The sequence below is a fragment of the Stenotrophomonas sp. NPDC077420 genome (assembly GCF_044543385.1).
In the GTDB taxonomy this organism is placed as follows: domain Bacteria; phylum Pseudomonadota; class Gammaproteobacteria; order Xanthomonadales; family Xanthomonadaceae; genus Stenotrophomonas.
In genome coordinates, this window is record NZ_JBITVZ010000015.1 from 56,134 (window position 1) to 113,641 (window position 57,508).

Genomic DNA, 57,508 nt, shown 5'->3' on the forward strand with positions numbered 1-57,508 from the left:
GAACAGCGCCGGATAGGGCGCGGGCGGCGTGATCACCAGGTCGAAGAAGGACACATCCACCGTGGCCGAGCCGCCCAGGTAGGGCAGCTGCGGATCGATCTCGGCAATCAGCAGCGGGCGCGGCAGGCCCCGCGCCAGCATGGCGTCGATCGTGTCCTGGGTGATGTCGTTGTTGCACGACAGCGACAGCCGCCGGTCGTCGGGCCGCATCGCCACTTTCTGCACGATCGCGTGCGGCGCGCGCTGCGCCACCGCATCGGCGGCATGGGTGTAGTTGAGGCTGGTGTAGCCGCGCTGGGCCTGCGATGAACCGAGCAGCGCGCCAGACTGCATGTAGAACTCCTCCACCTGCACGTGCGCCGGCAGGCGGTCGCGCACCATCGCGTCGGCGTAGGCCAGGCGCGGGAAATCCTCGCCGAAATGGCGCGCCGCGAACGGGGCCATGAACCGCGCTTCCAGCCCGCCGCCGGGCTTGGGCGGGTTCAATGAGAGCGCCGTGTAGATCTGCAGCGGGCGCGACGGGTCGTTCTCGATCCGCGCATACAGCGCGTTGAGCAGCCGGTGCGGCTTGCCCAGTGCCAGTGGTGCGCCGATGCGCAGCGGCCCGTCAACACGCTGCAACAGCCAGTCTGTGGCAGCGTCCAGGTCGGTGAGATGCTCGGTCATTCGGCGTTCCTGCAAAGTCTTGAAAAGCATTACAGCACTTCCGGCTTGAACGGACCGCGACGCAGGGGCTTGACAGGGCCAAGGATTACGCGCGTAATCTATTCATCGATTACGGATGTAAATGATGAGCCAGATCAGCGAAGCCGAAGCCGTTGTCATGGAAGTGCTCTGGAACCGGCACCCACAGGGGGCCGACGAGGTGGTGGCGGCGCTGGCCGACCGCGACTGGGCCGAGCCCACCATCAAGACCCTGCTCAACCGCCTGCTTACCAAGGGCGCGATCAGCGCCAGCCGTGATGGCCGCCGCTATCTGTACTCGCCGGTGCTGCAGCGCCAGGCCTGGGTGGCCGAACAGAGCAGCGGCCTGCTGGACAAGCTGTTCGCCGGCCGGGTCGCGCCGCTGGTGGCCCATTTCAGCGAACGCGGCGAGCTGAGCGCGCAGGACATCGCCGAACTGAAGAAGCTGATCCAGGAGCTGGACCATGACTGAGCTGCTGCAGGGAGTGCTGCTGGCAAGCATGTGGCTTGCGATCGGTGCGATGTTGCTGGCCGCGTTGCGCCCGCTGCTGCGCCGGCTGGGCGGTGCACCGCTGGTGTACCGCAGTTGGTGGCTGCTGCCGCTCGTGCTGCTGGCAACGCTGCTGCCGCTTCCCGGCGCGCCGCTCGACGAGGCCACGCCGGTACACGCGCTGGGGTCGGCGCTGCGCGCCCCGGTGCTGCCAACCGACGCGGTGCTGTGGCCAACGCTGTTGGTCGCGCTGTGGGCGGCCGGCGCACTGCTTGCCGGCACCCTGCAATGGCGTGGCCAGCGTCGCTTCGAACGTGGCATGGGCGCTTTGCAGCGGCGAAGCGATGGCAGCTGGCAAGCCAGCGCCGACCCCGGCCTGCCGGCGCTGGTGGGCCTGTGGTCACCGCGCGTGGTGGTCGGCCCGGATTTCGACCTGCGCTTCAGCGCGGCCGAACGCGCGCTGATCCTGCAGCATGAATGCCAGCATCGTCGGCATGGCGATCACTGGGCCAATGCCGCGCTGGCACTGCTGCGCTGCCTGTTCTGGTTCCATCCGTTGTTGCCGTGGGCCTCGCGCCGCTTCCTCCGCGACCAGGAACTGGCCTGCGACGCACGCACGGTCGACCCGCATCCGGCTTCGCGCCGGCTCTACGCCAACGCGCTGCTGAAGGCGCAGTTGGTCCACCCGGTTGCGCCCATGGCCTGCCACTGGCGCAGCCAACCGATGTTGAAGGAGCGAATTGCCATGATGAAGGAACACAAGCGCAGCGCGTTGCCGTGGGTGACCGGCCAGGTACTGGTGGTGGGGCTGTGCATGGGGCTGGGCGCGGTCGCCTGGGCCAGCCAGGGCGGCAGCGGTGGCAGCGGTGGCAGCCCGGCAATCAGTGCCGAACCGTTCCAGTCTGCGCAGCGGGATGCGGCCAAGGCAGAACGGGAGCGCCCGGTGACGATCGACAGGATGCCGCCGCCGAGCTACCCCACCAGCGCCTTCGAAAACAACCAGAGCGGCGAAGTGGTGCTGCGGGTGGAGGTGGACGCGCAGGGCAGGGTCAGCGATGTGCGCGTGCTCAGTGCAACCAACCCGGGCGTGTTCGACGCCGCGTCGATCGCTGCAGCCCGGCAGTGGACCTACCGTCCGGCGATGAAGGACGGCAAAGCGGTGGCGGGCGCGGTCCGCATTCCAGTGAACTTCGCCATGACTGACACGGTGACCGGCCAGTGAGGTGGCAGTTGCCTGCGGCAGTTGCGCTCGTGGTGGGGGTGGCTGGCTGTGCCGGCCACGACCGCCTCACCACGGTGGATTCACGGGCCGAAACGGTCGGCCACCAGCGGCTGCCGGCTGCCGCGACGGGAGGGTCATGGCAGGTGGAGGCTTATACCCTCAAACCCGGCGAGGGCTACCGGATGCCGCAACTCTACGCGGCGCCGGACCCGGTGCTGGGGGAGCGCGATCCGCGCCGGGAGTTGCCGCCGACCACGGTCTGCCTGCAGGTGGTGGTGAGCACCGACGGCACGGTGGAACGCAGCATGCCGGTGAGTGGGCGCAGTGAGTGCATTGCCGGCGCTGCCGCCGAAAACCGGGTGCTGGTGGAAGCGGCACGGGAAGCGGTCGCGATGTGGCGCTACTCGCCGGCGGCGGTCTGCCACTTCGCCGCGGGCCACGCGCCGGCCGACCGCAGCGACTGTCGCGATGCCGAGCGGGTGGAACCGGTGGCAGTAAGCCTGTTCTACGCTTTCACGTTCGAGATCGTGCACGGCCAGCACACGGTGAAGACGCGGTAAAACCACGCGCTGCGCGGTTTTTACGCCCCGCCCTGGATGTTCGCCTTTACCGACGGGTGCATCAACTTCGGCTCGTCAAGCGTGGCGTCGCGCGCTTGACGGGTCGCTACGAACGCCGCCTCGCTCACCCCGTCATGCAGGTGGATGTTGCGTGCGCGTTGCTCACCGATGGTGGTTTCATTGGCGACTTCACGCCCACCCGGACCGTAGTCGTGGCAGATGAACACCCGGGTGGCATCGGGCAAGGCAAGCAGGCGCTGGATCGAGCGGTACAGCAGGGCGGCGTCGCCCCCGGGAAAATCACAGCGTGCGGTTCCGCCATCGGGCATGAACAGCGAATCGCCGGTGAACAGGGCATCACCGATCCGGTACGCCACGCTGTCGCTGGTATGTCCGGGAACGGCAATGACCTCCGCTGCAATGTCACCCACGGCAAAGCGCTCGCCATCGGCGAACAGATGGTCGAACTGTGAGCCGTCTGTGGGCACGTCCAGCCCATAGCGCGGAGCGAACGTGCGTTGCACCTCCACGATGCCGCCGCCCATCGCCAGTACCGCCTGCGGGAACGACTGTTTCAGCCAGCGCCCGGCGCTGACATGGTCGGCATGCGCGTGCGTTTCCAGCAGCCAGCGCACCTCCAGCGCGTGTTCGCGCACATGGGCCAGCAGCGGCTGCAGCGCACCGGTCCCGACCGCGTCGGTGTCCGGGTCGTAATCCAGCACCGGGTCGATCACCGCCGCCTGCCGGGTGGCCGGGTCATGCACCACGTAACTGAAGGTGTTGCTGTCCGGATGGAAGAAACTGGCGACGTGCGGTGACATGGTGAAACCTCAGCGCTTACCCAGCGTGTCGTTGAGCAGCACCGCCAGGCGTTCGCCAGCCAGGCGCAGTTCGGCTTCGGCGACCGGCAGGTACGTGGCGGTGTACTCGGGCGTCAGCGTACGCTTGGCCGGGTAAACGCCAGGTGCAATGGCGATGCGGCAGCTGGCCTCGGCCCACTGCACCGCATCGGTGCCGATCGCCGAGCGCTTGCCCACCTTGGGCGCCTTCAGCGCGGCCAGGCGCCGGGCATAGGCGTCATCGTCCAGCTTGAGGGTGTTCAGCATGCCGCTGTCCCACAGCGAATGCAGGTTGGTACCGCGCCCGTTGAACTGCACCTGGACGTCATTGCCGCCCTTGTCATGGCCGTAACCGGCATGCATGGGCTGGTGGATGTCGCCGACGAAATGCACGACGAACTTGAGTGCCTGCGCGCGCTCGGCATCGGGGCGGCTGCGGTCGCCCAGGAGGGCGGTCTGGATCTTCAACGCTTCCACCACGCAGTTGCCACTGCGGCAGTTGCGCTCGACCTCGTAGTGGCAATCATCCTCGCCGATGTTCACGTAATGCCAGCCGGCCGAACGCTTGCCCAGGCCGGGATCCTTGGCGCGCAGTTCATCGGCCCACGGCGCAATGGAGGCCAGAGTCGCCCCCGGCTCGGTGGCCAGAAGCCGCGCCACTTCGGCGCGGGTCTGCGGGGTCAGGCGCGGTTCGGCAATGCGGGCGACCAGGCGGTGGCCCTGCGCGCCCCAGGCCAGGGCGTCGGTGGATACCAGGGTGAGGGCGGCCAGCAACGCGGCGGACGTCAACAAGGAGGCGATTTTCATCGGCCCATTCTAACGATCCGCCCCCGTGCTGACCTTTTCCGGATCTGGCCGACTGGCCATGCCGCCGGCGCAACGGGATGGCCCCGGCGGAATCCGCGATTCTACCGGGGCCGGTGCGCTACAGCGCCACTGGGCGCGAGAACACGTAGGAGGGGTCGAAGACCTTGCGGCTGTGCCTGGAAGATGGAGCATTACCCACGCGCGACTCATTCGCGGCGTTGCCATGCTGGGCCATCAGCGCCAGGGCGGGCGAGGTATCGGACGCAGGGCGCTGCTGCGGTTGCTGCAGCCAGCTGCGCAGCAGCGTCGTCACCGGTGCGAGCCGCTCTTTGTCAGCGCGGGGAAGCGTTGCCGTTGCCGCCTCGAAGCTGTCCGTCACCGCCCTCACGAACTGCGGGTCGGCGTTTTCCCCGAGCAGCACCGCCACTGCCTTGACGTGCCCGCCCTGCATGGCGAATGCCAGCGGGGACTGCTCTGCGTTGGAGTCATCGGACGGGTAGGCGATTCCGGGTGGGACATGGTCCAGCAACAGCTTCAGCATCGCGGCGTGCCCCTTCTCGGCGGCAAACTGCAGCATGAGGTAGCTTCTGTCACGCGGCCGGACACCCTGCTCAAACAGGTAGCGCGCGATATCCAATGCGTTGAACGCAACCGCAGTGCCCAATGCCTGCCGGAAGTCGAACGGCTCCGTCGCATCGCATGCGCGCGCGTTCTTCCTTTCCAATAACTGCCAGTGGGCATGCAGCTGCCGGAACCTGTCCACATTGCCGTCCTCGGCCTGCGATACGAACGCGCGCAGGGTAGGCCTCGCGCCCGCCCGCAGCAGTATCTCGGTGCACTCCCAGTACCCATGTTCCACGGCGAGTTCGAGCGCTGTGGCGCCGTACACCTCGGACGTCATGTCGACGTCGATCTTTCCAGCACTGGCGCGCAGCAGTGTTTCAAGGCGCTTGGGATGATTGGAGATCACCGCGCAGTGTGCGGCACCGTAGCTGCCGGCGTCAGGGTTGGACTTCTCGAGCAGCTTCTTGATGGTGGTGTCGCTTGTCGGCTTCATCACCCGCCGCAGTGGGGAGGTGCTGGCGTCAACGAGACAGGCGCGCTCCAGCGCGTTGAAGGGCGCCGATTGCCGCGTCCGGTTGGATTTCTCCTGCTGTTCGATCTGGTGTGCCAGCTTGACGTTGAGCGATTGCACCTGGGCGCTGCCCCACCGGCGCACGTTGGCAAGCAGGCTGTTGCTCGCCGCCTCCATGGCAGTGCGTTGGCCCAGCGTCTTGAAGGTAGGAACGTTGCGCGGCAACAGGGCCCTTTCGTTGGGCATTATCTTCGCAAGGGAGCGCGGTGGCAGGGCAATGACCCGTTGAACGGCCTCCCTGCCAAGTTCAACCAAGGTACTGGTCATGGTGCGCTGTGCCGCAGGAACAATCGCCAGGGCCTGCTCGACCCGCACCAGTGGCGCGTCGGGTGGCAGGTCGACCACAGGCGAGGTGCAGGCCGGCCCTGCCTGGGGGGCGGTCGAAGCGGCAACGTTCAGCACCACCACCGTGTTCGGCGTTGCCTGGTCTTGGCTGTGCAGGGCCGACTCGAGCTTGGCGATCTGCGCCTGGTAGTGCGAACGCGCGTCACCCTCGGGCAGGCGGGCGTGCTCGTCTTTCAGGACCGCCAGGGCGGCGCGGGTGCTTTCCAGCTCCAGCGCGGAGAGATCACCGGGTTCCAGGTGGTCGTCGCCGCTGCAGGCGGACTGGGCGTCCTCATCTGACGATTCGGAGACTTCCTGGAAGTCGATCCTGCCCTGCGGCAGCGCCGGAGTCTGCGCTGTGCTCACGCTGGGCGTTGTCACATTGAGAATGGACCAGAGCCTGCCCATGGCCGGCGTCCGGTTGATCTGGCCTGCGATCAGGTTGAAGCCTTCGCTCAGGCTGGGAAGCGGTCGGCGCGGGGCGGCGGCATTGGCGGGAAGTTGCGAGGGAATGCGGGTCATGTCGGTCCTTCAGCAGCGGCTGGAGAGAGGCGGGATGAGGGTGCCGGTAGGGCGGCCATGCATGCTTGGCTGCGCCCGCCCGCTCTCGCATGAATTACTGTCGGATACGTCACTACGATTGACTGCGCCAATTGACGCGAGCAGCGTGAGTGGTCTTGCTCAATAGATCCATGTCGCTGTACGCCCCGCAGCGCGTTCCCTGATTCAGTCCGTTGATGGAATCGATCGTTCTCATTGAAGCGGTGATGAACAGTGCTGCAACAAGGCAAAAAAAAACCCCGGCCAAGGCCGGGGAAATGCGTTGCTGCGAGGTTGGGAGCGGCGCTGACCGGTCGGTCAGAACTTGAACACGTAGGACACGCCGTAGGCCAGCGGGTCGATCTTGACGGTGCCCAGCTTGGTGCCATCCAGCTTGACGTCGCTGTCGATGTCGATCCAGCGCACGTCGACGCGCAGGGCGCCCTTGTCGGCGATGGCGAAGTCGACGCCGGCGTGTGCGGCCAGGCCCCACGAGTCTTCCAGCTTGAGGCTGCTGCCGGCCAGGGCGCCGCCGGTTTCTTCGCTGAAGAAGGTGGTGTAGTTCAGGCCGGCGCCGAGGAACGGGGACACCTTGCCCTTGCTGTTGAAGTGGTACTGCAGGGACACCACCGGCGGCAGGTGCTTGGTGCTGCCCACGCGGCCCAGGCCGTCGATGTTGATGTCGTGCTTGAAGGGCAGGGCGGCCAGCAGCTCGATGCCCAGGTTGTCGGCGATGAAGTATTCGCCGGTGATGGTGGGCTTGATGTCGCTGTCCACGTCGACCTTGAGGCCGCCGGCCAGGGTGCCGTTGTTGGACTTGGGGGCGACCTGGTGGACGCCGGCGGCCATGGTCCAGTCGCCCTTGGACTGGGCCATGGCGGGGCTGGCGGCCAGGGCGAGGGCGGCGGCAAGGCTGGCGGACAGGAGGAGGGGGGTGTTGCGCATGGTGCTGTCTCGTGGCGGGGTGGAATGGGGCCAGTTTTCCCGCCCGGGCCCTGGCGCGCCTTGATCCGGATCAATCGACGATTTTTACGGGTGTAACCGCTTCCCGTCCCGATCCCGGGGGCCGGGGTGGGCCGGGCTTTGCTAGAATGGCGGCCCTTTCCATCGGCGCCGCTCTGTCGCGGCTGCAGGAGCTTGTGAACATGGCAATCAAGGTTGGCATCAACGGTTTCGGTCGCATCGGGCGCAACGTGCTGCGTTCGGCCGTGCTGAATTTCGGTAATGACATCGAAATCGTGGCCATCAACGATCTGCTGGAGCCGGATTACCTGGCGTACATGCTGAAGTACGACTCGGTGCATGGCCGCTTCAAGGCAGACGTGGAGGTGTCGGGCAGCGACCTGCTGGTCAACGGGAAGAAGATCCGCCTGACCCAGGAACGCGATCCGGCCAACCTGAAGTGGGACGAGGTCGGCGTGGACGTGGTGATCGAATCCACCGGCCTGTTCCTGACCAAGGAAACGGCGCAGAAGCACATCGATGCGGGCGCGAAGAAGGTGATCCTGTCGGCGCCGTCGAAGGACGATACGCCGATGTTCGTGTTCGGTGTGAACGACAAGACCTATGCGGGCGAGGCGATCATCTCCAACGCGTCGTGCACCACCAACTGCCTGGCGCCGCTGGCCAAGGTGATCAACGACAAGTGGGGCATCAAGCGTGGCCTGATGACCACGGTGCATGCGGCGACTGCGACGCAGAAGACCGTGGACGGCCCGTCGAACAAGGACTGGCGCGGTGGCCGCGGCATCCTGGAAAACATCATTCCGTCCTCGACGGGCGCGGCCAAGGCCGTGGGCGTGGTCATTCCGGAGCTGAACAAGAAGCTCACCGGCATGAGCTTCCGCGTGCCGACCTCGGACGTGTCGGTGGTGGATCTGACGGTCGAGCTGGAGAAGGAAGCCACGTACGCCGAGATCTGCGCGGAAGTGAAGGCGCAGAGCGAAGGCGCGCTGAAGGGCATCCTGGGCTACACCGAAGACAAGGTCGTGGCGACCGATTTCCGCGGTGAAACCCACACGTCGGTGTTCGATGCCGACGCCGGTATCGCACTGGACGGCACGTTCGTGAAGCTGGTGTCCTGGTACGACAACGAGTGGGGTTATTCGAACAAGTGCCTGGAAATGGCAAAGGTCGTTGCTGCGAAGTAATCGCTGCGTACGGATGGTGAAAGAACGGCGGACTTCGGTTCGCCGTTTTTTTTGGCGCTTCGGCTGGTGAGGCTTGGCGCGTGATCTTCGATCAGCCTCGTCGCGAGCGTGAGGGGCCCCGCCGCGGCCGGCAGGCCCCTATGCAAATGTCCCCCGGCCGACGCCTGCGGCGACTGCCTCCTCCTTTACTTTGCCAGGGACCTACCGGCCGCGACGGGGCTCGGCTTGCGGTTGGCAGGGAAAAGCGAAAGTCATGGTGCAACGCCGGTGGGGCGAGTGCGGGGCCGCCATGCCCTTGCGGCGAAGTAAAGGAGGAGGGGGCGGCCGCAGGCCGACGCCGGGGGACATTCGCAGGCAAGGGCATGGCGGCCCCGCGCTCGCCCCACCGGCAGCCGCGTCCGGATGAGCGCGTCCACCCGATTCAGTTAGCATGGGCCCGCTGCTGCTGGCGCCATGGCTGTTCTGGCTGCCGGTGGCGTTCCCTTGAGGATGACGCGGAATGGAAGCTTTGATTGTCCTGGCGGTACTGGTGCTGTTGGCCGTGCCGGTGTTGCTGATCGTGGCGCTGGTGATGATTTCCGGGCTGCGCCGACGGGTGGCTGCCTTGGAGCAGGCACGCAGCGACAGTGCCCACCCGGCGGCCCAGCCGGCGGTGAGTGCTGCATGGGAAGAACGTCCTCATGCGCCGGCCCCCGTGCCCGCGCCGTCGCCTGCCCCTGAGGTGCCGCTGACTGACGCAGAGCCGGTGCCCGAGCCGTTTGCAGCGGCTGCGCGGGTTGCGCCGCCGCCGCTGCCGTCCGCTGCTGTTTCCGAACCCGAACCCTTCGTGCCGCCGCCGCCCCGCGAGCCGGACCTGGGCGAGCGGATCGTGGGCACGATCAAGCGCTGGTTCACCGAAGGCAACGTGCCGGTCAAGATCGGCATGCTGGTGCTGTTGGCGGGTGTGGCGGCGCTGCTGAAGTATGCGAGCGACCAGGGCTGGCTCAATGCGCCGATCGAGCTGCGCCTGGCAGCGATTGCGGCCGGGGCGCTGGGGGGCCTGGTGTTCGGCTGGATCCAGCGCGAGCGCCGGCGGATGTTCGCGCTGGCGCTGCAGGGCGGGGCGATCGGCATCCTGCTGCTGACGATCTTCGCGGCGTTCAAGCGCTATGGGCTGCTGGATCCGGGGATCGCATTCGCGCTGAGCATCGTGCTGATTGCGGGCATGGGCGTGCTGGCGGTGGTGCAGAACTCGCGCACCCTGGCGGTGCTGGGCATCCTGGCCGGGTTCATGGCGCCGATCTGGCTGTCCACCGGCAGTGGCAACCATGTGGCGCTGTTCTCGTACTACGCTGTGCTCAATGCGGCCATCCTCGCCATTGCCTGGTGGCGCCCGTGGCGCGCGCTCAACCTGCTGGGCTTTGCGTTTACCTTTGGCATCGGCACCACGTGGGGCGTGCTGCAGTACAACGCGGACAAGTTCGCCAGTACCGAGCCGTTCCTGCTGCTGTTCTTTGCCTTCTACCTGGTCATTCCCATCCTGTACGCGCGCCGCCAACCGGCCGGGAAGCGCGACCTGGTCGATGGCAGCCTGGTGTTTGGGACGCCGCTGATCGCGTTCTCGCTGCAGGCGGGCATGCTGCATGACGACCGGCTGCTGCTGGCGCTGTGCGCGGTGGGGGTGGCGGCGCTGTACGCGGGCCTGGCGTGGGCGCTGATCCGGCGGCCGCGCTATGCGGCGCTTGGGCAGTCGCATGCGGTGCTGGCGGTGGGCTTTGCCACGCTGGCGGTGCCGCTGGCGTTGTCGGCGCGTGCCACCGCCAGCGTGTTCGCGCTGGAAGGGGCGGCGCTGGTGTGGCTGGGCCTGCGCCAGCAGCGCCTGCTGCCGCAGATCGCCGGCGCGCTGCTGCAGCTGGGGGCTGCGTTCGGCTTCGTGGTGGGGGCCGATTACTGGTTCAACGACGCCACGGCCATCGCCAACCCGACCTTCATGAGCGGGTTGCTGCTGGCCCTGGCTGGCTTTGCGTCCGCCTTCAGCTACCGCCGTGCCGGCCGCGACGCGCCGGCCATCGTGTACTACCTGTGGGGCCTGCTGTGGTGGCTGGGGGGCGCCAGCCATGAGGTCACCCGCTTCGTTGCGTTCGACAGCCGCCCGGATGCGTTGCTGGTCGTGGTGGCCGTCACGGCATGGATCGCGGCGGAGGTGCACCGGCGCCTGCCGGCGCGCGCGCTGGTATTGACCACGCTGGCCATGCTGCTGTGCGCATTCCCGCTGGCGCTGTGGCAGGTGGACATCCACCGCCAGCCGTTCGCCGGGTACGGCGCGATGGCCTGGGGGGTGTTCGCGGTGCTCGGCGTGCGCAGCCTGTGGTGCCTGCGCGGCGGCCAGGACCGTGCCGCAGTGGCGGCGCAGTTCATCTGGTGGCTGCTGTGGCCTACGGTGCTGTCGCTCGCCGCGTCGTGGCTGGCCGACCGCTTCGCGCTGGCCCAGGGCTGGGCGCTGGCGGCGACGCTGCTGCCGTGGCTGGCGGTGGTGGTCATCGCGCTGCAGCGCTGGCGCTGGCTGACGGTGCCGCTGGGCGAGCGCTTCGACGTGGCGCGGCCGGCGTTGCAGTGCACGTTGTTCGCGGTGCTGGGGCTGGCGTGGATCGGCTTCCTGTTCGCCCCGGGCGCGGCCTGGCCGCTGCCCTGGGTGCCCGTGTTCAATCCGTTGGAGCTGGCGCAACTGGCCGTGCTGGCCTTGCTGGCACAGTGGCTATGGCGGGGCGATGCGCCCGCGGCGCTGCAGGCCCGCCGCGTGCCGCTGCTGGCGCTGGCCGGCTTCGTCGCGCTGACCAGCATCACCCTGCACGCGGTGCATCACTGGGGCGCGGTGCCGTGGAACGGACGGCTGTGGTCGTCCACGCTGGCACAGACCAGTTTGACGGTGGTGTGGAGCGTGCTCGGTGTGATCAGCTGGGTGTGGGGTTCGCGCCGCGGGCAGCGCGCCCTGTGGTTGGTGGGTGCGGTGCTGATGGGCGTGGTGCTGGCCAAGCTGGTGCTGATCGACCGACAGCACCTGGGCAACCTGCTGGGTATTTCTTCTTTCATCGCCTACGGCCTGCTGTGCACGGTCGTGGGCTATCTGGCGCCGGCTCCGCCGCGCACGCCGGAACCTGCCATGGAGCCGCAGCCGTGACCCTTCTTCCTCGTGTGCTTGCCGCCGTTGCGCTGCTCGCCGCCGTCCCTGCGCTGTACGCCGCCGACGCGCGCCAGGCCTATCGGGAGCAGTGGCCACTCCAGTTGTCGGCGCCGCAGGCCGGTGCCTATCGGCTGACCCTCGGCGAGGACCAGTACCGCAGCGCGGTGTCGCCGCGGCTGGCCGACGTGCAGGTGTTCAACGCCCAAGGCCAGCCGCTGCCGGCGGCACTGCTGGCCGCCGACCAGCCGCTGGCGCAGCCGGCGCAGTGGCATCCGCTGCCCTGGTTCCCGCTGCCGGCGCAGGGCAGTAGCGCCAGCGATGACCTGCAGGTGCTGACCGAACGCAACACCGACGGCAGCGTGCGTCGGGTCGAGGCGCGGCTGGGCCGGAGTGGCGGCAGCACCCAGCCGGGCGGGTGGCTGGTGGATGCCAGTGCGCTGAAAAGCGGCGTGCAGGCGCTGCGCCTGGACTGGCAGTCGGCGCAGGCCCTGCAGGTGCGGGTGCGGGTGGAGGCCAGCGATGACCTGCGCGACTGGCAGGCGGTGGCCGAAGGCGTGCCGCTGGTGGACCTGCAGCACGACGGCCAGCGTCTGCAGCAGCGACGCATCGAGATCGGACGCCAGGCGAAGTATTTCCGCATCCTGCCGCAGGGCGGCGACGTGCTGCCGCCGCTGACGGCAGTGCAGGCCGAGCGCGTGCCGGCCGCGCAGGCAATCCAGTGGCAGTGGCGGCAGTTGGCCGGCACGGCGGGAAAGCCCGGCGAATTCGAGTACACGTTGGACGGCCGCTTCCCGATCGCCCAGGCCGACCTGATCACGCCTGACAACAGCGTGGTGCAGTGGACCCTGCTCAGCCGGGATGATCCCGACCAGCCGTGGCAGGTCCGCGCCGGTCCCTGGGTGGCCTACCAGCTGCAGGACGGCGGCGCGCGCAACCAGTCGCAGGCACAGTCGCTGGCGGTTCCCACCCGCGACCGGTTATGGAAGCTCACCGCCTCGCAGGCGCAGGCGACCCCGGCGCCCACCCTCAAGCTGGGCTACCAGCCCGAAGCGCTGGTCTTCCTCAGCCAGGGCGAAGCACCGTTCAGCGTGGCCGCCGGCAGCGTGCACGCGGCGCGCAGCGACGCGCCAGTAGGCACCGTGATCGCGCAGCTGCGCGAACAGCGTGGCGCGCAATGGCAGCCGGCCGTGGCCAGCGTGCAGGGTCCGGCGCAGGTGCTGGGCGGCGACGCGGCGGTGCAGCCGACCCGCGACTGGAAACGCTGGCTGCTGTGGGGCCTGCTGGTGCTGGGCGTGCTCATCGTCGGCGGGTTCGCCGCCAGCCTCCTGCGCCAGGCGGGTCGCGTCAGGGAGTGACGACCAACGGTCGTCACCTACCGGTCCATGGGTCGGTGGGTCGTTACATACCGTGGTCGCACGGCAGGTAACGACCGTGGGTCGTTACGCATCCCGGGGGGCCGTTACAATGGTCGCCTGCGCCGTGCGCGGCGCCCTTTCCTTTTCCGCCAAAGAGTTGCTGCCCCATGTCCATCGTTCGCATGACCGACCTCGACCTTTCCGGCAAGCGCGTGCTGATCCGCCAGGACCTCAACGTGCCGATCGAAGACGGCCGCATCACCTCCGAACAGCGCATCACCGCATCGCTGCCGACGTTGAAGCGGGCGCTGGAACAGGGCGCGGCGGTGATGGTCACCTCGCACCTGGGCCGCCCCCAGGAAGGCGTTTGGAGTGAAGCCGATTCGCTGGCGCCGGTCGCGCTGCGCCTGTCCACCCTGCTGGGCGTGGACGTGCCGCTGGTGCGCGACTGGGTCGACGGCGTGGACGTTGCCCCGGGTTCGATCGTGCTGCTGGAAAACTGCCGCATGAACGTGGGCGAGGGCAAGGACGACGAAGCGCTGTCGCGCAAGTACGCCGCGCTGTGCGATGTGTTCGTGATGGATGCCTTCGGCACCGCGCACCGCGCCCAGGCCTCCACCCATGGGGTGATCCGCTTCGCCCCGGTCGCCGCCGGTGGCCCGCTGCTGATGGGTGAGCTGGATGCGCTGGCCAAGGCACTGGACGCACCGGCGCAGCCGCTGCTGGCGATCGTGGCCGGCAGCAAGGTCAGCACCAAGCTGGAACTGCTGGCCAACCTGGTCGGCAAGGTCGACCAGCTCATCGTCGGGGGCGGCATCGCCAACACCTTCATCGCCGCCGCCGGCCATGCCGTGGGCAAGTCGCTGTACGAACCGGACCTGCTGGAGACCGCGAAGAAGATCGTGGCCGACGCCAAGGCACGCGGCGCCGACATCCCGCTGCCGACCGACGTGGTGGTGGCCAAGCAGTTCCTTCCCGACGCCGAAGCCACGGTCAAGGCGGTCACCGACGTCGCCGATGACGACCTCATCCTCGACATCGGCCCGCAGACCGCCCAGCACTACGCCGGGCTGATCGCCAAGGCCGGTACGGTGGTGTGGAACGGCCCGGTCGGCGTGTTCGAGTTCGAAGCCTTCAGCCACGGCACCGAAGCGCTGGCACGCGCCATTGCCGGTTCGCCCGCCTTCTCCATCGCCGGTGGCGGCGACACCCTGGCCGCAGTGGACAAGTTCGATATCGCCCATCAGGTGAGTTACATCTCCACCGGCGGCGGCGCGTTCCTGGAGTTCCTGGAAGGCAAGACCCTGCCGGCGGTGGCCGCCCTCGAAGCCCGGGGCAGCTGATGGTCAACGACCGGTCGGTGACGACCGTGGGTCGTCACACTGTTGAAGCGCGCGCAACGCTCTTCTTCGACCTCGACGGCACGCTGATCGACTCCGCCGTGGGCATCACCGGGTGCGTGGCCCATGCGCTGACCCGGATGGGCCTCCCGGTTCCGCCGCAGGACGAACTGCGGCGCTGGATCGGCCCGTCGCTGCGCACCAGCTTCGCACCGCTGTTCAATGATCCGGTGCAGGTGGAGCAGGCGGTCACCTTCTACCGCGAGCGCTTCGACGTGGTCGGCTGGCGCGAGCACGAGATCTACCCGGGCATCGGCCAGGTCGTGCAGGACCTGCATGCACGGGGCCACCGTCTGGCGATCGTGACCGCCAAGAACGAACCGCATGCCCGGCGCATCGTCGAGCACCTGCCGTTCGGCGCGTGCTTCGAGGACGTCATCGGCGCTACCCCGGACGGCAGCCGCAGCGAAAAGCCACAGCTGGTGGCCGAAGCGTTGCGCCGGCTGCTGTTGTCGGCCGCGCAGTGCTGGATGATCGGCGACCGCCGCATGGATATCGAAGGCGCGCGCCACCATGGCATGCGCAACATCGGCGTCCTGTGGGGCTTTGGCGGGGAAGAGGAACTGCTGGCCGCGAGGGCCGCGCACCTGGCGGCCACGCCCGACGCGCTGCTTTCGTTGATCGATTGAACCGGCGGCGGCGTTCCGTACGCCGCCGCATGTCGTGCCCTGGTCCAAGGCTGTCTGCAGGACATCGGCGAAACACAGACGCGACAATGCTGTAAACGTATTCATGGGACGTGAAGGGTGTGGTAATTTCGATCCTTTCCCGGGAGCCCATTAACCATGATTGAGCGTCAGCGCCGTACGAAGATCCTTGCCACCCTCGGTCCGGCCACCGATCCGCCGGGCGTGCTGGAGGATCTGTTCCGCGCCGGCGTGAACGTGGTCCGCCTCAACTTCAGCCACGGCGATCCGTCCGGCCAGGCCAAGCGCGCCGCCGACGTCCGCGCTGCCGCCGCGCGCGTGGGCGTGGAAGTGGGCATCCTGGCCGACCTGCCGGGCCCGAAGATCCGCATCGAACGCTTTGCTGAAGGCAAGATCCACCTCAAGGCGGGCGACCGCTTCGATCTGGTCGCCTCGCCGAGCGCACCGGCCGGCGATACCACCCAGGTGGGCGTGAGCTACCTCGGCCTGCCGCAGGACGTGGGCCCCGGCGACGTGCTGCTGCTCGACGACGGCCTGATGCAGCTGCAGGTGGTGGAAGTGCAGGGCGAACGCATCATCAACACCGTGCTCAACGACGGCGTGCTGTCCGACCGCAAGGGCCTGAACAAGCAGGGTGGCGGCCTCTCGCTGGGCGCGCTGACCGAGCGCGACAAGGAACTGATCGGCATCGTCGCCAAGATCGGCGTGGACTTCATCGCCGTGTCGTTCTGCCGCAACGCGCAGGACATGAACGACGCGCGTGCCATCGCCGAACAGCACGGCTGCTATGCCGCGCTGGTGTCCAAGATCGAGCGCACCGAGGCGATCGAGAACCTGGAAGAAATCGTCGACGCCAGCGACGTGGTGATGGTCGCCCGTGGCGACCTGGGCGTGGAAATCGGCGACGCCGAGCTGCCGGGCCTGCAGAAGAAGATCATCAAGGCCTCGCTGGCCCAGAACAAGGTGGTGATCACCGCCACGCAGATGCTGCAGTCGATGGTCGAAAGCCCGATCCCGACCCGCGCCGAAGTGCTGGACGTGGCCAACTCGGTCATCGACGGCACCGACGCGGTGATGCTGTCGGCCGAAACCGCTGCCGGCGCCTACCCGGTCAAGGCCGTGGAAGCCATGGCGCGCATCTGCCTGGGCGCCGAGCGCCAGTTCCAGACCGAGACCGATTTCGGCGCGTCGCCGCGCAATCTCGAGCGCGCCGACCAGGCCATCGCCATGGCCACCATGTTCCTGTCCCAGCACGTGGGCGTGCGCGCGATCGTGGCGATGACCGAATCCGGTGGCACCGCGCGCTACCTGTCGCGGTTCCGCGCCTCCGCGCCGGTGTACGCGGTGACCCGCCACGACGGCGCCCGCCGCCAGATGGCGCTGATGCGCGATGTGTTCCCGATCAACTTCGACAGCCGCGGCCTGACCCCGCGCGAAGCTGCGCGCGGCAGCATCCGCCTGCTGGTGGAAGCCAACCAGCTGCAGGCCGGCGACCGCGTGGTGTTCACCAGCGGCGAGCACATGGAAACCCATGGCGCCACCAACACCCTGCGCCTTTTGGAAGTGGGCGAAGACGGCCGCGCCAGCGGGCTGGGCGACCTGTAAGAAGACCGCGGAGCCGGGCACAGCCCGGCTCCACGCGGGGTTTCGCGGTAGCGCCGGCCGTTGGCCGGCCCAGGCGGAGTGATCCACCCAAGGCACATGACTGCGCGTGTAAGCGGTTCCAGATTCCGTGAACGGCCAGTTCACGGAGGGCGCCCGCTATAATCGTGTTTTTCCCGCACCCGCCACAGGAAATACATGAGCATCGAACAGCTGGCTGAAACCGCCCAGGCCATGGTCGCCCCGGGCAAGGGCATCATCGCCATCGACGAATCCACCGGGACCATCGCCAAGCGCTTTGCCAGCGTGGGCATCGAGAACACCGAAGAGAACCGTCGTGCCTACCGCGAGCTGCTGCTGACCACGCCGAAGCTCAACGAGCACATTTCCGGCGCGATCCTGTACGACGAAACCATCCGCCAGTCCACCAAGGACGGCGTGCCGTTCGCCAAGTACATGGCCGACAACGGCATGATCCCGGGCATCAAGGTCGACAAGGGCGCCCACCCGCTGGCCGGCTGCCCGGGCGAGATGGTCACCGAAGGCCTCGACGGCCTGCGTGAGCGCCTGCAGGAGTACTACAAGCTGGGTGCGCGTTTCGCCAAGTGGCGTGCGGTGATCAACATCGGTGAAAGCATTCCGTCGGGCACCTGCATCGAGTCCAACGCGCATGCGCTGGCCCGCTATGCCGCGCTGTGCCAGGAATGCGGCCTGGTGCCGATGGTCGAGCCGGAAGTGATCATGGACGGCGACCACGACATCGAAACCTGCTACGAAGTCACCGAAGCCACCCTGCGTTCGCTGTTCGACGCGCTGTACCAGCAGAACGTGCTGCTGGAAGGCACCATCCTGAAGGCCTCCATGGTCATTTCCGGCAAGGGCTGCGAGGAGCAGGCCGACGTCGAGGAAGTGGCCGAATCGACCGTGATGTGCCTCAAGAGCACCGTGCCGGCGATCCTGCCGGGCGTGGTGTTCCTGTCCGGTGGCCAGAGCGATGAGCAGTCCACTGCCCACCTCAACGCCATGAACCAGATGGGCAACCTGCCGTGGCCGCTGAGCTTCTCCTACGGCCGCGCCATGCAGCAGGCCGCGCTGAAGCTGTGGGCCAAGGACACCAAGGCCAACGTCGCCAAGGCGCAGCAGACCGTGTACGACCGCGCCAAGGAAAACGGCCAGGCTGCGCTGGGCAAGTGGAACGGCTGATCCACGCCGCACCCGCGCAACGGAAAACGCCGGCGGTTTCGCCGGCGTTTTTTTTTGCCCGAAGCGCCACGCCCTGCGTGGCTGGCGGGGTGCCGGCCTACGGCAGCCACGCAGGACGTGGCTCTACCGGGGGGCAGGGCAGTCCTGGGGCCACGTCGCCCGGTTGCCCCAGCGCAGCCAGTGCCGACTGGTACACCTTGAAGGTCGCCGCGTTGTAGGCCACCAGGATGATCCGCTGGGGCTCGCGGTGCGAACGCTGCCAGGCCAGGGTTTCGGTGGCCGCAATCTGCGCGGCCTGGTGCAGCGGATAGCCGAACACGCCGCAGCTGATCGCCGGAAACGCAATCGAGCGCAGCCCCAGCGTTTCGGCCAGCTGCAGCGATTTCCAGTAACAGTTGGCCAGCAGCTCGGGCTCGGCGCGGGTGCCATCGTTCCACACCGGCCCCACGGTATGCAGCACGTGCCGTGCCGGCAGGTTGTAGCCCGCCGTGGCGCGGACTTCACCGGTGGGGCAGCGCACGCCCGGGCGGACCTGTGGCAGCGCCGCACATTCGGCCAGCAGCTGCGGCCCCGCCGCACGGTGGATCGCGCCGTCCACGCCACCGCCGCCGAGCAGGGATTCGTTGGCCGCATTGACGATCGCATCCACCGCCAGGGTCGTGATGTCGCCCTGCCACACTTCGATCTTCATGCGTGCCGCTCCTTCATGTTCCGGATCCATACAACGGGATGACTGCCGCCTCACACGCTAGCGACCAGGGCATCTAGGCTGCGTCATCGTCGTCTCAGGCAGTGCGACCCGGCGGGCACCGTCCGACACCGCCACCTTGCGGCGGGCCGGCTTCACCGCAGATGAAGGCCGCCCCAAACGAAGACGCCCACCGCAAGGGGTGGGCGCTACCGGTCCGTAGCGCGGGGCTCTGCCCCCCTGCCCGTGGGCTCACGGCAAACCGGCCAACCACTCGTCGTCCGACCCCTCATTGATGTCGGCAAACAGCGGCGTGGAGAAGTACCGCTCGCCGGTATCGGGCAGCATCGCCAACAGCACGCTCCCGGGCTCAGCCCTGGCCGCCACGTCCAGCGCGCTGGCCACCGTGGCCCCGGCCGAGATGCCCACGAAGATGCCTTCTTCCGCCGCCAGCCGGCGCGAGGTCTCGATCGCCCGGGCGTCGTCGATCGTCAGCAGCTCATCGAAGATCCCGCGGTTGAGCACCTCCGGCACGAAGTCCGGGGTCCAGCCCTGGATCTTGTGCGGCTTCCATTCCGCGCCGCCCAGCAGCGCCGCGCCTTCCGGTTCGGTGGCGATGATGCGGGTTTCCGGACGGGCCACTTTCAGCACCTCGCCCACCCCGGTCAGGGTGCCGCCGGTACCCCAGCCGGTCACGAAGTAGTCCAGCCGCTTGCCGGCGAAATCGCGCAGGATCTCGGCGGCGGTGGTGTTGCGGTGGTAGGCCGGGTTGGCCGGGTTGGTGAACTGGCTGGCCAGGAACCAGCCATGTTCCTCGGCCAGTTCACGCGCGCGCTTGACCATGCCCGAGCCGCGCTCGGCGGCCGGGGTCAGGATCACCTTGGCGCCGTAGGCACGCATCAGCTTGCGGCGCTCGATGGAGAAGGTCTCCACCATGGTGGCCACGAACTTGTAGCCGCGCGCGGCGGCGACCATGGCCAGCGCCACGCCGGTATTGCCGGAGGTCGCCTCCACGATGGTGTCGCCGGGCTTGAGCACGCCGCGCGCTTCGGCGTCCAGGATGATCGCCAGCGCCAGGCGGTCCTTGACCGAGCCGCCGGGATTGAACGATTCGACTTTCGCGTACAGGGTGACGTGGTCGGGGGCAATGCGGTTCAGGCGCACTACCGGGGTATTGCCGATGGTGTCCAGGATCGAGGGGTACAGGGCCATGGGAAACGCTCCGCGGATTCAATGACGGGCCACGGGCGGGCCGCGGCATGAGGGAAGGGCAGCGCAGGTGGCTTTCACGCGCCGGGCGCGACAGGGGTCCGCCAGACCGTAGCGCCGGCATATGACAGCGCGAAATGACCTGATACCCTTCATAAACAACATTTGGTTATAAGCTGGTGACGGCAACTGGCTTACAGTCGGTCGACCCTCTCCCTGCCTGCGCGCACGCCCATGACGCTGACCCAACTTCGTTATCTGGTGGCCATTGCCGACGCCGAGCTCAACATCACGCTGGCGGCCTCGCGGGTGCACGCCACCCAGCCGGGGCTGTCCAAGCAGCTCAAGCAGCTGGAAGATGAACTGGGCTTCCTGCTGTTCGTGCGCAAGGGCCGCAGCCTGGAGGCGGTGACGCCGGCCGGCGTGGAGGTCATCGGCCGCGCCCGTGCGGTGCTGGCCGAAGCCAACAACATCCGCACCTATGCCGCCAACCAGCGTCGGGAAAGCCAGGGCCAGCTGATCCTGACCACCACCCACACCCAGGCACGGTTCGTGCTGCCGCCGGCGGTGGCGCGCATCAAGCAGGCCTACCCGCAGGTCAGCGTGCACCTGCAGCAGGCGGCCGAAAGCGATGCGCTGGACCTGCTCAGCCAGGGTGATGCGGATATCGCCATCATCAGCACGGCCGGTGCCGAGCCCAGCGCCGGCATCGCCATTCCGCTGTACCGCTGGCGGCGGCTGGTGCTGGTCCCGCGCGGGCACGCGCTGGACCGCCCCGGCGCCGCGCCGGACCTGCAGGCGCTGTCGACCCAGCCGCTGATCAGCTACGAGTCCTCCACCCGCGGCAGCTCCTCGCTGCAGCGCGCCTTCGCCGCCTCCGGGCTGACCCCCGACATCGCGCTGACCGCGCTGGATGCGGACCTGATCAAGACCTACGTGCGCACCGGCCTGGGCGTGGGCCTGCTGGCCGAAATGGCGGTCAACGCCGGCGATGAGGACCTGCGTTCCTGGCCGGCGCCGGTGCCCATCGACGAATGCATTGCCTGGGCCGTGCTGCCGCGCGACCGCGTGCTGCGTGACTACGCGCTGGAACTGGTGCACGTGCTGGCCCCGCAGATCGACACCCGCGACCTGCGCCGCGTCATCGACGGCAACCAGGAGGCCGACTGGCCGCTGCCGCCGACGTGGGAATCGCTGACCCAGACGATCACGGTCTGACCCCGCCCGACCAACGGTCGGGCGCTACCGGTCCGGCGTCCGGTAGGTGACGACCGTTGTTCGTCACGGCGGCGCCTGCGACGCGTGGTCGCACATGCCCATTCAGCGGCGTGTCCGCCTACCCTCGCCGCTACAATCGCAGGGTGAACCGCCGTCGCCGCCCGTTTGCCTTCCTGCTGCAGCTCGCCTTCGTGGCGACGCTGCTGATGGCGCTGGCGCCGCTGGTCAGCCGCTGGCAGCAGGTGCAGGGCCCGTCGGTGATGCTGATGCCGGGTGGCATGGCCCACGTGATGCCGGCACATGCGATGCCCCCGCACGTGATGCCGGGGCATGACAGGGAGATGCATGGTTCGTCGCCGCATCACCTGTCCATGCACGGTTCGTCCATGCACGACATGTCGAGCAGCGCCGCCAGGCCTGCCGATGACTCCCCAGCCTCTCCGTCCGCCCCGATCGACCCACACGCCGGCCATGGCGAGGCCTGCGAATACTGCATGATGGCCTCGCGGCTGATGCCGTGGCTGGCGGTCCTGATCCTGCTGCTGCCGGTCCTGACGGTCATCGCGCCGCCGGTGCTGCGCACCGTCGCCGGCCCGCACAGCCTGCGCTGGCCTGCCCACGCCGCGCGCGGACCGCCGCTGCACGCCTGAAACCGCCCTGTCTTCTTCCTGCTGCGCGACGGCGCCCTGGCGCCGCGCACCTGTGCGTTTTCTGGAGTTCCACCATGACCGTTACCTCCCGCAGCACGGGCGCAATGACGCGCCTGTCTGTTTCCCTGTCGCTTGCACTGGCCACGCTGCCGTTGCACGCCGCCGAGCGCGACCACGCGCGTACCCTCGACACCCTGGTGGTCACCGCCAGCGCCCCGTCCTCGCCCCTGCAATGGGTCACCGACCCGCGCCTGCCGCGCCAGCCGGTCCCGGCCAGCGATGGCGCCGACTACCTGAAGACCGTCCCCGGCTTCGCCGCCATCCGCAACGGGGGCACCAACGGCGACCCGGTGCTGCGCGGCATGTTCGGTTCGCGCCTGAACATCGTCAGCAACGAGGGCAACCTCATCGGCGCCTGCCCCTCGCGCATGGACAATCCGCTGTCGTACATCGCCCCGGAAACCTTCGACCGGCTCACCATCATCAAGGGCCCGCAGAGCGTGCGTTGGGGTGCCGGCGCTTCAGCGGGCACGGTGCGATTCGAACGCGATACCCCGCGTTTCGACGCTCCGGGCATCGACCTGGACGCCAGCGCGCTGGTCGGCTCGCGCAACCGCAACGACCAGGTGCTGGACCTCACCGCCGGTGCCTCGCAGGGCTACGTGCGCGTCAACGGCAACCGCTCCGAGGCGGACGACTACAAGGACGGCAATGGCGAGGTGGTGCCGTCCAAGTGGCGCAAGTGGAACAGCGATGTCGCCGTGGGCTGGACCCCGGATGCAGACACCGTGCTGGAGCTCTCCGCCGGCACCGGCGATGCGATAGCGCGTTATGCCGGGCGTGGCATGGATGGCGCCGCGTTCAAGCGCACCAGCTACGCCGCGCGCTTCGAACGCGACAACCTGCCTGGCGCGTGGGACAAACTGCAGGCCAACGTCTACTACAACGACGCCGACCACGTCATGGACAACTACACCCTGCGCGAGCCGAACCCGGCCAGCAGCATGCCGATGCCCATGGCATCGAATGTCGATCGCCGGACCACCGGCGGTCGCATCGCCTCCGAATGGCGCTGGCAGGACATCGCCCTCGTGGCCGGCGTGGACGCGCTCGACAGCCGCCACCGCAGCCGCAACGGCATGGGCCGCAACACCTACCGGCTCACGCCATGGTCCACCGACGCACGCCAGAAGAACCAGGGCGTGTTCACCGAGATCACCCTGGGCGAAGGCACCGCGCAACGATGGGTGAGCGGGCTGCGCATCGACCGCGCCGAGGTCACCGACGAGCGCGCCACCACCGGCATGATGGCGATGCCGAACCCGACCGCCGGCCAGCGCCGCCGTGAAGACCTGGGCAGTGGCTTCCTGCGTTTCGAGCGGGACATCGACAGCGCCTTGACCACCTACGCCGGTATCGGCCACAGCGAACGCATGCCCGATTACTGGGAGCTGTTCTCGCCTGACATGGGACCGGCCGGCAGCATCAACGCCTTCAGCAGCGTGCAGCCGGAAAAAACCACCCAGCTCGATATCGGCCTGCAGTACCGGGATGAGCGGGTCAACGCATGGCTCTCGGCGTACGCCGGGCGGCTCCAGGACTACATCCTGTTCACCTACCGCGACGGCGGCATGATGGGCAGCACCACCCAGGCCAGCAACGTCGATGCACGCATTGCCGGTGCCGAAGCGGGCGCCGAGTTCGCGCTTGGGCAGGGTTGGAAACTCGGCGGCACGCTGGCCTACGCATGGGGCGAAAACCGCACCGATGGCGGCGCACTGCCGCAGATGCCGCCGCTGGAAGCACGCCTGAGCGCAGGCTGGGAAGGCGCGCGCTGGAGTGTGGGTGCACTCGCCCGCGCAGTGACCCGCCAGAACCGCGTGGCGCCGGGGCAGGGCAACGTGGTCGCGCGTGACCTGGGCCCAAGCGCAGGCTTCGCCACGCTCGCGCTCAACGCCGGCTACCGCATCAGCGATGCACTGCGGCTCAGCGCAGGCGTGGACAACCTGTTCGACCGCGCCTACAGCGAGCACCTCAACCTCGCCGGCAGCGCCGACTTCGGCTTCCCCGCCGACCCGGTCCGCATCAACGAACCCGGCCGCACGGTCTGGATGAAGGTGAACTACACGTACTGAGGTAAACCGCGCCTGGCGGGTGTCGACGTCTGGTCGATACCCGCCTGTCTCCCTGGAGACGCAATCCGACATGCGTTGACACATCCTGTTACACGCCCCGCAGGCCCCAGCACGAAAGGGGTTGCGCCTGTCACCGGGCAATGTGAACGCGCCGGTAAACGCTTGGCACATATGCCTGACGCGGGCGGTGGCTACACTTGCCGGTCGTGGAACATCAAGGGTTGTACTTCATGTCGGGACGCATCACCGCGCGCATCATTGCTGGCCTCGGCCTGGTCCTCCTGGCCGGGTGCGGCAGCAAGGACGAAGCCGCCCATCGGCAGGCTGAAGTGGTGCCGGTGACCACCCAGGTGGTGCAGACCTCCGCCTGGAGCGACACCCTGCAGGCCCTGGGTACCGCCAAGGCCCGCGAATCGGTGACCATCACCGCCAAGGTCAGCGAAATCATCGAGACCGTCCACTTCGACAGTGGCCAGCAGGTCTCCGCCGGCACCCCCCTGGTCACCCTGCGCGGCCAGGCCCAGGAAGCGGCCCTGCTGCAGGCGCAAGCGACCTTTGCCGAAGCCGACCAGCTGTACAAGCGCCAGCGTGAACTGGCCGCCCAGCAGCTGGTGGCCAGTGCCACCCTGGACACCCAGCGCGCCATCCGCGATGCCGCCGAAGCGCGCGTGCGCGAAATGCAGTCCGACATCGGCGACCGCCGCGTGCGCGCCCCGTTCGCCGGCGTGCTCGGCATCCGTCAGGTCAGCGAAGGCTCGCTGGTTACCCCCACCACCGTCATCGCCACCCTCGACGACATCGAGCGCATGCACGTCGACTTCCAGGTACCCGAAGCCGAACTGGCCTCGTTGTCCAACGGCGACAAGGTCAGCGCCACCAGCGTCGCCTATCCCGGCCGCACCTTCGAAGGCGAAGTCGCCACCATCGATACCCGCGTCGACCCCGGCACCCGCGCCGTCACCGTGCGCGCCGACTTCATCAACGCCGACCACAGCCTGCGCCCCGGCATGCTGCTGGACGTGCGCATGTTCCGCCCCGAGCGCCAGGCGCTGGTCATCCCGGAAATCGCCGTCGTCCAGGTCGGCCGCGATTCCTTCGTGTTCCGGGTCAAGCCCGACCACACCGTCGAACGCCTGGACGTGGTCAGCGGCGCGCGTCGCTCCGGCGTGGTCGAGATCCGCGAAGGCCTCAAGGCCGGCGACCGCATCGTCGTTGACGGCACCGGCAAACTGCGTCCCGGCCTGAAGGTCAACGACACCGCCGCACCTGCGGCAGCGCCCGCGCCGGCGCCCGCAACCCCGGCTGCCAGCCCCGCCGCCGAGAAGGCCACGGATCCGGCGCCGGCCGGCACCACCCGTGCCCCGACCGGCGCCACCGCCGCCGCCGCCGCCGTGGGCCACGCCGGATGAAACTCTCCGACATCTCCATCCAGCGGCCGGTCTTTGCGGTGGTGATGAGCCTGCTGCTGGTCGTGCTGGGCATCATGTCGTTCACCCGCCTGACCCTGCGCGAACTGCCGGCCATCGACCCGCCCATCGTTTCGGTGTCGGTCGATTACACCGGCGCGTCCGCCGCCGTCATCGAAAGCCGCATCACCCAGGTGCTCGAAGACGCCCTGGCCGGCATCGAAGGCATCGACACCATCAACGCGCGCAGCTCCAATGGCCGCGCCCAGGTCAGCATCGAATTCACCTCCAACCGCGACATCGAAGCGGCCGCCAACGACGTGCGCGACGCGGTCAGCCGCGTGGCCGACCGCATGCCTGAGGAGGCGCGCCCGCCGGAAATCGCCAAGGTCGAGAGCGACGCCGACCCGATCATCTGGTTCAACATGACCTCCTCCAGCATGAACACGCTGGAGCTGAGCGACTACGCCGACCGCTACGTCGTGGACCGCTTCTCCAGCCTGGACGGCGTGGCCCAGGTCCGCATCGGCGGTCGCCAGCGCTATGCCATGCGCATCTGGCTGGACCGCGACCAGCTCGCCGCGCGCGGCCTGACCGTGGGTGATGTGGAAACCGCGCTGCGCAACGAAAACGTCGAGCTGCCCGCCGGCCGCATCGAATCGGCCGACCGCGATTTCACCCTGCGCGTGGAGCGCAACTACGTAAAGCCGGAAGACTTCGCCACCATCCCGCTGGGCAAGGGCGCCGACGGCTACGTGGTGCGCATGGGCGACGTCGCAAAGATCGAACTGGCCTCGTCCGAACGCCGCGCCTACTACCGCAGCAACGGCGAGCCCGGCATCGGCCTGGGCATCGTCAAGACCTCCACCGCCAACTCGCTGGACGTCGCCCGCACGGCCCGCGCCGAAGCCGAGCGCGTCGGCCAGACCCTGCCCGAAGGCACCCACATCTTCGTGGCCTTCGACAACACCACCTTCATCGAAGCCGCCGTCGACCGCGTCTACGCCACCCTGATCGAGGCCATGCTGCTGGTGTTGGCGGTGATCTGGCTGTTCCTCGGCAGTTTCCGCGCCGCGCTGATTCCCGCCGTCACCGTCCCGGTCTGCCTGGTCGCCGCGTTCATCGCCCTGTACGCCTTCGGCTTCTCGATCAACCTGCTGACCCTGCTCGCGCTGGTCCTGTGTATCGGCCTGGTGGTGGACGACGCCATCGTCGTGGTGGAAAACGTCCAGCGCCGCATCGACCTGGGCGAACCCCCGCTGGTGGCTTCCAAGCGCGGTACCGCGCAGGTCGCGTTCGCGGTCATCGCCACCACCGCCGTGCTGGTCGCGGTGTTCCTGCCGGTGGGCTTCCTGGAAGGCAACACCGGCCGCCTGTTCCGTGAGCTGGCCGTGGCCCTGGCCGCCGCCGTGGCGCTGTCGGCGTTCGTGTCGCTGACCCTGACCCCGATGATGGCCTCCAAGCTGCTCAAGCCGCACACCGGCCAGCCGCCCAAGGGCCTGCATGGGTTCATCAACCGCAACCTCGACCGCGTCTCGGCGTCCTATGGACGCGTGCTGGATGCCCACGTCGGCAGGATCTGGATCTACGTCGTGGTCATGCTGCTGTCGCTCGCCGCCAGCGCGCTGCTGTTGAAGGTGCTGCCGTCCGAACTGGCCCCGGCCGAAGACCGGGGCTCGTTCCAGATCATGATCGACGGCCCCGAAGGCGCGGGCTACGACTACACCGTGGGCCAGGTGCAGGAAGTGGAAAAGATCGTCGCCGGCTTCGTCGGCGAGGGCAAACCCATCGTGCGGGCGAACCCGCGCGTCCCCGGTGGCTTCGGCGCCAGCGAGGAAATGCACACCGGCCGCATCAGCGTGTTCCTGCAGCCCTGGCGGGAACGCCCCACCGCAACGCCCGACGTCGCGGCCGAACTGCAGAAACACCTGGACACCATGCGCGGCGTGCGCGTGCGTACCCAGGTTGGCGGCGGCCTCGTGCGCAGTGGCGGCCAGCCGTTCCAGATCGTGCTGGGCGGCCCCGAGTACGCGGAAATCGCCCAGTGGCGCGACCGCATGCTTGAACGCATGGCCGACAACCCCGGCCTGGTCGGCCCGGATTCGGACTACAAGGAAACCCGCCCGCAGATACGGGTGAACATCGACCGCCAGCGCGCCGCCGACCTGGGCGTGTCGGTCACCGCGATCGGTTCGGCGCTGGAAACCATGATGGGCTCGCGCCGCGTCACCACCTTCGTCGACAACGGCGAAGAGTACGACGTGCTGGTCCAGGCCGGTCGGGAGGGCCGCGCCTCGCCCGACGACCTGGCCGCCATCCGCGTGCGCGCCAGCAACGGCGAACTGGTGCCACTGTCCAACCTGGTCACGCTCAGTGAAGTGGCCGAAGCGGGCAACCTCAACCGCTTCAACCGCCTGCGCGCGATCACCATCACTGCCGGCCTGGCCCCGGGCTATCCCCTCGGCGAGGCCATCGCCTGGGCCCAGCAGACCGCGCGCGAAGAACTTCCCCAGCACGCGCAGATCGACTGGAAGGGCGAATCGCGCGAGTACCAGAACGCCGGCGGCGCAGTGCTGCTCACCTTCGCCATGGCGCTGCTGGTGGTGTACCTGGTGCTGGCCGCGCAGTTCGAAAGCTTCATCCACCCGTTGGTGATCATGCTCACCGTGCCGCTGGGCGTGCTTGGCGCATTGCTGGGCCTGTACGTGAGCGGCGGCACCATCAACCTGTTCAGCCAGATCGGCATCGTCATGCTGGTGGGCCTGGCGGCGAAGAACGGCATCCTGATCGTCGAATTCGCCAACCAGCTGCGCGACGAAGGTCGCGACGTGCACCGCGCCATCGTCGAATCGGCGATGGTGCGCCTGCGTCCGATCCTGATGACCTCCATCGCCACCGTGGTCGGTGCCATCCCGCTGGTGGTCGCCGGCGGCCCCGGTTCGGCCAGCCGCGGCACCATCGGTATCGTGGTGATCTTCGGCGTCACCGTCTCCACCTTCCTGTCGCTGTTCGTGGTCCCGGCCTTCTACGCGCTGCTGGCCCCGTACACGCGCTCGCCCGAGGCCGTGGCCCGCGAGCTGGAGCAGCAGGAAGCCGAGACCCCGTCGGTGGGTGGCCATGCCTGACCGCCCGCTGCGGCTGGAAGGCGACGGATTCGTGCTGCGCCCCTGGCGCAGCGACGACCTGGAGGCGCTGCTGCGGCATGCCAACGACGAGGCGGTCTCGCGCGGGCTGCGCGACCGCTTCCCGTTCCCCTATACGCGCGAGGACGGCGAGGCGTTCCTCGCCGGCCGCGTACTGTCGGCGGACACGCTCAACCTGGCCATCGAGATCGACGGCGCCGCCTGCGGCAGCATCGGCGCCCAGCCCGGCGTGGCCGAACGTGGGCACACCGCCGAGCTGGGGTACTGGCTGGGTCGGGCGTACTGGGGGCAGGGGTGGATGACCCGCGTGGTGGGGCGGTTTGCCCCCTGGGTGATGGACGAGCTGCACCTGTTCAGGCTGCAGGCCGAGGTCCTGGATTTCAACGAAGGTTCGGCCCGGGTGTTGCTGGCCAACGGCTTCCAGGAAGAGGGCACCGCGCGCTGCGCGGTGTTCAAGCGCGGCCAGCTGCACGACCTGCGCCGCTTCGCACGGGTGCGTGAACGGGTGACCTGACGGCCGTCGAGCTTCGTCCCGACCAACGGTCGGGACCTACCGCAGGACGGGCGGCCGGCGCGAACCGGCGCGCGACCGCAGGACGGGCCTCTGGCGCTAACCGGCACGCGACCGCAGAACGGGCCGCCGGCGCGAACCGGCACGCGACCGCAGGACGGGCGGCCGGCGCGAACCGTCGCGCGACCGCAGGACGGGCGGCCGGCGCGAACCGGCACGCGGGGGTGATTCCGCGATCGCCGCACCTGGTAGGCCACGACCGTTGGTCGTGGCGCCAGCCGCCGGGTGGGTCAATCGGCCCTATCGGGCTGGCGCGCTATGGTGGAGAATCGACCCGGTCCCTTCCAGCCGACGGGACGTCCTTCATTTTCCGCCGACTGGAGAGAGCGCGTGGAAGCAGTAGTTGAATTCATCAATGGCATCATCTGGAGCAAGGCGCTGATCTTCCTGTGCCTGGCGGCGGGTCTGTACTTCAGCGCCCGTACGCGCTTCATGCAGCTGCGCGGGTTCTTCGAAATGTGCCGGCTCACCGTGCGGGGCGAAAAGTCCGACGCCGGCGTGTCCTCGTTCCAGGCCCTGGCCATGTCCATGGCCGGCCGCATGGGCATCGGCAACATCGCCGGCGTGGCCACCGCCATCGCCTTCGGCGGCCCCGGTGCGATCTTCTGGATGTGGGTGATGGGCTTCCTGGGGGCGTCCACCTCGTACATCGAGTGCACCCTGGCGCAGATCTACAAGACCAAGGATGCCGAAGGCCGCTATCGCGGCGGCCCGGCGTACTACATCGAAAAGGCCATGGGCCTGAAGTGGTATGCGGTGGCCTTTGCCATGGCCACCATCGTGGCAGCCGGTTTCCTGATGCCCGGCGTGCAGGCCAACGCCATCGCCGACAGCATCATCAATGCCTGCCGTGGCGGCGCGCTGTGCGGTCCGCTGGATGGCCAGTTCATGGGCATGGAATCGGTGCAGGCGCTCAAGCTGGGCATCGGCATTGTCGTGGCGCTCCTGCTGGGCGTGGTGATCTTCGGCGGCGTCAAGCGCATCGCCAACTTCGCCGAAGTGGTGGTGCCGTTCATGGCCGCCGGCTTCATCCTGATGGCCATCACCATCATGGCGCTCAATGCCGACCGCGTGCCGGACATGTTCCGCACCGTCTTCAGCAGCGCCTTCGGCGCCCACGCCGCCTTCGGCGCGATGATGGGCCTGGCGGTGGAATGGGGCGTCAAGCGCGGCATCTATGCCAACGAAGCCGGGCAGGGCACCGGTCCGCACGCCGCAGCGGCGTCGGAAGTTTCGCACCCGGCCAAGCAGGGCTACGTGCAGGCCTTCGCGGTGTACTTCGACACCATGATGGTGTGCACCTCCACCGCCTTCCTGATCCTGGCCGCGGGCACCTACAACGTGTACTCGCCGGTGGCCGGTGCCGAGCCGGTATTCGCCGGCCTGGCCGGCGTGGCCGAAGGCGCGGGCTATGCGCAGGCCGCGGTGGAAACCGTGCTGCCGGGCTGGGGCTCGGCCTTCGTGGCGATGGCGATCTTCTTCTTCGCCTTCACCACCATCATGGCCTATTACTACATGGCCGAAACCAACCTCAGCTACATCAACCACAACCGCAAGCGTCCGCTGACCGTGCTGGTGCTGCGCCTGGGCATCATCGGCATGGTGGTCTTCGGCGCCATGCACAACGCCAGGATGGCGTGGGCGCTGGGCGACATCGGCGTGGGCCTGATGGCGTGGCTGAACATCGTCGCCATCCTGATCGTGCAGAAACCGGCCCTGATCGCCCTGCGCGATTACGAGCGCCAGAAGAAGCTCGGCCTGGATCCGATCTTCGACCCCGATGCCCTGGGCATCAAGAACGCCGATTTCTGGCGTCAACGCAAGCTGGAGCTGTCCCGTAGTGAATGATCCCTGGAAAAACGCCCGCCGTCCGTCGTCGCGCCCGCCGCGGGCCACCCCGCTGCCGCCGCGCGAGGGTGGCACCCCGCCACCCCCGGGGCGCGGCAACGACGAGCTGCGCCTGTATGGCTGGAATGCGGTGCAGGCCATGTTCGAGCGCCGTCCGCAGGCGCTGCGCAAGCTGTACCTGGCCGAAGCGCTGATCCCGCGCCTGCAGCCGATGCTGAAGTGGTGCGTGGCCAACCGCGTCGGTTACCGCGTGGTGGAGGAGGGCGACCTCAACAAGCTGGCCGCCACCACCCACCACGAAGGCGTGGTCGCCGACGTGGTGCGTGCGCCGATGCTCACCCTGGCGGAGTGGCTCGATGGCCTGCCCGCCCCCAGGCCGGTGCTGGCGCTGTGGCTGGACGGCGTGGGCAACCCGCACAACTTTGGCGCCATCCTGCGTTCGGCGGCGCACTTCGGCGTGGCCGGGCTGCTGCTGCCACCCGATTCCACGCTGGCGCTTTCGGGTGCGGCCGCACGCGTTGCCGAAGGGGGCGCTGAAGCGGTGCCGCTGGTGCGCCTGCCGGCGCTGCCGCAGGCAATGGATGCGCTGCGTGCCGGTGGTTTCAGCCTGGCTGCCACGCTGGTGGACGGCGGCGAAAATCTATTCAAGAGCACGCTGCCGGCACGCCTGGTGTACGTCATGGGCGCCGAAGGCGAGGGCATGGATCGCGCGTTGGCGCAGACGTGCGACATGCAGGTGTCCATTCCCGGCAGCGGTGCGGTCGAGAGTCTGAATGTTGCCTCGGCCACTGCGGTTCTGCTGTCGCATTGGTACGCACAACGGTAGTCGACGACCGTTGGTCGTCGCGCTTTAAACGGGGCAACGCAAACGCGCGCTGCCCCACGTGATGTGATCGACTTCTCCAATGAAGTCACGCTTACAGCGGATTCGGATTTTTCGGATGGTATGCAGTGTTTGCGCTGCATCACAGTGAAAAGCGGCACTGCACTGCGTAGGTGAGGAGAGACACCCACCCAGTGCGGCGCCGTTGTCCGGATCACGGTCTGTCCGTGGCGCTCACCGCGTGGGGTGTGATGAATCCCGGTAGCCCGGCCTCTGGCCGGGCTTTTTTTGTGGGTGCCGCCGCCACGCAGGTGAAAAGCGACAACTGCCGTCCGTGCCGCGGAATTCAACCCCTTTCATTGAGCGTCGTTTTGAGCCATTGACGATGTAATTCCGGTAGCCACCACGGTGCCCCGGCACTGCGCGAAATCGGATGTGGCGCGATGAGCATTTTCATGCGTGCGCTTGCGCACAGAACATGACAATCGCGTGATTTACCGATTTTTCCGAGCTTGCTTCCTGTGCAGATTGCCGGTGCGGCGGATCGACCCGCCGCACCACCCTGTCACCACGGAGGCATTCCATGACGACCTTTGCGCTGCGCTCCCTGCGCTCTTCCCGTTCCGCCCTGATCGCCGCCGTGATGGTCGGCGTATGCCTGCCTGCCGCCGCGCTCGCCGACGAGCGTACGCTGGACGGGGTCAATTTCATGGGGCCGTTGATTACCCCCAATCCGGCCGGGCTGCCCAAGGGCGGGCTGTTCATCGAGCCCTACCTGATCCGGATCGACAGCGACAGCTACTTCGACGGCGAAGGTCGTCGGCATGACAGCGTCGGTCGCAGCAGTGCCTGGCTGACCGTGGTGCCCATCGCGTATGGCCTGGGCCAGCGCGTCACCGCCCAGGTCAATCTGAGTGCATCGCGCGCCGAAACCAGTGGCGAGCGCAGCCGCGGCTTCCGCGCCGGCGACACCACCGCCATGGTGCAGTACCTGCTGCAGGCCCCCAACGCCGACGGCACCCGCCCGGCCATCTCGGTATCGCTCAGCCAGCGGTATGCCACCGGCAGCTACGACCGCATCGACGGCAATCCGCTCAACGCGCAGGGCGACGGCGTGCAGCGCACCACGTTCGGGCTGGGCATGCAGCAGGTGGTGTGGTTGCCCAACGGCCGTCCGCTGCGCTGGCGGGGTCAGTTCAGCGCCAGTCCCGCACCGGCGCGCGTGGCGATCAACGACCACAGCGTCTACGGTACCCCCGAAGGCTTCCGCGGCAGCATCGCCCCGGGCTCGCTGATTGGCCTGTCCGCCGCGGCCGAGTACAGCTTCAGCCCGAAGTGGGTGGGCGTGATGGAGTTCGCCGTCAGCCGCCAGAGCGACCGCCACCTCAGCGGTTACGCCCCCGCCGCCGATGGCGGCATGCAGCGCGTGGACGAGCGCCGTCCCGGCAGTCGCAATGTCACCCTCGCCCCCGCCGTGCAGTACCACTTCAGCCCCAGCGTCGGGCTGATCGCCGGTGCCGAGTTCACCGTGGCCGGGCGCAACACCGGCCGTTACATCAATCCGCAGGTTGCGCTGGGCATGTTCTTCTGATGTGCGCGCTGCAGAGGAGTGAGCCATGAGCCTCGACGACATCGTCGCCCGTCTGCTGGGCATCGTCTGGAGTCCCGCGCTGGTCGGCCTGTGCCTGCTGGTGGGTCTGTACTTCAGCGTGCGGACCCGCTTCATCCAGCTGCGTGGCCTGCCGGAAATGCTCAAACTGATGTTCCAGGGCCGCAGTTCGGCGGCCGGGGTATCGTCGTTCCAGGCGCTGAGCCTGTCGCTGTCCAGCCGGGTGGGCGTAGGCAACATCGCCGGCGTGGCCATGGCCATCGCCTACGGTGGCCCGGGCGCGATCTTCTGGATGTGGATCGTGGCGTTCCTCGGGGCGTCCAGCGCGTTTGTCGAATCCACGCTTGCGCAGATCTACAAACAGCACGACAGCAACGGCATGTACCGCGGCGGACCGGCGTACTACATCGAAAAGGGCCTGGGTAAACGCTGGTATGCGGTGCTGTTCGCGCTCAGCACCGTGGTCGGCTGCGGCCTGCTGCTTCCGGGCACGCAGTCCAACGCCATTGTCAGTGCGCTGGACGAAGCCTGGGCGGTACCGGGCTGGATCACCGCCGCGGGCATCGGCACGGTGGTGGCCATGGTCATCTTCGGTGGCGTACGCCGTATTGCCCAGGTGGCGCAGGTGATCGTGCCGTTCATGGCGCTGGGCTACCTGGTGGTGGCCGCCGTGGTGATGGCCCTGAACCTGGATGCGGTGCCGGAAATGTTCGCCATCATCCTGCGCAGCGCCTTCGGCCAGGACGCCGCGTTCGGCGCCATGATCGGCACCGCCATCCAGTGGGGCGTGCGCCGCGGGGTGATGAGCAACGAAGCCGGCATGGGCAGCGGCGCGCACCCGGCAGCGGCGGCGGAAGTCTCGCACCCGGTCAAGCAGGGGCTGGTGCAGGCGTGCTCGGTGTACATCGACACCATGGTCGTGTGCAGTGCCACCGCGTTCCTCATCCTGTCCACCGGCGCCTACAACGTGTACGACCCGGCGGTGCCCTCGCAGTGGATCGTGGCCAACGTGCCCGGCCTGGAAGCAGGGCCGCGATTCGTGCAGCAGGCGGTGGAATCGGCACTGCCGGGATTCGGGCGCTCGTTCATTGCGCTGGCGATCATCCCGTTCGCGTTCACCACCATCCTGGCGCTGTACTACACCGCGGAAACCAACGTCGTGTACCTGGTCCGCAACCGGCATTCGCCGCTGGTGATGACCCTGTTCCGTTGCGGCTTTGTCGGCGCCATGCTCTATTCGGCGCTGAACACGGCCACCGTGGCATGGTCGCTGGGCGATATCGGCGTAGGCCTGATGACCTGGCTGAACATCATCGCGCTGCTGCTGTTGCAGAAGCCCGCGTTGGCGGCACTGCGCGACTATGAAGCCTCGCGCGGCGCGGGCAGGGACCCGGTCTATCGGCCGGCGCCCGGCGTACTCCCCAGCACCACGGTATGGGCAAGGTAGAGCCGTCTGTTAGACGGCTGCTCCAGGTAGAGCCGTCTGTCAGACGGCTGCTCCAACACCACGCGCAGCGGACCAACGGTCCGCTCTACCAGGTGACAGCGCGTCGCGCTGTCACTCGTTCGGCGGCGTGGTCGCCTTGGCTTCGCTGCCGAACGTGCCGTCTGCTTCTGCTGCAAGGTAGGCAAACACCGTGTATGCCGCCACGTTCTGGGCCAGGGCAGCCGGTTCAATCTTGTCCAGCGTATCGTCGGCGGTGTGGTGCAGGTTGAAGTAGTCGGTTCCGTCCTGCGCCAGCCACGCCCACGCGCCACCCTTGGCCGCCAGCGGGCCGATGTCCGGGCCCGGACCGCCCTTGTCGGCCACGTACTCGATACCCAGCGGCTTGAGTACCTCGGCGATCTGCCGGGTTGCGTCGCGCGAGCCTTCCGGATTGGGCGAGCCGGTGTTGAACGCATAGATGCGGCCGGCACCGAAGTCGCTCTCGGCGGCCAACTGGTGCAGCACGATGTCCTTGGCATGCGCGTCGGCGTAGGCCTTGCCGCCGTACAGACCCTGCTCCTCGTTGGCGAATGCCACCACGCGGATGCTGCGCTTGGGCGCCTGCTTGAGCTGGCCGATCAAATGGCCGGCAGCCATGGTCAGCGCCACGCCGGCGCCGTCGTCGATCGCGCCGGTGCCCAGGTCCCAGGAATCCAGGTGGCCGCCGATCACCACCACTTCCTTGGGCAGGCTGCGCCCGGTGATTTCGCCGATCACGTTGTACGACGTCGCGGTGCCGTCCCAGCCGCAGTCCAGGCTCAGCTTGATCGTGGTCGGCCCCAGCGCGAGCAGCCGCGCCAGCTGGTTGGCGTCGGGCACCGACAGCGCTGCCGACGGCACCGGCGTCAGGCCGTCATCGAAACGGGTGATGCCGGTGTGCGGAACGCGATGCGAATCGGTACCGGCCGAGCGCATCACAAAGCCCACTGCGCCCTTGCGGATCGCCTCGGACGGCCCCTTGCTGCGCACCGCGCCGCCCTTGCCGTAATCGCGGCCGTCGCGGTAGGCGGTCATCTGGTAATCGACGAAGGCGATCTTGCCCTTGAGCGAGCCTTCCGGTGCGGCCTGCAGCGCGGCCAGGTCGGCAAAGCGCACGACCTCGGCCTCCACCGTGCCACCCGGGCTGCCGCCCAGCGCGGTGATGGTCAGCGGCTGCGCATGCTTGCCCAGCACCTGGGCGTGCTCACTGCGGCGTTCCCACTTCGGGAAGGTCACCGGCTCTTTCCAGACCCGGTCAAAGCCCAGCGACTTGAACTTGGCCTCGGCCCAGGCCACGGCGCGCGCGTCGGCCTCGCTGCCGGCGATACGCGGTCCGATTTCGGTGGTCAGCGATTCCACCACCTTCCAACCGGTGTCGTCCTTCAGGGCCTGCTCGCGCAGCTCAGCGGCGGTGGCCAGCGACTTCGGCGGCAGGGTGGTGGTGCCGGTCGCGGCAAACGCCGGGGCGGCCAGCAGGGCAAGGGACGATGCAATGGCAAGAACGCGGCGACGCATGGGACGAACTCCGGGGCGGCAGGGCACAAGCCCCCGAGCTTAGCAGCCTGTCCGCGCCGCACATGGGCGCAAGGTCATGGTTGGGCGGATGCTGATTTCCACCGGTGGTTCGGGCGACGACCAACGGTCGTCGCCTACCGCATGCACCACGCACCATGGAGATACCCGACGCACGCGCCCAGCCCACCAACGGACTACTCACGCACGCGGCCCGCCGGGCTACGGAATCCCTCACGCACGCGGCCCGCGGGCTGCGGAATCCCTCACGCACGCGGCCCGCCGGGCTACGAATGCCTCACGCACCCGGCCTGCCGGGCTACGGAATGCCTCACGCACCCGGCCTTTCAACGGTAGGTACCGACCGTTGGTCGGTACGCCGTCACAACGTTCTTACTTTTTCAGGTTGTCGCGGATCTCGCGCAGCAGCACGATTTCTTCCTTCGGCGCCGCCGGCGCTGCTTCCTTCTTCCGCGCGACGCGGTTGATGACCTTGATCAGCAGGAAAATCGCAAACGCCACGATGATGAACTGCACCAGCGTGTTGAGGAAATCGCCGTAACCGATCACCACCGCCGGAATCTCGGTGCCATCAGCCGCCACGCGTGCCGGGGCCAGGGTCCACGCCAGCTCGGAGAAATCCACCCGGCCGATCAGCCATCCCAGCGGCGGCATGATGATCTTGTCCACCAGCGCGGTAACGATCTTGCCGAATGCCGCACCGATGACCACACCCACGGCCAGGTCGATGACGTTGCCACGCATGGCAAATTCCTTGAACTCAGTCAGCATTCCCATCGGGTTCTCCTGTAGCGGGGATAGCAAAGGTCGCCGCAGCGTAACGCGGCGCGTGTCGTCATCCGGCGATGATGCCGTGGCGCTCGGCCACGTTTTCCAGCCGCGCGCTGAAACGATCGCCCGGCTTGAGCGCGGCAACACCGGCGGGCGTGCCCATGAACACCAGATCGCCCGAGCGCAGTGCCCACAGCTTGGACAGCTCGTGCAGGATTTCCGGCACGTTCCAGATCATCTGGTCCAGCAGCGACTGTTGGCGCACTTCGCCATTGATTTCCAGCGACAGGTTGAGCGCCGCCAGGTCGCCGACTTCACCGGCGGGCACCAGTTCGCTGACCGGCGCCGAATGGTCGAAGCCCTTGGCCGAATCCCACGGGTGGCCCTTGGCCTTCGCCGCGGCCTGCAGGTCGCGACGGGTCAGGTCCAGGCCGACGCCGTAGCCGAACACCAGCGCCTCGGCCTGGTCCACCGGCAGTTCGCCGGCCGGCGCGTCGCGGCCGATCGCCACCACCAGCTCCACTTCGTGGTGCAGGTCCTGGGTCGAAGGCGGGTAGGGGATCACATCGTCATGGCCGACCACGATGGCATCGGCCGGCTTGCTGAAGAACATCGGGCGGCCGCGATCATCGGCGGCAGGCACCGCCGCGCCCATTTCCTTGGCGTGGTCGGCGAAGTTGCGGCCTACGCAGTACACGCGGCGAACTGGAAACGTTCCGCCACCGGCGACCGGGATGCGGGGTTGTTCGGGGGCGGGGATTACATCAGTCATGCGCGCATCCAGAATCAAGGGATGCGGGCAGTGTAGTGCCGACCGTTGGTCGGCAACAATGTCGGACGGCGCGGCCTGCAGTCAGCCGTCGCCGACCGAAACCTCAACGCGACAGCGGCAGCGCCTGCTTGCGTACCACGTGGTACTCGCCTTCCACCACCTGCGGGTCGGCAGCACGCGCCGCCTGCTTGCGGTTGGCCAGCAGCTTCCACGCCACCCCGGCAATGATCATCGCCGCGCCCACGAACACGCCCACGAACACCAACGCGGCAAGGATCGCCAGACCGAGCAGACCCACCGCAACGCGCACCAACGGATGGCGCGGCTTGCGCGGCGCAAACAGGGAGCGGAACTGGTTGAACTGGAAGCGGTTGTACATGACGGTTCTTTGGCTGAAGTCAGCGAGTCGCCAGTATCCCGGCAGCGTTCTGTCATTGAGTGAAAAATACGTTAATCGCGACGGTCGTTCATTTGTAATCAAGCACTTGTGTTCATCGCCGAGCCAGCCACATGACGGCGTGCGACAATGGCGCACCTTGTTTCCCACGGCGAATCCATGTCTTTTCCCGATGCTCCCACCGCCGCGCTGATCGCGCTGGAACGCATTGCCGACGGGGGATTCGCGGAAGTGGAGGCTGGCATCGAGGGCGACCATGAATCGGTCGTGCTGTACCGCGACGGCAACAGCGTGCGTGGCTGGCTGAACATCTGCCCACACGCCGGGCGCCGGTTGGACTGGGCGCCGGGGCAGTTCCTTAAAAGCAAGGCGGGCGACCTGGTGTGCGCGGCGCACGGCGCGTCGTTTTCATTGAATGACGGCGAGTGCGTGGCCGGTCCGTGCAAGGGCGACCGGCTGCGGGGCGTGGCGTTGGAAGTGCGGGACGGGCAGGTGTTCCTGGTGTAAGGCCATGCCGACCAACGGTCGGCATCTACCTGTTCCATGCCGACCAACGGTCGGCATCTACCGGCCCATGCCGCCCACCCCGGGTCATCATTGGTAGGTACCGACCGTTGGTCGGTACACCGCTCAGAACATCAGATTGATCATCACCACTACCACCATGGTGTAGATCAACGACAACGGCGCGCCCACCCGCCACAACTCGCGCGGGGTGTAATTGGCCGGGCCGGTGATCATGGAAATCACCGGGTTGGAGGCGGTCATCAGGTTGTTGGACGCCGACAACGCCACGATCAGCGCGAACGCCGTCGGGCTGCCGCCCGCGGCCAGTGCCAGGTTCACCGCGATCGGCACCATCACGATGGTCGCGCCAACATGGCTGATCACCAGCGAAAATACCGTGGTCAGCAGCGCCAGCGCGATTTCCAGTACCCACACCGGAATGCCGGTCGGCAGCCGGTCGATGGTGTGCCCGGCCACCCACGCCGCCGCGCCGCTGCTGTCCATCGCCCAGCCCAGCGGAATCAGCCCGGCCATCATGAACACCGTCTTCCAGTTGATCGACGCGTAGGCCTCGTCCATGCGCAGCACCCCGGTGAGCAGCATGCCGGCCACCCCGGTCATCAGGGTCAGTGCCACCGGCAGCTTGGAGGTCAGTGCGATCAAAATGGTGATGGCGAAGATCGACATCGCGATCTTGAACTTGTGCGGCCGCTGCTCACCCTTGGGGTAATCGGTGACCACCACGAAGTCGCGGCTCTTGGCCGCCTGGGCCAGGTCGGTCCAGATGCTGTGGAACACCAGCATGTCGCCGGCGCGCAGCGGCACGTTGCGCACGTCCTCGCGGATCACCTGCTTGTCGCGGTTGATCGCCAACAGGCTGATCCCGCGTTGCTTTCGCAGGCGCAGGTCCGATGCGCTCTTGCCGATCACATCGGACGTGGGCGGCACCACCGCCTCGGAAATGCCGGCGCGGCTGGGGTTGAACAGGTCGCCCAGGTGTTTCAGCCGCGAGGACATGCGCAGGAACTGGTTCTGCGCGAAATCGCTGACCTGCTGGCGGCTGCCCATCACCCCCAGCACGCTGCCCACCCAGATGCGCATTTCCGCCGGCGGCGCCAGCCGCGTGTCGTTGCCGGTTTTCAGCGCCAGCATCAGCGGCGCGTCGTGCACGGTTTCCGCCTCGCCCAAGGTCATGCCCACCAACGGGCTCTCGGCGCTGACCACCAGTTCGAACACATCGCCCTCGATCCCGTAGGTCTTGGCGAAATAACTCTCGGTGCGGGCCGGGGTCACCCCGTCGTTGGCCAGGGTTTCCTCTTCCACCAGCTTTCGGTCGCCGAAGTAGCGGAAGTACAGCAGCGACGCAACCAGCAGCGCCAGGCCGATCGGCAGCGGCGCGAACATGCGCAGCGGTTCGATGGTGGCCAGGCCGGAGGGCAGGTTGTTGTTGGCCGACGCCAGCAGGTCGTTGAGCAGGATCAGCGGCGAATTGCCGACCATGGTCAGCGCGCCGCCCATCACGATCGCCGCAGCGATCGGCAGCAGCAGGCGCTGCAGGGTCAGCCCGGTGCGCGCAGCCAACCGCGAGGCCACCGGCAGGTACAGCGCCATCACCGAAGGGTTCTGCATGAACGACGAATTCAAGCCGGCAATGGCGGTCGTCATCATCAGCAGCCGGGTTTCCACCCCATGCCCGCGTCGTAGCAGCCAGGCCGCCAGCCGGTTCAGCGCCCCGGTGCGGTCCAGCCCGGCACCGAGGATGGTGGTGGCGATGATGCTCATCACCGCGTTACCGGAAAAACCGCCGAAGATTTCCTCCGGCGCGATCAGGCCGGTCACGCCCAGCACCACCAGCACCACCAGCGCCACCACGTCGGCGCGGATGCGTTCGAACAGGAACATCGCCATCGTGAAGCCGACCAGCCCCAGAACGAGCTTCATGTCGGTGGTCAGCGTCAGCGTGGTGTCCATGGGTTGGTGCGATTCCTGGTGGGGGGATCAGGTACGGTCGTACAGCAGGTCCCACACCCCGTGGCCAAGTTTCTGGCCGCGGGTTTCGAAGTGCGTCTGCGGCCGCCATTCCGGCCGCTCCACCTGCCCGCGTGGACCAGCCCGGTTGACCAGCCCCGGGGTGGCGTCCAGCACCTCCCACATCTGCTCGGCGTAGTCTTCCCAGTCGGTGGCGCAGTGCAGCCGGCCTCCCACGCGCAGCTTGCGCACCAGCAGCGCGGCGAACGCAGGCTGGATCAGGCGGCGCTTGTTGTGGCGTTTCTTGTGCCACGGATCGGGGAAATAGATGCGCACTTCATCCAGCGCGCCATCGGCGATTTCCTTTTCCAGCACCTCCACCGCATCGTGGTGGTACAGGCGCACGTGGTCGGCGTTGTCGTCGGCCAGGGCGTTGAGCAGGCGGCCCACGCCGGGGGCGTGCACCTCCAGCCCGATGTAGTCGCGGCTCGGATCCTGCTGCGCGGCAAAGCGCAGCGCGGCCCCGTTGCCGAAGCCGATTTCCAGCACCTTCAGTGCATCGCGCCCGAACGTGGCGTCCAGGTCGCGTGGCTCGCCGGTGAAATCCAGCCCGAAACGCGGCCAGCGGTCGTCGAACGCGCGCTGCTGGGCCGGGGTGAAACGGCCCTGGCGCAACACGAAGCTGCGCACCTCGCGGCGGCCTTCGGTGACGGTGAAAGGCTTGGGCGGCGCCTTGGCGCCTGCGCTGTCGAAGGGATTGGTCATCAGCCGATCAACCCGTCCACCGGCGAGGACGCGCTCGCATAGCGCTTGCGCGGAATGCGCCCGGCCAGGAACGCCTCGCGCCCGGCTTCAACCGCCTTGCGCATGGCGCTGGCCATCAGCACCGGGTTGCGCGCACCGGCAATGGCGGTGTTCATCAGCACCCCGTCGCAGCCCAGCTCCATCGCGATCGCCGCGTCGGAGGCGGTACCCACGCCGGCATCGACGATGATCGGCACCTTGGCGTTCTCGATGATTTCCAGCAGGTTGTACCGGTTCTGGATGCCCAGGCCCGAGCCGATCGGCGCGGCCAGCGGCATCACCGCCACGCAGCCGATCTCTTCCAGCCGCTTGGCCAGGATCGGGTCGTCGGAGGTATAGACCATCACCTCGAAGCCGTCCTTGACCAGCTGCTCGGCCGCCTTGAGGGTCTGCACCACGTCCGGGTACAGCGTCTTCTGGTCGCCCAGCACTTCCAGCTTGGTCAGGGCGTGGCCGTCCAGCAGCTCACGCGCCAGCCGGCAGGTCCGCACCGCGTCGTCGGCGGTGAAGCAGCCGGCGGTGTTGGGCAGGAGGGTGTAGCGCTCCGGCGGCAGCACGTCCAGCAGGTTCGGCTCGCCCGGGTTCTGCCCGATGTTGGTGCGGCGGATCGCCACGGTCACGATCTGGGCGCCGGCCGCCTCGGTGGCAGCGCGGGTTTCATCCAGGTCCTTGAACTTGCCGGTGCCGGTCAGCAGCCGGGAGGCGTAGGTCTTGCCGGCGATCACCAGCGAATCGGGGGAAGAAGGAGCAGTCATGCGAAGAATTATCGCCCAACCAGGCCATTCCTGTCCGGATAGTGCAGATGCCGGTAGCGCCGGCCGGTGGCCGGCCCAGGCGGTCCCACCGTCAGCCGCCCCCCAACGCGTGCACGATCTCCACCACATCGCCTTCGGCCAGAAGATGGCCCGCGTGCCGGCTGCGGGTCACGATCTCCCCGTTGACCTCCACTGCCACCCGGCGCTCGGTGAGGTGTTCGGCCTGCAGCAGGTCCAGGACGGTGGCACTTTGCGGAAGCTGGCGGGGTTCGCCGTTGAGCGTGATGTTGACGAAGTTCATGGCGCGATTGTCCCCCAAAGTCGTCACTTCTGCGTACCCTTGCGCCCCCACCGATGCCCGTCCCGGCCCGTGGTGTCTGACGTCTGCGTGCCCTTGGCCCCGGCCATGCCGCAGCGCAGCGTGATGTCGCCGGGGTGCAGTGGAACCATGGCACCGTGCGCCGCCGTACGTCGGCCGTCATCACCCAAAAAGGAGTTTTTTCCATGCTGCTCAGCAAGCGTCCCCTGCGTTCCCTGATGGCCGTGGCCATCGCCCTGGCCGCCGTGCCGGCAATGGCGCAGTCGCCCTATTCGAAGACCATCTTCATCGGCGACAGCCTGACCGACCAGGGCTACTTCCGCCCGCTGCTGCCGGCCTCAGTGCAGCCGGTCACCGGCCAGTTCACGACCAACCCGGGTTGGGTATGGGCGCAGTACGTGGCCGACTACTACGGCACCAACGCCACCGCCCATGGCAACGGCCAGAATGGTGACAACTACGCCATCGGCGGCGCCCGCGTCGGCGTGGACACTACCCAGACCCTGGCCCCGGGCACCCCGGCCATTCCGGTCTACTCGCTCAAGACCCAGACCGCGCAGTACCTGGCCGCGAACGGCGGCAAGGCCGACGCCAACGCCCTGTACACCGTGTGGGGCGGCGCCAACGACCTGTTCGCCATCCAGGCGGGCGCACCGCTGCAGGCCACCCTCGGCGCTGCCGTGACCGACCAGGTCGGCATCGTGGGTACCCTCAAGGGCGCCGGCGCGCAGTACATCGTCGTGCCGACCCTGCCCGACATCGGCCTGACCCCGGCTGCACGCGCCGGTGGCGCGGTGGGCATGGCGCAGGGCACCGCGCTGGCCAAGGCCTACAACGATGCGCTGTTCGGTGGCCTGAAGGCTGCCGGCCTGCAGGTCATCCCGGTGGATACCTTCCACATCCTGCAGGAAATCGTCGCCAGCCCGGGCACCTACGGCTTCATCAACGTCACCAGCCCGGCCTGCGCCACGGCCTCGTCGCTGACCTGCAACCCGACCGCCTACGCCAACCCGAACGCGGCCAACAACTACGTGTTCGCCGATGGCGTGCACCCGACCACCGCCACCCACCAGATGCTGGGCCAGTACACGCTCTCGATCCTGGAAGCCCCGCGCAACCAGCAGATCCTGACCCACTCGGCACAGACCGTGGGCCGCGCGCGCGCCGACCAGGTCAGCGGGCACCTGGATGGCCGCCCGGCCGATGGCCTGAGCTGGTGGGGTGGCCTGCGTGGCGACATGCAGCGTTACGACCACGCCGACCTGTATGACGGCATGGCCCCGGCCGGCCTGTTCGGCATCGACTGGGCGCAGGACGGCATGGTGGTCGGCGGCTTCGCCGGCTACGGCCGCATGGATGCCGACTTCGGCAACAGCAAGGGCGACTTCACCCAGTCCGACACCACCCTGGGCCTGTTCGCCGGCTGGTATGGCGAAAACGTGTGGGTGAACGGCCAGGTCAGCTACAGCTGGCTGGACTACGACGTGACCCGTCGCGTGCAGCTGGGCCCGGCCGAGCGCACCCACACCGGCTCGCCGGAAGGCAGCAACCTCACCGCCGCGCTGAATGCCGGTTACGAGTTCGGCACCGAAGGCGGCTTCCGCCACGGTCCGGTGGCCGCGGTGATCTGGCAGAAGGTCAAGCTGGACGGGTACGTCGAATCCAACCCGAGCGCCACCGCGCTGGGCTACGCCAACCAGGACACCGACTCCACCGTGGGCCGCGTGGGCTGGCAGGCCCGCTTCGACGGCGGCAGCGTCAAGCCGTACGTGCAGGTCACCTACGACCACGAGTTCGAAGACGACAAGCAGGCCAGCGCCTGGCTGCAGACCATGCCGGACGTGGGCCTGTACAAGGTGCCGGGCCTGGAGTTCGACAAGAACTACGCCACCGCCGTACTGGGTGCGCGCATGAGCCTGTTCGGCCTCAACAGCAACATCGGCATGAGCACCACCGCGGCGCAGAAGCGCGCCCGCGACGTCAGCCTGTTTGCCACGGTGAGCGGCAGCTTCTGACGTAACGCCGGCCAGAACCGGTAGGGCACGACCGTTGGTCGTGCCGAACGCAACGGGCGGCCGCAAACCGCCCGTTGCCTTTTAACCCCCCGGGCAACTAAACTTCCCCGGCACCAAGCGGGTGTAGCTCAATGGTAGAGCTGTAGCTTCCCAAGCTACTGACGAGGGTTCGATTCCCTTCACCCGCTCCACTCGACCCTCATCATGCCTGTAAGTGCATGAAAATGCAAGGGTTTTAGTCGGAAATCCGGTATCTGAAACGCCTCCCCGAGGTATCGTTTTAGGTATCGTTCAATGCCAAAACCTTTTTTCTTGCAGCGCTCCAGCGGGCTATACGTTCGTTTTTTGGTGCCTGCAAAACTACGCGCGTGCATAGGCTCTCGCTTCCTTATCCGTCCCCTCTATTTGCCTCGTGGCGATGCTGCGCGACTAGCGGCCGCACGCATGGGCATGGCACTCTCCAAAGTGTTCGCTGCCCTACGGCGGCTAGAGGGATGTATGGACAAGGCAGAAATGGATGAACTGCTGCGCAAAGCGGCGTCGGGTGAGCTGTTTGAGCTGACGCTTGAGGGCGTGGAGTTGCCCAATGGCACACGGGTGGCCCGGGCACAAATCGATACGCCGCAAGACGCGTTGCTTTTCGCAGAGACGTTCGGCTTGCCTAGCCCGTCTGCCGAACCCACAGAAGCTTTTTGGGAGCGAGCGGGCCGGCGAAAGCAGCAAATGCGTGAAGCGTCTGCCCGCATCCAGGCAGAGTCGGCCGGCCTCCGTCTATCGAACGCCATCGCCGACCACCTGGCCGACTTGGAGCGCGCAAACCTTCACAGCAAAACCGTCTTGGAAAGTAGGCATTCGTTGCGGCTCTTCGCCGGAGCTATCGTGGCAGATGTGCCCGTCTCTTCGCTAAGCCAGGACCACGTGCGTGCGTTTTTTGAAGTGGTGCGCTGGTGGCCAGCCAATGCAACGAAGCGGTTGCCCTACCGCGACATGGCCAACGTCCATGAGGTTGTTGCAGCGGCGAGAGAGAACGAGGAGCCCGCACCCGCTGCCTGGACGCAAGCGAAGCACCGTCAGCGCCTGTCCGTGTTCTTGGTGTCCTTGGTTGACGGTGGGCACCTGGAGCGGAACCCGCTTCGCGGCGTCCGCCCGATGCAGACCCCCGATGCGGAGGACAAAGGTTCGCCATTCAGCACGGAGCAGTTGCAAGCTCTGTTTGAGCCAGCTGCATTCTCGGCTTGGGCAGCGAAATGGCCCCACAGGTGGTTTGGCACCATGCTGGGGCTTTACAGCGGTGCGCGAGTGACGGAGGTCGCGCAGCTGCGCATTGGGGACATCGACATCGTGAACGGCGTGCAAGGGTTCTTTGTCCGCGCGTCGCAGGAAGATAAGCGGGTCAAGAATCCGAACTCACGCCGTTTTGTTCCTCTGGCCGGTCCTGTCTTGGCAGCGGGATTCCTTGACTATGTCGCTGAGGTAAAAGCGGCTGGCCACGTCAGGATTTTTCCTAACCTGCCCGGAAGCAAGGAGTTGAGCTACGGCCGACAGCTGTCCCGTCAGTTCTCTACGTATGCGAAAAGGCGCGGGGTGGAAGAGAAAGGGCAGGGCTTCCACGGCTTCCGGCACACGTTCGCGAGCCTGTTGGATACTGCCGGGGCGACCCCTTCAGCCATTGCACCTCTGACGGGTCACTCACGCGGGCAAACCGTATTGGAGCGGCATTACATCGACCGCGGTAGCCTGCCGGACCGAGTCGCAACGTTGGCGCGCTTCGTCGCACCGGTGGAGCTACCGGCGTATACAGCTGGCCAGTTCGCTGAGCAGTTGCAGCGGGCGGCGGTGCTTGCTAAGCGGGAGGCGCGAGCGTCAACGACCAAGACCAACGCCCCCGCGTAAGCGGAGGCGTTGCGAAGCAAAGAGGGGCGGTTGCGGACCTTCAATCTCCCCGCTCGGGGCGATTTACGGCTTGCCTTGCTTTTCGAGGGCGCGCCGATTGCCTTCGTCAATCATCCTACGAACGGTGCTGTTCAAGTCTGCTTGGGACTGCGCAAGCGCTTCGGCCTTCTGATGCTCGCGCCGAGCTGCCGCAGGGTCAAAACGTCCGTTGACCCAGTTCGCTGGGTTCTCTTCCGGAAAGTCCTCAAAATAGTCCGACCATTCGCCCACGGTATGCCTCCTAGCAGGGTGTGGGCGAACAATACCCCATCTAAAGGCGCAGCCGCCAGAACCACGCAGCCCAACCGCATCAACCCCTTGCAGGCGGATGGCACGGGGCTGCGGGTCCTGTGTAGGGGTGGGATTCGCCTGCAGAAAGCAAAAAACCCCGCATGAGCAGGGTTTTGGTGACGGCGGGTAAAGCTTTTTATAATCCACCCGGAGGGCGGTGAACTTCGATTCATCCCCGCGAATGCGGGGAACCGCCGACAAGGTCGTTTTCCCACGGCGCTACGCCTATGTCAAGGCAATAACCTAACAGTCTCGCGACTTATTTTTTGCTGCCCTTGCGGCGCCTCTTTTTCAGGCTCGCGCCATTGGCGGCGAACCCTTTCGCCTTCAATAGTTTGTTTGCTGCACGCTCGGCGGCGCGTTGTTGTGCGTTGTTCATCAGCAGTTTCTAGCGCGTTTGGGCAAATGCGCAAGTCCGGCGGCGCACCGGCGCCGCCTCCCGCCTTTCTCCCCAGGGGGAGCCGAGCGGCAGCGAGGTCAGAAGGGCGGCATAGCCGCCCGTGCTTTTGCTGTTGCTGTTGAACCCAAGCGCAGACTGCCCAGCGACGAAGCCCGCGCGCGTGTTCTCCTGATAGTGACCCCTCGGCCGCGAAGACGCCGATAGGCGGCCTGAAGCAACGGGGGGGCGCTGACAGCGCGCCCCCCTGCGACCCCCCTGCTGCCGAGGTCCGCCGCCGCAGGCGGCGGCCTCGGCCTTCCGGTTCGCTCGCTCAAAACGCTGTTCGTTTTGGGCGGGCAACCCGTTTTGCGGGTCGCTGGGCACGAGCCCCCCACCCGTCAGGGCCAGGAAAAACGAGATAGTCGGCCCGCGCTTGATGTGCCTTGCGGCTGCGGGTGTGCCGGCGGGGTTCGACCCCGTGACGGCCTAGCATGGTTCACAGCGTCGCCGCTGCTGCCCCCGGTCCACGCCGCCCACGGTCTGCTGTAGGCGTCTCTCTCGGGCTGCGGCAAAGCCAGCGTTCGCCTGCGGTTTCTCGCAGGCCCAGGTTGCGGGGGTGTCCTACACAGTTAAGCCCCCAGTCCCCAGTTGCCGCGCGCTTGCCCGGTCAAGGGCTGATTGACAGAACCGTTTGATGGCTACGAACCACCCCCGCCTAGCGCCAATCGCGCAGGCCATCGAGGCAATGGATTCGGAGGAGAGAAAGAAGGGGCTTGCGGGTCCGTCCGGGCTTGTTAGAGTGGCCTCAAGGGGCCTTGCCTGGGCAGGTAGCTGATTCCTACTTTGCTCGCCTCCGAGATTCGCTGTCTCGGGGGCCGTGAATCAAAACTAAGACGCCCCCCGGTTTTGTCAAGCCGGGGGCGTATTTTTTATTTCTAGAGGTGGTGAATGAATCCTGCAACTCTTATTTCGCTCTCTACGGTTCGGCTACTTTGCGGCAATGCGGGCGTATCAGCGTCCGTAGGAACTGGGTTTTTCTACATGGCTAATTTCGATGTCCCTGAAGGAGTCGCAGATTTTCCGTTGGTGATTACAAATAAGCATGTTGTTGCCAACTGCAATGAGGTCAAGATGACGCTGACCGTTCGTCAGCCAAGCAACGTCATGAGCGAGATGGTCGTTGCCCCTGGAGACAGTCATCTAAACTTTTTAATCCCCGGATTTCAGGAGCGGATGCTGTCGCACCCCGACCCCGCGGTTGACCTTTGCGCTTTTTACATTGGCGACATCATGGGAGACATGCATTTGGCCGGACACCAGCTGAGGAATACGTTCCTAAATGCTAGCTTCCTAGTTCCAGATGACGAGAAAAAGAACATTAGACCAATCGAGCCGGTGATGATGATTGGCTATCCGAATGGGCTATGGGACGAAGAAAACAACCGCCCTCTAGCGAGGCGCGGAAGCACCGCTAGTCATCCGTTCCTGAGGTGGAACGGGAAGCCTGAGTTTGTGATTGATGCCGCTTGCTTCCCCGGTTCAAGCGGTTCTCCCGTTTTTCTCTTTGAAGATTTGATGTTTAGAACAAAAGATAATGGATACACACCGGGAACTAAGGCGCAGTTGCTAGGCATCTTGGCTTCAGGGCCGCTCTACACCAGCGAAGGTGCGCTCATCCAGAGAGACATCCCGACCGCCACCACCATTGTTCCGGTGGTCCAATCTATGATGAATCTAGGCAATGTTGTGCACGCAAGCGCCATTAGCGACATCGTAGCCATTGCAAAGGAATCGGCGTTATCGGGGAAGCTCTTCACGAAGGCGACCGCTCTCTAAGATGGCGGAAGGCACGCTGGCACCTGCTCCGCTGTCTCCGGAGCAGCGCGCCAAGGCCGTCGCGGCTCTTCTCAAGGCATCGGCGGCGGCCGACGGCGAGGCGGACTGACCGGCTCCGGTGGCCGCACGGCTTGGTCCGGGGTCGGCGGCATTGGCGCCATGTCCCGCGTCGGTGCGAGCTCGGCGGTGGGTTTAGCGGGCGGGAACTGCTTCGGGAACTGTGTCAAAAAGTCGGCCCTGGCCAGCTCGAACGCCACCTCGGCCTTTTTCTTGGCCTCTCTGGTCGTATCGCGGAGCTTCCGAGCCTGCTGCTCCTGCCCCTTCGCTTGCCGCTTCTGTTTCTGCGCGGCCTGGGCGGTCTTGTCTTCGGCGGTAGGCCGTCCCACCTTGCGCAGCGCCGTGGACAGCAAATCCGTGGGCACAGGGAACGTGTTGGCGTCGGCCACGGCCCTGCGACGGTCTAACCGCGCTTGCTCCCGGTCCTTCTTCGCCTGGCCGTAGGCCGCTTGGCGCTCCTCTAAGTCCGTGTGGCACCTGAGGAGTGTGCGAGAGGCAGAACGTTGCTCGGGCGTGGCGGTCCTGTTGCTGTTGCTGTTGCTGGATTGAAGCGACAGGCGTGCCACTTTGAACATGTGCGCGATCATCGCGTCCAAACTTTGTGTCACTTGCTCGCCGGCCATGAGTTCCGCCTGTCTGTTAGGTGTGGTTTTGCGTGAAGCGCGCTCGATGCCAGCCGCCCCCTTGTTCTGATGACCGCCCCCAACGGGGGCTTGCCGGGGCATGGATGACCCGGCTTTGTGCGCAGCGGGACGCTGTGCACGCGCCTGGACGGCGGCCCCTGCCCCGGGTGTCAGGGCTTGGGCTGAAATCCTGAGCACCGCTGGACGAGGGTCGTGATATCGCGGTGCATCTGGCCGCAGAACACGACTAAATCCGCCGGCTTCGGGCGCTCGTCGTCCCCCCGTGGCCAAGCCAGGGTTAAGGCTGTGGAGTGGGCGCAGCGCAGGCACGCGCTCGTCGCCAGTTCCGGGTTTTCGGACTCGGAGAGCATCAACGCTATTTCGGGTGAGAGCGGGGGCACGGGGGCCACGCTTGCGGCCGGGCTGGCGGCTGGAACTGCTGGGTTCATGGCGTGCGGCCTCGTTGGTAAGGGTGTTAACGGCGGAGCGCAGGCGCGCCCCGGATTCTTTGCGGCGTTCCAAAAGCGCTTGCGCATGCAGGGCTTGCTCATCTACTTGGGCCAAGCGGCCTTCGGCAGCGGCTTGGGTCTTGAGGGCTTCGAAGCGTTCGGCGTGGGCCGTCACGCGGCTGGCTGAAGCGTCGCGCACGCCGTCGTTTCGTCTAGCGCGCGGCAAGCGCTCGCCCCGGCGGCGGGCTTGCGTGACCGCCTTTCCCTCGTGTTTGGTGGCCGGGCGGCTCAACTTGGCCGCCTTGGCGAAGTCATCTTTTTCGACGGCCTCGACTTGCTGGTCCAACAAAGAACGATGGTCTACGCGTTCCGCGACGCCCTCGGCGGCCAGCATGCTGTTGACGAATTTGGCCCAGTGTTCCCGTTCTCTGTCTGCCAGCGTGGGTTGCTTGGCCCGCTTGCAGGCAATCGGGTCCAGCGCCACGGCCTTTTTCCCCAGGCTGCCATCTGGGTTAACGCTGCACGCGCTGAGCAGAATGTGCGCGTGGTGATTGCGCTCGTCCCCGCCCTTGCTCGGTTCGTGTATGGCCACGTCCGCGGCCACGCCGTAGCGCTCCGCCAGATGGCGGGCAAAACCATGCGCCAGTTCTTGACGCTTCTCGGGAGAGAGTTCGGCGGGGAGCGCCACCTCCACCTCACGGCATGTGATGGCGTCTCCGCGCTTGTGGTGGGCCTCGACCCGATTCCAGAACTCCGCCCGGTCGGCTGTCTGTTCGCCAGGCAGGCAAAGCGCCGAAAACGCGACGCCTTGGCGGCGCGTGTAGTCGTGGACCGTCCCGGTCAAGGCGTCTTCAATCCGCACCCCCGCGCGATAGGCAGCGCCAGCGGTGGACGAGTGTCCCCCCGAGCGTGAGTAAGCCTTTGCAGTGAAGTGGTAAATCGCCAATCCCGTCTCCTAGCGCAGCCCCCTGGGGGGCGAGCAATGGGGGGCTGGCGTGCGCAGCGCGCCGGGGTGTCGGGGGCGTAGCCCCTGACCGCACGTAATCCCGAAGGGATTACTCTCAGTGCGCTCTTGTTGTTTTCTCTGGGCGCTGCGCACCCATCGAAAACTGCATGAGAACCCGGGTCGCTCGCTTCGCTCGCTGGCCCTTGATTTCAGGTTCCCATGCACATTGAAACTGTCAACTTTTTAGCCAAGAGCAAAGGCGGCGCTCGCTGCTCGCTCGCGCCAGTTGAGGGCGGTGCCCCCCCCTTGCCTTCGGCCTAGTTTGTGATTGCATGGTCTATCGGGTCTGATTAAAGGCGTGTCGTGGCTAATGTTGAGCAACAAAAAATAAAGTTAGGAAAGATTCTGGAAACGGCAGCGAGAGAGCAAGCCAAGTTGCTGGTTGCTGAAAAGCAGGAGAAAGAACGTAAAGCGCGGCAGGCGACGAAGGAGCGAGCGAAGGAGCGCGCCGCATTGTTCCGCTCAAAAGATGCTCACCGAAAAATCGTTCTGGGCGGTCTGGTCATTGCAGCTGAAGCCGATGACTGGGACCCCGCCGAGATTGTCGGTGCGCTTTTGGTCATAACGACCCAGCTGGAACGTGAGCCGCAGAGGCGCGACGCGCTGCGAGAGCGGGGCATCAAACACCTGGAAGACCGCGCCGCCGCCCGAGAGGCCAACCGGTCATGAGCACGTATGCCGAAGCCAATCCCCTCCATGAGGCCGCAGCGAATGGGGACGCTAGCGAAACCGCCGCGCTGCTGGCAGCCGGTCATAACCCCAACATAAACGGCGTCATGTGCTTGGGGAACACACCGCTCCATGCAGTTGTGAACGCGTTCGGTCACACGGAGACCGGCGCACTCGTCCAGACGGCGACCCTGCTCCTGAACGCCGGCGCCAATCCAGAGGTCACGAACGGCGAAGGCGTCTCCGCCACGGATTACGCCACCGCCTACGCCCCGCTTTTGGGCCAACTGTTCCGTGCCCACACTCGCTCACGCGCCATTGGCGCTGGCATGCCGTCCGTCACTGACTGGCGCGCGGCCCGGTCGGGCCAGAAGAGCAAGCCTTTATCCGCTCCTCGGCCTCCCCGGTTCTAGAGAAACCTCTATGTATATCCATCGTCCTGACCGTTCCGCTGCCGGCACCCCATCGCGCGGCTTCTCCCTGGTCGAGGTTCTGCTGGTCCTCGGCGTCTCGTCCGCGATAGCGGCCGCCGGCTGGCTGCTGTTTGGCCCGACCAGCGTGGCCGCCGACGTGAAACAAACTCAACTGGATTTCAGTGAGACCGCCAGCGCCATCGAACGAAGCCTAGGAATCGTGGGCGGCTATTCAGGCCTGTCCACGTCGCTCGTGCGAACGGATGGCCTGGCCGCACAGCGGCTGAGGCAAAGCGACGGCCTGCGCAACGTGTGGGGCGGCTCCGTTTCGTTCTGGCCGAACACGGTGAAGCGTGGGAACGACTCGTTTTTAGTCGAAACCAGTGACGTGCCCAAGGCAGCCTGCGCCAAGTTGGTTGCAGCGATGGCCGGCGACCCAGCGGTGTGGGATGCACAGGTCAACGGCGAGAGCATCTATTTGAACAACAAATACGACCCGGCCAACGCTGCCACCGCATGCGAACAGGACGGTGGCGACCGTCTGGGTTTCGTGTATTTTTCCGGCCTGGCAAGCGGCTCTGCGGTAGCCACGCTCCCGCCGACTTTGCCGACCGTGCCCCCGTCCATCGACCCGGCCAATCCCAGCACTCCCACCGGCCCGGTTACCGGTGCGCCCAGTGTGGGCGACGCAACCCCAGGCACCCCGGTCACCGTGGCCCCAGCTGCGCCCCCGCCGTCGCCGCCTGTGGTGCCTGGCGCGCCGCCGGCCGCCCCGGTTGTGCCTGGTCCAGGGGTAGGTATTCTGCCCACGACTCCCATCAATCCGCCGTCTCTGACCCGCTGCACGCCGCCAGGCCCGGACCACCAAGACGTTGCCGCCTGCCCTGCCGGCACGTGGGGGATGGTCCACCAAACCCGCACGTGGGCCTGCCCAGAAGCGTGGGCTTCCCCTGAGCCTGGTCCCTGGGCGAATGCCGGCAACGCCTGCGTAGCCTGCCCAGGTCCGGAAACCGAAAGCTCTACCCAATGGGTCGGCGCCTCGCAGGCATGCCCAACGGGCCAGGCTGGGGCGCACACTTGGGAAGCCGAGCAAGTCGCCACGCGTCAGCGTTCCTACGGATGCCCGGCCGGCACGACCGCCGCACCTGGCCCCACCTATGGAGGTTGGTCTGCTTGGAGCTTCACCGGCACCCGCCGCAGTGAAACGAACACGTGCGCCACGCAAGGATTGGTGGTCGTCTCTGGTTTCGTAAACCTGTCCGTGGCCAACGCCTACGGCACTGTTGGCCGTCTGACCTTGACCGAAGCTACGAACTGGACCTATTTGGCGGGTCAAAGCTCTGACTGGTCCAGCACTTGGGGCCCGGTGCGCGGTGATGGCAGCCTGCAAATCACTTACAACGGGGCCACCGCCACCGTCTCAGGTGCGGGCAGTAGCAGCAACACGGCCCGCCCTGGCAGCCCGACATCGTTCACCGCGAGCAACCAAACCCTCAGCTTCAACGGCAAGCTTGTGGAGTTCGAGTTCCGTGGCAACGCCTCCACTGATAACGGGTCGGTCATACGCGGCAGCGTGGCGTTCTACTACCGCGTTCTTCCTTGAGTCGAGGAAAGGAAAAGCCCCGCATTGCGGGGCTCTTTTGTTGCCTTGCCTCTGGCGTTAGTTCGTCTGCGCCAGTAGGCCCGGGGTCACGGTGAAGTTGCCCAGGGTGCGTTCGGTGCCCTTGCCCTCCTGGTAAAGCACCTGGCCTTCTGCGACCAAATACCCGGGTCCTGCCGCGTAATCGCCGTTGGAGAAGTATGCCCCGCCGACTTTTTCAGGGCGGCCACGCTTCACCATTCGGCCCGAAACCATCGGGTTTTCGGCGTAGAACGAAACGTCGGCGGAGGTGGGGAAGACCGAGCGGGTATGCGGGTGGGAGTGGATGGAGACGTTCAGGGCACGCATCCCATCCGGCACGTTGCTCCGGCTCATTGAGCAGGTCATTGCGCCTTTGGTGCTCCCCAGGCGGACGCCATAGCGTTCGCTGTCAGCCGCGACCATGCCGCAGACTTCGTGGCCGCTCGCGCGGGTGTGCTGGTCCAGCGACGGGGCAATGCGGAGGATGAAGTCGCCCAAGGTTTCCCCCGGTTCGCTGACGAACTCCCCAACGGGCTGGGGCGGGGCTGCGGACGCGGGGAGCGGGAGCAGCGACACGGCGGCAGCGAGAAGGGTCCCAAGGGCAAAACGGTGCATGGCGTCACTCCGGTGATTGAGTGACGACCCACAACCCTGCTAGGCTCCGCAGGTATCGTTTCAGGTATCGTTTTCTAGCCCGCTGACCTGCTACTTTCGTGCAGAATCAATGGGTTAGGCGGGTTTGGGGCTTGTTCCCTTCACCCGCTCCACGAGACCACTCAATCAACAACTGTCTGATTGAACTGGCAATTCGGGCCAACTGATGATCCCGAGCGATGCCCCCCGAGGTATCAATCGAGGTATCAATCATGCCCAAGCCCCTGTTGCTGGCGCGCCCAGCTGGGCTCTACGCACGCTTTTTCGTCCCGACCGTCCTCCGCGCAATGGTCGGCACGCGCTACCTCGTCCGCTCGCCGGGACTTTGCCGCGGCGACCACGCCAAGTTGGTGGCGGCCATGATGGGGATGGCACTATGCTCAGCATTCGATGCCATGCGGAAAGGGATTGCCGCACCTCGCTGTGCGCTAGCAACTTGGCCCAGGAATTGAAGGGCAAGACAGTTGCGCAATGGCGGGCTGAGAATCCTGGCACCGAACAGCAGCACGTCTGACGGTCTTCTTCTGAGTGCGGAAGGCGCCTTGGCCGGCGCACGTCGAACTTTCCTCTATCTGGAAGCCGGAACGCGGCACGCCAGCGCCCCCCATATCTCAGCCCATGCTCATCCCGCGTGCTTGGCTCCCCTGCTGCTCGCGCGCCTCCGTCAGCTGCTGCTCCAAGCGCTGCGCTTGAAGGCGTTGCTCTTGGTTCACTACCTCGAACTGCTGCATCGACGCTTCCACCGGTGTCTGTGCGGCCTGCTCAGTGGGCATGGCACCTCGTTGGTGCGCCGGGTTGCTCGGCTCGCCTTGGACAACGAACACGTAGTGCGCTGCGTCTTTTTCGGGGGTCGCATTGCTCAGCAAAACATGGTCCACCCGCTCCAGCCCGTTGTCCTTGGCCAAGACCAACAGGCTGGCGGTCATCCGTTCGCTGGTCGCATCGAAGCTACGCCCGTGCTTGGCATCCAGCGCGGTCACATGCTCGCGTATCTGCTGGTAAAGCGCATGGTCGGGATGACCGGCCTGCATCGGCGTCATCGCCACTGCCGGGGTAGCATGCTGATCCGGGAGCGCCGGCGCCTGGACTACGGGTGCGGTCGGCAGGTTCTCGGCCGGCTGGGCAGGCACCGCCTGATTGGGATGCTGGCGACCTTCGATGACTGGGTGCTGCGCGGAGTGGGCCTGCCCGTTCAATGGCGACGAGGACGGTGTGATCGGCTCGGGCGGGCAGGGCGCCACGGGCTGCCGCGAGGTGTCCTGATTCTGGGCACCCGCTGGCTGGACATCGCGCTCATGGTGCGCCGATGGCGTGGGCTGCAGGGAAGCCGGTTGAGCAGCTTGCCTATCCTGCTGGGGCCGATCATCTACTGCTGCCGGTGCCGGCCGCACTTCCGGTTCGTGTCGTGGTGCGTCTCGTTGAGTGGACGAATGGCTTCGTTCGGGACGTTCCGGAGCTACTGGCGGCGAAGCACCAACGGGAGCGGTTGCTGCTGCCATCATCACTGCATCGGAGGCAGGGGTTGCATCACGTTGCCGATCCGCATCGACTGCCACCTGCGGTGCTCGAGCCTCATCCCTTTCCGCCTGCTGATGCGCCTCGCGTTCTTGCGGCGACGGCGCAGCAATCCGCAGGTCCGGGGTATCTGTAATCGGCGCCTGCTCATGGCGCTGGGCTCGCACCTCATTCAGTGCCTGCCGCAGTTCTTCGCTGCTGGTGGTGGCGACCTGGCGAGCGATCCCATCTGGCCCGGTCTGGAAGTGGATGATCGGGCTGTCGTAGCCGCGCTTGTCCGTCCCATCGGGTTTCAACTGCTGCATCGTCCGGCCAGTAATGCCGTTGGACTCCAGCGTCCGCTGCGTCGCCAGCCCGATGGCCAGCTGAGTGTCAGGGTTCACGTTCAAATCGACGCCGACGCTTCGGTAGCGGTGCAGCAGTTCGTACTTTTCCGATTGAGCGGCCGTGGGCGCCGGCAATGCCTGGATGTCCGCCAACGCCTGCTGCGAGCGCTCCAGCGAAGGCTGGCGCATCTGGTTGGTCAGTTCCAGCTCCACGGCCAGGTTGCCGCTGGCCAGCCCGACCTGGCTCACCCATTGGCCCGCTTCATTCCGCTGGTAACGCTGGTTATCTGAGCCCAGCACGACGTCGCTGTTGGCACGCGCCGCCCCCACTGCCGCAGGTAGGCCCACACCATGGTCCTGTGCGCGTTGGGCGGCGCGGCTCTCCAGGTAGGCCGCTGCAATGGCTTCGCGCCCGGTGGCGATGTTGCTCTCGATGCGGCCCAACGCCTCCTGGTTGAGCTGCTGGGCGCGCTCTGGGGCTGCGGTCTGGGTTTCGTAGGAGCCCCGGTCATTCGCGCCGGACACGCTTGATTTGACTTGGCGCTCCCACAGTAGGCTCTCGGCATTGCGCCGCCAGTCCTGGTTGTCCAGCCCGCGCCGGTCGCTGGCCTGGGCGGGGATCTTGAACGGGTCCTGCGGTGGGGGCGCGTTGCCCAGTGCCAGTTCCACCGCCTTTGCACTGGCCATCGCACCGAGCTCTTGGGACTTCTCGTAGCTGGCCACGACGCTCTGCTGGACGGGGCCGGTATGTCCATCCGGCGTGCGATCGACAACGGCTTGGCGTTTCCAGTTGCGCCCGTTGAACTGCCAGTCCACCCCTGCCTTGTCGGTCTGGTGGTAGATGGCGCGGTTGTCCAACAGGTCTGCGCCTCTCTCAAATGCCTTGCTCAGGAGCAGTGCATCAGCAGCCACTGCGGCTGCGGGCACAAATCCACTTCCGCCCAGTGCCATCGCCGTAGAAGCACCACCTGCCCATCCGCCCACGTTGCGGGCAATGGCGTGGTTGACCTCCG

46 protein-coding genes, 1 tRNA gene and 1 pseudogene (2 of these 48 running past the window's edge) are annotated in these 57,508 nt (G+C 66.8%); 29 read left to right on the top strand and 19 right to left on the bottom strand.

What is annotated here, in order from left to right; genetic code table 11:
• Positions 1-666, bottom strand: the start of a protein-coding gene (locus ACIGII_RS14690) for an acetyl-CoA hydrolase/transferase C-terminal domain-containing protein (protein WP_399639189.1). It extends 1,284 nt beyond the left edge of the window; 666 of the gene's 1,950 nt are visible here — the first part of the coding sequence; it begins with the start codon at positions 664-666; its stop codon lies beyond the left edge, outside the window.
• Positions 667-790: 124 nt separating this feature from the next.
• Between ACIGII_RS14690 and ACIGII_RS14695 the strand changes: the two genes are divergently transcribed.
• Genes ACIGII_RS14695 through ACIGII_RS14705 form a run of 3 tightly spaced genes read left to right on the top strand, consistent with a single transcriptional unit; the run spans position 791 to position 2,956 of the window.
• Complete coding sequence (locus ACIGII_RS14695) at positions 791-1,156, top strand: BlaI/MecI/CopY family transcriptional regulator (RefSeq protein WP_249833028.1); 366 nt, start codon at positions 791-793, stop codon at positions 1,154-1,156.
• On the top strand, positions 1,149-2,396 hold the full coding sequence (locus ACIGII_RS14700; RefSeq protein ID WP_399639187.1) for a TonB family protein: 1,248 nt from the start codon (positions 1,149-1,151) through the stop codon (positions 2,394-2,396). The genes ACIGII_RS14695 and ACIGII_RS14700 overlap by 8 nt, the downstream gene beginning before the upstream one ends.
• A gap of 8 nt (positions 2,397-2,404) precedes the next feature.
• Complete coding sequence (locus ACIGII_RS14705) at positions 2,405-2,956, top strand: hypothetical protein (protein ID WP_399639185.1); 552 nt, start codon at positions 2,405-2,407, stop codon at positions 2,954-2,956.
• Positions 2,957-2,976: 20 nt separating this feature from the next.
• On the opposite strand, the gene ACIGII_RS14710 is transcribed toward ACIGII_RS14705, so the two are convergent.
• From ACIGII_RS14710 to ACIGII_RS14725, 4 genes are all read right to left on the bottom strand, one after another.
• On the bottom strand, positions 2,977-3,777 hold the full coding sequence (locus ACIGII_RS14710; RefSeq protein WP_399639183.1) for an MBL fold metallo-hydrolase: 801 nt from the start codon (positions 3,775-3,777) through the stop codon (positions 2,977-2,979).
• A gap of 9 nt (positions 3,778-3,786) precedes the next feature.
• Complete coding sequence (locus tag ACIGII_RS14715; RefSeq protein ID WP_399639181.1) at positions 3,787-4,602, bottom strand: S1/P1 nuclease; 816 nt, start codon at positions 4,600-4,602, stop codon at positions 3,787-3,789.
• 118 nt (positions 4,603-4,720) lie between these two features.
• Positions 4,721-6,583, bottom strand: a complete 1,863-nt coding sequence (locus tag ACIGII_RS14720) for an ankyrin repeat domain-containing protein (protein WP_399639180.1) — start codon at positions 6,581-6,583, stop codon at positions 4,721-4,723.
• Between the two features lie 336 nt (positions 6,584-6,919).
• Complete coding sequence (locus ACIGII_RS14725; protein ID WP_399639179.1) at positions 6,920-7,546, bottom strand: OmpW family protein; 627 nt, start codon at positions 7,544-7,546, stop codon at positions 6,920-6,922.
• A gap of 200 nt (positions 7,547-7,746) precedes the next feature.
• On the opposite strand from ACIGII_RS14725, the gene gap reads away from it, so the two are divergent.
• The 7 genes from gap to ACIGII_RS14760 all read left to right on the top strand — a co-directional run bounded on the left by gap (position 7,747) and on the right by ACIGII_RS14760 (position 18,118).
• The gene (gap, locus tag ACIGII_RS14730) at positions 7,747-8,751 is read left to right on the top strand and encodes a type I glyceraldehyde-3-phosphate dehydrogenase (RefSeq protein ID WP_145479342.1); all 1,005 of its coding nucleotides are present in this window, start codon (positions 7,747-7,749) and stop codon (positions 8,749-8,751) included.
• A gap of 499 nt (positions 8,752-9,250) precedes the next feature.
• Positions 9,251-11,908 (top strand): DUF2339 domain-containing protein, encoded by a 2,658-nt coding sequence (locus ACIGII_RS14735; RefSeq protein WP_399639177.1) that lies wholly within the window; start codon positions 9,251-9,253, stop codon positions 11,906-11,908.
• Positions 11,905-13,266, top strand: a complete 1,362-nt coding sequence (locus ACIGII_RS14740; RefSeq protein ID WP_399639175.1) for a DUF3999 domain-containing protein — start codon at positions 11,905-11,907, stop codon at positions 13,264-13,266. The genes ACIGII_RS14735 and ACIGII_RS14740 overlap by 4 nt, the downstream gene beginning before the upstream one ends.
• A 167-nt stretch (positions 13,267-13,433) precedes the next feature.
• Entirely contained in the window at positions 13,434-14,609 is a 1,176-nt protein-coding gene (locus ACIGII_RS14745) for a phosphoglycerate kinase (RefSeq protein WP_399639173.1), read from the top strand.
• Positions 14,609-15,295 (top strand): HAD hydrolase-like protein, encoded by a 687-nt coding sequence (locus ACIGII_RS14750; RefSeq protein WP_399639171.1) that lies wholly within the window; start codon positions 14,609-14,611, stop codon positions 15,293-15,295. Before ACIGII_RS14745 ends, ACIGII_RS14750 begins: the two co-directional genes overlap by 1 nt.
• A 156-nt stretch (positions 15,296-15,451) precedes the next feature.
• Positions 15,452-16,918, top strand: coding sequence for a pyruvate kinase (gene pyk, locus ACIGII_RS14755; protein ID WP_399639169.1), 1,467 nt, complete (start codon positions 15,452-15,454; stop codon positions 16,916-16,918).
• A 195-nt stretch (positions 16,919-17,113) separates the two neighbouring features.
• Positions 17,114-18,118: a class I fructose-bisphosphate aldolase gene (locus ACIGII_RS14760; RefSeq protein ID WP_399639167.1), complete on the top strand. Its 1,005-nt coding sequence runs from the start codon at positions 17,114-17,116 to the stop codon at positions 18,116-18,118.
• 97 nt (positions 18,119-18,215) lie between these two features.
• Here ACIGII_RS14760 and ACIGII_RS14765 read toward each other — a convergent pair whose 3' ends face one another.
• Positions 18,216-18,809 carry an O-acetyl-ADP-ribose deacetylase gene (locus ACIGII_RS14765; protein ID WP_399639165.1) on the bottom strand — a complete coding sequence of 198 codons (594 nt, stop codon included), beginning with the start codon at positions 18,807-18,809 and terminating at the stop codon, positions 18,216-18,218.
• A 249-nt stretch (positions 18,810-19,058) separates the two neighbouring features.
• On the bottom strand, positions 19,059-20,018 hold the full coding sequence (gene cysK / locus ACIGII_RS14770) for a cysteine synthase A (RefSeq protein ID WP_399639164.1): 960 nt from the start codon (positions 20,016-20,018) through the stop codon (positions 19,059-19,061).
• Positions 20,019-20,249: 231 nt separating this feature from the next.
• On the opposite strand from cysK, the gene ACIGII_RS14775 reads away from it, so the two are divergent.
• The 10 genes from ACIGII_RS14775 (at position 20,250) to ACIGII_RS14820 (ending at position 34,865) form a co-directional block, all read left to right on the top strand.
• Positions 20,250-21,233: a LysR family transcriptional regulator gene (locus tag ACIGII_RS14775; RefSeq protein ID WP_399639162.1), complete on the top strand. Its 984-nt coding sequence runs from the start codon at positions 20,250-20,252 to the stop codon at positions 21,231-21,233.
• A 143-nt stretch (positions 21,234-21,376) separates the two neighbouring features.
• Positions 21,377-21,883 carry a DUF2946 family protein gene (locus ACIGII_RS14780; RefSeq protein ID WP_399639160.1) on the top strand — a complete coding sequence of 169 codons (507 nt, stop codon included), beginning with the start codon at positions 21,377-21,379 and terminating at the stop codon, positions 21,881-21,883.
• 74 nt (positions 21,884-21,957) lie between these two features.
• A complete protein-coding gene (locus ACIGII_RS14785) occupies positions 21,958-24,018 on the top strand; it encodes a TonB-dependent copper receptor (protein ID WP_399639159.1) in 2,061 nt (686 codons plus the stop codon).
• 230 nt (positions 24,019-24,248) lie between these two features.
• A complete protein-coding gene (locus ACIGII_RS14790) occupies positions 24,249-25,427 on the top strand; it encodes an efflux RND transporter periplasmic adaptor subunit (protein WP_399639157.1) in 1,179 nt (392 codons plus the stop codon).
• The gene (locus ACIGII_RS14795) at positions 25,424-28,549 is read left to right on the top strand and encodes an efflux RND transporter permease subunit (protein ID WP_399639155.1); all 3,126 of its coding nucleotides are present in this window, start codon (positions 25,424-25,426) and stop codon (positions 28,547-28,549) included. Before ACIGII_RS14790 ends, ACIGII_RS14795 begins: the two co-directional genes overlap by 4 nt.
• Positions 28,542-29,081 (top strand): GNAT family N-acetyltransferase, encoded by a 540-nt coding sequence (locus ACIGII_RS14800; RefSeq protein ID WP_399639154.1) that lies wholly within the window; start codon positions 28,542-28,544, stop codon positions 29,079-29,081. Before ACIGII_RS14795 ends, ACIGII_RS14800 begins: the two co-directional genes overlap by 8 nt.
• A gap of 387 nt (positions 29,082-29,468) precedes the next feature.
• Complete coding sequence (locus tag ACIGII_RS14805) at positions 29,469-30,986, top strand: alanine/glycine:cation symporter family protein (protein WP_399639152.1); 1,518 nt, start codon at positions 29,469-29,471, stop codon at positions 30,984-30,986.
• On the top strand, positions 30,979-31,812 hold the full coding sequence (locus ACIGII_RS14810) for a TrmH family RNA methyltransferase (protein ID WP_399639151.1): 834 nt from the start codon (positions 30,979-30,981) through the stop codon (positions 31,810-31,812). The genes ACIGII_RS14805 and ACIGII_RS14810 overlap by 8 nt, the downstream gene beginning before the upstream one ends.
• A gap of 580 nt (positions 31,813-32,392) precedes the next feature.
• Complete coding sequence (locus ACIGII_RS14815) at positions 32,393-33,400, top strand: hypothetical protein (RefSeq protein WP_399639149.1); 1,008 nt, start codon at positions 32,393-32,395, stop codon at positions 33,398-33,400.
• A 25-nt stretch (positions 33,401-33,425) separates the two neighbouring features.
• The gene (locus ACIGII_RS14820) at positions 33,426-34,865 is read left to right on the top strand and encodes an alanine/glycine:cation symporter family protein (RefSeq protein ID WP_399639147.1); all 1,440 of its coding nucleotides are present in this window, start codon (positions 33,426-33,428) and stop codon (positions 34,863-34,865) included.
• A 111-nt stretch (positions 34,866-34,976) separates the two neighbouring features.
• Here ACIGII_RS14820 and ACIGII_RS14825 read toward each other — a convergent pair whose 3' ends face one another.
• The 4 genes from ACIGII_RS14825 to ACIGII_RS14840 form a co-directional block, all read right to left on the bottom strand.
• Positions 34,977-36,398 carry a M28 family peptidase gene (locus ACIGII_RS14825; protein ID WP_399639146.1) on the bottom strand — a complete coding sequence of 474 codons (1,422 nt, stop codon included), beginning with the start codon at positions 36,396-36,398 and terminating at the stop codon, positions 34,977-34,979.
• 390 nt (positions 36,399-36,788) lie between these two features.
• A complete protein-coding gene (gene mscL / locus ACIGII_RS14830) occupies positions 36,789-37,193 on the bottom strand; it encodes a large-conductance mechanosensitive channel protein MscL (protein WP_399639145.1) in 405 nt (134 codons plus the stop codon).
• Between the two features lie 58 nt (positions 37,194-37,251).
• A complete protein-coding gene (locus ACIGII_RS14835) occupies positions 37,252-37,959 on the bottom strand; it encodes a fumarylacetoacetate hydrolase family protein (RefSeq protein ID WP_399639143.1) in 708 nt (235 codons plus the stop codon).
• A 103-nt stretch (positions 37,960-38,062) separates the two neighbouring features.
• Positions 38,063-38,338: a hypothetical protein gene (locus ACIGII_RS14840; protein WP_399639142.1), complete on the bottom strand. Its 276-nt coding sequence runs from the start codon at positions 38,336-38,338 to the stop codon at positions 38,063-38,065.
• 177 nt (positions 38,339-38,515) lie between these two features.
• Between ACIGII_RS14840 and ACIGII_RS14845 the strand changes: the two genes are divergently transcribed.
• Positions 38,516-38,863, top strand: a complete 348-nt coding sequence (locus ACIGII_RS14845) for a Rieske (2Fe-2S) protein (protein WP_399639140.1) — start codon at positions 38,516-38,518, stop codon at positions 38,861-38,863.
• A 123-nt stretch (positions 38,864-38,986) separates the two neighbouring features.
• Here ACIGII_RS14845 and ACIGII_RS14850 read toward each other — a convergent pair whose 3' ends face one another.
• From ACIGII_RS14850 to thiS, 4 genes are all read right to left on the bottom strand, one after another.
• Positions 38,987-40,834 (bottom strand): SLC13 family permease, encoded by a 1,848-nt coding sequence (locus ACIGII_RS14850; protein ID WP_399639138.1) that lies wholly within the window; start codon positions 40,832-40,834, stop codon positions 38,987-38,989.
• Positions 40,835-40,861: 27 nt separating this feature from the next.
• Positions 40,862-41,596, bottom strand: coding sequence for a tRNA (guanosine(46)-N7)-methyltransferase TrmB (trmB, locus tag ACIGII_RS14855; RefSeq protein WP_399639136.1), 735 nt, complete (start codon positions 41,594-41,596; stop codon positions 40,862-40,864).
• On the bottom strand, positions 41,596-42,390 hold the full coding sequence (locus ACIGII_RS14860) for a thiazole synthase (RefSeq protein WP_399639134.1): 795 nt from the start codon (positions 42,388-42,390) through the stop codon (positions 41,596-41,598). Before ACIGII_RS14860 ends, trmB begins: the two co-directional genes overlap by 1 nt.
• Positions 42,391-42,481: 91 nt before the next feature.
• Positions 42,482-42,691, bottom strand: a complete 210-nt coding sequence (gene thiS / locus ACIGII_RS14865) for a sulfur carrier protein ThiS (protein WP_399639132.1) — start codon at positions 42,689-42,691, stop codon at positions 42,482-42,484.
• 203 nt (positions 42,692-42,894) lie between these two features.
• On the opposite strand from thiS, the gene ACIGII_RS14870 reads away from it, so the two are divergent.
• The 3 genes from ACIGII_RS14870 to ACIGII_RS14880 all read left to right on the top strand — a co-directional run bounded on the left by ACIGII_RS14870 (position 42,895) and on the right by ACIGII_RS14880 (position 46,617).
• Complete coding sequence (locus tag ACIGII_RS14870; RefSeq protein ID WP_399639130.1) at positions 42,895-44,724, top strand: autotransporter outer membrane beta-barrel domain-containing protein; 1,830 nt, start codon at positions 42,895-42,897, stop codon at positions 44,722-44,724.
• A 117-nt stretch (positions 44,725-44,841) separates the two neighbouring features.
• A tRNA-Gly gene (locus ACIGII_RS14875) sits at positions 44,842-44,915 on the top strand.
• 103 nt (positions 44,916-45,018) lie between these two features.
• A complete protein-coding gene (locus ACIGII_RS14880; protein WP_399639128.1) occupies positions 45,019-46,617 on the top strand; it encodes a site-specific integrase in 1,599 nt (532 codons plus the stop codon).
• 63 nt (positions 46,618-46,680) lie between these two features.
• Here ACIGII_RS14880 and ACIGII_RS14885 read toward each other — a convergent pair whose 3' ends face one another.
• Positions 46,681-46,887 carry a hypothetical protein gene (locus ACIGII_RS14885; RefSeq protein WP_399639126.1) on the bottom strand — a complete coding sequence of 69 codons (207 nt, stop codon included), beginning with the start codon at positions 46,885-46,887 and terminating at the stop codon, positions 46,681-46,683.
• 1,387 nt (positions 46,888-48,274) lie between these two features.
• On the opposite strand from ACIGII_RS14885, the gene ACIGII_RS14890 reads away from it, so the two are divergent.
• Positions 48,275-49,162 (top strand): serine protease, encoded by an 888-nt coding sequence (locus tag ACIGII_RS14890; RefSeq protein WP_399639124.1) that lies wholly within the window; start codon positions 48,275-48,277, stop codon positions 49,160-49,162.
• Positions 49,163-49,233: 71 nt separating this feature from the next.
• On the opposite strand, the gene mobQ is transcribed toward ACIGII_RS14890, so the two are convergent.
• Complete coding sequence (gene mobQ / locus ACIGII_RS14895) at positions 49,234-51,237, bottom strand: MobQ family relaxase (RefSeq protein WP_399639122.1); 2,004 nt, start codon at positions 51,235-51,237, stop codon at positions 49,234-49,236.
• A gap of 363 nt (positions 51,238-51,600) precedes the next feature.
• Between mobQ and ACIGII_RS14900 the strand changes: the two genes are divergently transcribed.
• The 3 genes from ACIGII_RS14900 to ACIGII_RS14910 all read left to right on the top strand — a co-directional run bounded on the left by ACIGII_RS14900 (position 51,601) and on the right by ACIGII_RS14910 (position 53,982).
• Positions 51,601-51,966, top strand: a complete 366-nt coding sequence (locus ACIGII_RS14900) for a conjugal transfer protein TraD (protein ID WP_399639121.1) — start codon at positions 51,601-51,603, stop codon at positions 51,964-51,966.
• Positions 51,967-52,073: 107 nt separating this feature from the next.
• On the top strand, positions 52,074-52,379 hold the full coding sequence (locus tag ACIGII_RS14905) for a hypothetical protein (protein ID WP_399657555.1): 306 nt from the start codon (positions 52,074-52,076) through the stop codon (positions 52,377-52,379).
• Positions 52,380-52,389: 10 nt separating this feature from the next.
• Positions 52,390-53,982, top strand: coding sequence for a type 4 pilus major pilin (locus ACIGII_RS14910; RefSeq protein ID WP_399639118.1), 1,593 nt, complete (start codon positions 52,390-52,392; stop codon positions 53,980-53,982).
• 57 nt (positions 53,983-54,039) lie between these two features.
• On the opposite strand, the gene ACIGII_RS14915 is transcribed toward ACIGII_RS14910, so the two are convergent.
• The gene (locus ACIGII_RS14915) at positions 54,040-54,615 is read right to left on the bottom strand and encodes a hypothetical protein (protein ID WP_399639117.1); all 576 of its coding nucleotides are present in this window, start codon (positions 54,613-54,615) and stop codon (positions 54,040-54,042) included.
• Positions 54,616-54,833: 218 nt separating this feature from the next.
• Between ACIGII_RS14915 and ACIGII_RS14920 the strand changes: the two are divergent.
• Positions 54,834-55,064: pseudogene (locus ACIGII_RS14920) on the top strand (integrase); the annotation flags it as partial.
• A gap of 201 nt (positions 55,065-55,265) precedes the next feature.
• On the opposite strand, the gene ACIGII_RS14925 reads toward ACIGII_RS14920, so the two are convergent.
• A protein-coding gene (locus ACIGII_RS14925; protein ID WP_399639115.1) for an XVIPCD domain-containing protein crosses the window boundary here: on the bottom strand, positions 55,266-57,508 show its 3' portion. Its footprint extends 889 nt past the window's final position; 2,243 of the gene's 3,132 nt are visible here — the last part of the coding sequence; its start codon lies beyond the right edge, outside the window; it ends in the stop codon at positions 55,266-55,268.

What these genes read in the sequence shown, in the direction of transcription:
- ACIGII_RS14695 (WP_249833028.1), top strand. Translation starts at nt 791, where the DNA reads ATGAGCCAGATCAGCGAAGCCGAAGCCGTTGTCATGGAAGTGCTCTGG.
- ACIGII_RS14700 (WP_399639187.1), top strand. Translation starts at nt 1,149, where the DNA reads ATGACTGAGCTGCTGCAGGGAGTGCTGCTGGCAAGCATGTGGCTTGCG.
- ACIGII_RS14710 (WP_399639183.1), bottom strand. Translation starts at nt 3,777, where the DNA reads ATGTCACCGCACGTCGCCAGTTTCTTCCATCCGGACAGCAACACCTTC.
- ACIGII_RS14715 (WP_399639181.1), bottom strand. Translation starts at nt 4,602, where the DNA reads ATGAAAATCGCCTCCTTGTTGACGTCCGCCGCGTTGCTGGCCGCCCTC.
- ACIGII_RS14720 (WP_399639180.1), bottom strand. Translation starts at nt 6,583, where the DNA reads ATGACCCGCATTCCCTCGCAACTTCCCGCCAATGCCGCCGCCCCGCGC.
- ACIGII_RS14725 (WP_399639179.1), bottom strand. Translation starts at nt 7,546, where the DNA reads ATGCGCAACACCCCCCTCCTCCTGTCCGCCAGCCTTGCCGCCGCCCTC.
- gap (WP_145479342.1), top strand. Translation starts at nt 7,747, where the DNA reads ATGGCAATCAAGGTTGGCATCAACGGTTTCGGTCGCATCGGGCGCAAC.
- ACIGII_RS14735 (WP_399639177.1), top strand. Translation starts at nt 9,251, where the DNA reads ATGGAAGCTTTGATTGTCCTGGCGGTACTGGTGCTGTTGGCCGTGCCG.
- ACIGII_RS14745 (WP_399639173.1), top strand. Translation starts at nt 13,434, where the DNA reads ATGTCCATCGTTCGCATGACCGACCTCGACCTTTCCGGCAAGCGCGTG.
- ACIGII_RS14750 (WP_399639171.1), top strand. Translation starts at nt 14,609, where the DNA reads ATGGTCAACGACCGGTCGGTGACGACCGTGGGTCGTCACACTGTTGAA.
- pyk (WP_399639169.1), top strand. Translation starts at nt 15,452, where the DNA reads ATGATTGAGCGTCAGCGCCGTACGAAGATCCTTGCCACCCTCGGTCCG.
- ACIGII_RS14760 (WP_399639167.1), top strand. Translation starts at nt 17,114, where the DNA reads ATGAGCATCGAACAGCTGGCTGAAACCGCCCAGGCCATGGTCGCCCCG.
- ACIGII_RS14765 (WP_399639165.1), bottom strand. Translation starts at nt 18,809, where the DNA reads ATGAAGATCGAAGTGTGGCAGGGCGACATCACGACCCTGGCGGTGGAT.
- cysK (WP_399639164.1), bottom strand. Translation starts at nt 20,018, where the DNA reads ATGGCCCTGTACCCCTCGATCCTGGACACCATCGGCAATACCCCGGTA.
- ACIGII_RS14775 (WP_399639162.1), top strand. Translation starts at nt 20,250, where the DNA reads ATGACGCTGACCCAACTTCGTTATCTGGTGGCCATTGCCGACGCCGAG.
- ACIGII_RS14785 (WP_399639159.1), top strand. Translation starts at nt 21,958, where the DNA reads ATGACCGTTACCTCCCGCAGCACGGGCGCAATGACGCGCCTGTCTGTT.
- ACIGII_RS14790 (WP_399639157.1), top strand. Translation starts at nt 24,249, where the DNA reads ATGTCGGGACGCATCACCGCGCGCATCATTGCTGGCCTCGGCCTGGTC.
- ACIGII_RS14795 (WP_399639155.1), top strand. Translation starts at nt 25,424, where the DNA reads ATGAAACTCTCCGACATCTCCATCCAGCGGCCGGTCTTTGCGGTGGTG.
- ACIGII_RS14800 (WP_399639154.1), top strand. Translation starts at nt 28,542, where the DNA reads ATGCCTGACCGCCCGCTGCGGCTGGAAGGCGACGGATTCGTGCTGCGC.
- ACIGII_RS14815 (WP_399639149.1), top strand. Translation starts at nt 32,393, where the DNA reads ATGACGACCTTTGCGCTGCGCTCCCTGCGCTCTTCCCGTTCCGCCCTG.
- ACIGII_RS14820 (WP_399639147.1), top strand. Translation starts at nt 33,426, where the DNA reads ATGAGCCTCGACGACATCGTCGCCCGTCTGCTGGGCATCGTCTGGAGT.
- ACIGII_RS14825 (WP_399639146.1), bottom strand. Translation starts at nt 36,398, where the DNA reads ATGCGTCGCCGCGTTCTTGCCATTGCATCGTCCCTTGCCCTGCTGGCC.
- mscL (WP_399639145.1), bottom strand. Translation starts at nt 37,193, where the DNA reads ATGGGAATGCTGACTGAGTTCAAGGAATTTGCCATGCGTGGCAACGTC.
- ACIGII_RS14835 (WP_399639143.1), bottom strand. Translation starts at nt 37,959, where the DNA reads ATGACTGATGTAATCCCCGCCCCCGAACAACCCCGCATCCCGGTCGCC.
- ACIGII_RS14840 (WP_399639142.1), bottom strand. Translation starts at nt 38,338, where the DNA reads ATGTACAACCGCTTCCAGTTCAACCAGTTCCGCTCCCTGTTTGCGCCG.
- ACIGII_RS14845 (WP_399639140.1), top strand. Translation starts at nt 38,516, where the DNA reads ATGTCTTTTCCCGATGCTCCCACCGCCGCGCTGATCGCGCTGGAACGC.
- ACIGII_RS14850 (WP_399639138.1), bottom strand. Translation starts at nt 40,834, where the DNA reads ATGGACACCACGCTGACGCTGACCACCGACATGAAGCTCGTTCTGGGG.
- trmB (WP_399639136.1), bottom strand. Translation starts at nt 41,596, where the DNA reads ATGACCAATCCCTTCGACAGCGCAGGCGCCAAGGCGCCGCCCAAGCCT.
- ACIGII_RS14860 (WP_399639134.1), bottom strand. Translation starts at nt 42,390, where the DNA reads ATGACTGCTCCTTCTTCCCCCGATTCGCTGGTGATCGCCGGCAAGACC.
- thiS (WP_399639132.1), bottom strand. Translation starts at nt 42,691, where the DNA reads ATGAACTTCGTCAACATCACGCTCAACGGCGAACCCCGCCAGCTTCCG.
- ACIGII_RS14870 (WP_399639130.1), top strand. Translation starts at nt 42,895, where the DNA reads ATGCTGCTCAGCAAGCGTCCCCTGCGTTCCCTGATGGCCGTGGCCATC.
- ACIGII_RS14880 (WP_399639128.1), top strand. Translation starts at nt 45,019, where the DNA reads ATGCCAAAACCTTTTTTCTTGCAGCGCTCCAGCGGGCTATACGTTCGT.
- ACIGII_RS14890 (WP_399639124.1), top strand. Translation starts at nt 48,275, where the DNA reads ATGAATCCTGCAACTCTTATTTCGCTCTCTACGGTTCGGCTACTTTGC.
- ACIGII_RS14905 (WP_399657555.1), top strand. Translation starts at nt 52,074, where the DNA reads ATGTGCTTGGGGAACACACCGCTCCATGCAGTTGTGAACGCGTTCGGT.
- ACIGII_RS14910 (WP_399639118.1), top strand. Translation starts at nt 52,390, where the DNA reads ATGTATATCCATCGTCCTGACCGTTCCGCTGCCGGCACCCCATCGCGC.
- ACIGII_RS14915 (WP_399639117.1), bottom strand. Translation starts at nt 54,615, where the DNA reads ATGCACCGTTTTGCCCTTGGGACCCTTCTCGCTGCCGCCGTGTCGCTG.